The sequence below is a fragment of the Halomonas sp. CnH100-B genome, from assembly GCF_024124605.1.
Classification (GTDB): Bacteria; Pseudomonadota; Gammaproteobacteria; order Pseudomonadales; family Halomonadaceae; genus Vreelandella.
Map to the genome: position 1 here is coordinate 287,864 of NZ_JAMXRX010000004.1, position 57,671 is coordinate 345,534.

Genomic DNA, 57,671 nt, shown 5'->3' on the forward strand with positions numbered 1-57,671 from the left:
ACCACGCAGCGCACGTGCTCATCTTGGATAATGTCATCCAACGCAGCTTGCAGCGCTTCCAACATCGTTTCCGACAGCGCATTGAAGCGCTCGGGCTGATTAAGAGTAAGCGTCACGACGCCCCCCTGCGCGGTGCGCAGCAGGCAGTCGTGGGAAGGGGACGCATGAGGGGACGACATGGCAGGCTCCTGAGCAGACGTTGCTACCCAGTCTAGCGCTTGCTTGGGCCGCCGAGGGCGCGCTACGACCAAAGTGGCCTCCCACTCGGCGGAAGGCCACCTTTGGATTACGCCTTCTCGCGGGCGTCCTGGCGAGGGTTGTAACCCAGCGGGTGGGGTTCGCCGCGCGCCTTGGCCAGCTCGATCTGACGCTGACGCTCACGGGCGGCGGCGCGGGTTTTCTCGGGCAGCGAGTCGATGCAGTGGGGGCAGCTAATGCCCGGCTCATAGGCCGACGACTGCATATCTTCCTGGGAGATCGGCATCCGACAGGCGTGGCACTGCTCGTGCTCGCCTTCGGTAAGGTCGTGGCGCACGGTGACTCGGTTATCGAACACGAAGCATTCGCCGCGCCACAGCGACTTCTCTTCCGGTACCTTTTCCAGGTAGTTCAGCACGCCGCCTTTCAGGTGGTACACCTCTTCGAAGCCCTCTTTCAGCATGAAGCTGGAGGCTTTCTCGCAGCGGATACCGCCTGTGCAGAACATGGCGACCTTTTTATGTTGCTCCGGATTGTAGTGCTCGCGCACGTACTCTGGAAACTCGCGGAAGGTGGTGGTTTTCGGGTCTACCGCGCCTTCGAAGCTGCCAATCGCCACTTCGTAGTCGTTGCGAGTATCAATCACCAGCACTTCGGGATCGGAGATCACGTCGTTCCAGTCCTCTGGCTCCACGTAGGTGCCCACGGTGTCGTTGGGGTCGATGCCCGGCACGCCGAGGGTGACGATCTCTTTTTTCAGTTTGACCTTGGTGCGGTAGAACGGCGGCTCGTCGCAAAATGACTCTTTGTGGTCGATATCGGCCAAACGCGGGTCGGCGGTGAGCCAAGCCAGCAGCGCGTCGATACCTTCGCGGCTACCGGCCACGGTGCCGTTGATGCCCTCTTTGGCCAGCAGCAGCGTGCCTTTCACGCCGTTATCCAGCATGGTTTGGCGCAGCGGCTCGCGCAGCGCTTCGAAATCGTTCAGGGTGACAAATTTGTACAGCGCCGCCACCACGATGGGCGGTGTTGGGGTCGGGGTCATGGAGTGCTCCTGGTAGTCGCCCTCGCAAAGGGCGGACCGGGTCAATAAAGGCGCGCATGATAACAAAAAGCGCGCCGTGGGTGCATCTCGGCGTGTTTGACGCAGATCAAAGGGGCGCCAATCGTCGATTATTTCGACGACATCATTGAGAAAGCTTCACCCCACGTCACGCGCACTCGGTCGTATAGTAGGCGGCAACTTAACTCAGTGATGAGGTGCTTTTCATGAAGATTCGTCGTTCCAACGAGCGGGGCTACGCAGACCACGGCTGGCTGCGCTCTTACCACACGTTTTCGTTCGCCAATTACATGGACCCCAACCACATGGGCTTCCGCGCGCTGCGGGTGATCAACGAAGACCGTGTGGCCCCCGGCCACGGCTTTGGTGCCCACCCCCACCGGGATATGGAGATCATCTCCTACGTGCTCGATGGCGAGATGGAGCACAAGGACAACATGGGCAATGGCGAAGTGATGCGCCCCGGCGACGTGCAGCGCATGTCGGCAGGCACGGGCGTGCTGCACAGCGAGTTCAACCACTCCCAAGAGAACGGGCTGCACTTTCTGCAAATCTGGATCGAAACCGCCCAGCGTGGCATTCAGCCCAGCTACGAGCAGAAGCACTTCCCCACCGCCGAGCGGCAGGGTCAGTGGCGCTTGGTGCTCTCCCCAGATGGTCGCGATGGCTCGGTGAGCGTGAATCAGGATGTCAATCTGTATGCCAGCCTGCTGAGCGCCGGAGACCACGTCACGCCCCCGCCCTCACGCTACGCATGGCTGCACGTGGTGAGAGGGGCCGTCGACGTGAACGGCGAGCGACTCACCACCGGCGATGCCGCCGCTTTTACGCCGGACGAGCACGTTGAGCTGACTAGCCACGACGCCAGCGAAGTGCTGCTGTTTGATTTGGCCTAACAGCACCTAACTAGCAAGTGATATAACGCAAAACGGCCCCGTTGGGGCCGTTTTGGTAACAAGCGCTGGCTAGCTATTTGCTTAGCTATTCTGCGCCGAGTAGAGCACGCGAATCTTCAGCGTGTGCTCTACTTGCTTCAGCGCTTCCAGCGCCTGCGGGCCGTAGGCTTTGTCGACATCGATCACCACGTAGCCGACCTTATCGTTGGTCTGCAGATACTGGCCCGAAATGTTGATGCCGTTTTCCGACAGCACGCGGTTGATCTGAGAAAGCACGCCGGGCACGTTGTCGTGAATGTGCAGCAAACGGTGCTTGTCTGGATGCGCGGGCAGCGCCACTTCGGGGAAGTTGACCGAGGTGACCGTGGTGCCGTTGTCCGAGTACGTGATCAGTTTTTCGGAGACCTCGATACCAATGTTCTCCTGGGCTTCCAGGGTAGAACCCCCGATATGCGGCGTCAGAATCACGTTATCCAGGCCGCGCAGCGGGCTTTGGAACTCTTCGTCGTTGCCTTTCGGCTCGACCGGGAAGACGTCGATGGCCGCCCCATTGAGTTTACCCGCTTTGATCGCTTCCGCCAGCGGCTCGATTTCCACCACACTGCCCCGGGCAGCGTTGATCAAAATCGCTCCATCTTTCATGGCCGCAATCTCTTTCGCGCCGATCATCCAGCGGGTAGAGGCCAGATCCGGCACGTGCAGGCTGACCACGTCAGAGCGACCGAGCAGCTCTTCCAAACTGCCGACCTGGCTGGCGTTGCCCATGCCCAACTTGGTGATCACATCGTAGTAAATCACGTTGAAGCCGAGCGATTCCGCCAAGACGGAGAGCTGTGCGCCGATGCTGCCGTAACCCACGATACCGAGGGTTTTACCGCGCGCTTCGTGGGAGTTCTTCGCCGACTTCAGCCAGCCACCCTGGTGGGCGCGGGCGTTCTTTTCGGGAATACCACGCAGCAGCATGATCGCCTCTGCCAACACCAGCTCGGCCACCGAGCGGGTGTTGGAGTAGGGCGCGTTGAAGACTGCGATACCGCGCTTGAGCGCCGCATCCAGATCGACCTGGTTAGTACCGATACAGAAACAGCCAACACTCACCAGCTTCTCGGCCGCCTCAAACACGCGCTCGGTCAGCTGCGTGCGGGAGCGAATACCGATAAAGTGAACATCGCGAATCTTCTCGATCAGCGCCTCTTCATCCAGCGAGGTCGGCAGATGCTCGATGTTCTCGTAACCGGCGTTGTGAAAATTGTCCACCGCGCTTTGGTGGACGCCCTCGAGTAGCAGGATCTTGATCTTGCTCTTTTCCAGGGACGTTTTGGCCATGGCTGAATCAACCTCTATGGTCGGCGGCATGCGCCGTGTATCGGTTCACGGGAGGCCCGTATGGTAGCACAGCCGCTTGCGCTCCCGGTGGCTTGCCACGATGAAAAGTGTGCGCTTTCAAGATGAACGAAGCGCAAGTCGACGAATCAACCGATAGCGAGGGCAGACGCCACCCCCTCGCCTCGGTGTATACTGTGCGTTTATTTGACAGCATCCGCAGCCACACTCGTCGCCCTGGCGGACACTAGGGCGCCCGGAAAACGGTAGGCACTGCCCGATGAGCGACACCACACCCCCACAAGATTTTGCCGCAACGGTTGCCCAGCTCGAAACCATTGTGGAACGCCTGGAGTCCGGCGAACTCTCATTGGAAGACGCGCTGACCGCCTTCGAGCAGGGCGTGCGGCTCACCCGCGACGCCCAGCAGCGCCTCGACAGCGCCGAACTGACCGTGCGCGCGCTGAGCGAAGATGCCGACGGCAAACCAAACGTTGCCCCGTTCGCAGGCACCCAGGAGGCTGGCGACGACAGCGAGGAGACGCCGCCATGGTAACCGCTCACGCCTCTCGACTGACCACGCTGCGCCAAGCCAGCAGCACGCGTGTGGATGCCACGCTGGCCGCGCTGTTCGATGCTCGCCCAGCGGTCGATGAGCGTTTGGAAGCGGCCATGCGCCACGGGCTTTTGGTAGGCGGCAAACGCCTGCGCCCACTGCTGGTCTATTTAGCGGGCCAAGCCCTCGGGGCGAGTGACGAAGACCTAGATGCTCCCGCGGCGGCCATCGAGCTGATTCACGCCTACTCGCTGATTCACGACGACCTACCCGCCATGGACGACGACGACCTGCGGCGCGGCCAGCCCACGGTGCACAAAGCTTTCGACGAGGCCACCGCCATTTTGGCGGGCGACGCCCTGCAGGCGCTGGCGTTCGAAGTGCTGGCCAGTCGCCCTTATCCTCGCTTGGGCCAGCTAGTCACCACGCTGGCGGTCGCCTCTGGCCGCGACGGCATGGTGGCTGGCCAGGCGCTGGATTTAGCCGCCGTGGGCGGCCATCCGGATGCCGACGCCATGGCGCACATGCACGCCCATAAAACCGGCGCGCTGATCGTGGCGGCCGTGCGTTTGGGCGGCCTGGTCGCGGTGGAAGAGGACGACCCGCGTCTGGCCGCGCTGATTCGCTACGCCCGCGCCATTGGTCTAGCCTTCCAAATTCATGACGACATCCTGGATGTGACGGGTGACACCGCCACGCTGGGCAAAATTTCCGGCGCTGATGCCGCCCGTGCCAAGCCCACTTACCCAAGCTTGCTGGGGCTTTCGGGGGCGCAGCGCAAAGCGAACACGCTTATTGACGAGGCCATTGCCGCCCTCGCCCCGCTAGGCGAGCAGGCCGCACCTCTGGCCGATCTTGCCCACTATATGATCGAGCGCGACCACTAACACATGCCTATGAAGCTGTTCGACGAGATACCCCGCGAGCGCCCGGCGACGCCACTGCTCGACTCTTTTGATCATCCCGCCGCGCTGCGGGCCATGAACGCCAAACAGCTCGCCCAGCTAGCGGATGAGCTGCGCGCCTACTTGCTCTACAGCGTGGGCGTCACTGGCGGCCACTTTGGCGCAGGCTTGGGCGTTGTCGAGCTCAGCGTCGCACTGCACCACGCCTTCCACACGCCGAAAGACCGCTTGGTGTGGGACGTGGGCCATCAAGCCTACCCGCATAAAATCCTCACTGGGCGTCGCGATGCCATGCTGAGCATCCGCCAGCACGGCGGCCTGGCGGCATTTCCCCGCCGGGCTGAGTCCGAATACGACACCTTTGGCGTGGGCCACTCCAGCACCTCGATTTCTGCCGCCCTGGGCATGGCCCTCGCCGCTCAGGCGCAGAACGACCCGCGTAAGGTCTGCGCCATCATTGGCGACGGCGCGCTCACCGCTGGGATGGCGTTCGAAGCCTTGGCCCACGCCGGCCACGTCAACGCCAACATGCTGGTGATACTGAACGACAACGAAATGTCGATCTCAGAAAACGTCGGCGGAATTGCCACGTACCTCGCCCGGGTGCTCTCCAGCAAGCCTTACCTCAAAATGCGCGAAGAGGGTAAAAAAGTACTCTCCCACCTGCCCGGCGCGCTGGAGCTTGCCAAACGCACCGAGGAGCACATGAAGGGCATGGTCAGCCCCGCCACGCTGTTCGAGGAGATGGGCTTTCACTACGTTGGCCCCATCGACGGCCACGACCTCGAGGCGCTGACCCAAACGCTGCGTAACCTGCGCGACCAGAAAGGCCCGCAGTTCCTGCATATCAAAACGGTCAAAGGGAAAGGCTTCCTACCCGCCGAAGCCGACCAGATTGGCTACCACGCGATCACTAAGCTGGAAAAAACCACCACGACCATCAGCGCTCCGCTGGTGAAGCAAGCAGCGGCCCCCAAAAGCGCTGCGAAGAAAAAATACTGCAACGTGTTTGGCGACTGGCTATGCGACATGGCCGCCGCCGACTCACGCCTCATGGGCATTACCCCCGCCATGGGGGAAGGCTCGGACCTGATTCGCTTCTCGCAAACCTATCCCGAGCGCTACTTCGACGTCGCCATTGCTGAACAGCACGCGGTCACCCTGGCCGCTGGTATGGCCTGCGAAGGCATGAAGCCGGTGGTGGCGATCTACTCCACTTTCCTCCAGCGCGGCTACGACCAACTGATTCACGACGTGGCGGTGCAAGATCTCGACGTGACGTTTGCTATTGACCGGGCAGGCCTTGTGGGTGAAGACGGCCCCACCCATCACGGCAGTATGGATCTTTCATTCCTGCGCTGTGTACCAGGAATGGTGATTCTGGCGCCTGCCGATGAAGCCGAATGCCGCGCCATGCTCAGCGCCGCCTACCACCATTCTGGCCCGGCTGCCGTGCGCTACCCCCGCGGCACCGGCCCCGGCGTCCCCATTCCTGAGCACTTGGAGCCGCTGACCATTGGCGACGCCCAGGTGCGCCGCGAGAGCACCAGCGACGGTGTGCGCATTGCGCTGCTGGCGTTTGGCAGCGTCAATAGCGCCGCCGCCGAAGTGGCGGAAAAGCTCAACGCCACTCATATCAACATGCGCTCGGTGAAACCGCTGGATCGCGACGCCGTGCTCCACGCAGCAGACGAGCATGAGCTGCTGGTCACCCTGGAAGAGAACGTCATTGCGGGCGGCGCGGGTAGCGCGGTGAACGAGCTGCTCAACGCGGAAGGCGTTCAGGTGGAAGTGCTGAACTTAGGCTTGCCGGACGCCTTTGTGGAACACGGCACCCCCGCCGAGCTATTGCGCGACTGCGGCCTGGACGCTGAAGGCATCGAGCGCGCCATTCGTGCCCGGCTGCCGTAACCTTTGCGTGTGGCCCACGCGTTTTTAACCTATTGAGACGTTTATGTTATTTCTAATTATTGTGTTTGGTTTGATTGGCCTTGCCGTTGGTGGCCCCCTTGGCTTACTCGTAGGTGGCGGCCTTGGCTGGTGGCTGGGTCGGCGCATCAGCCGTCGCTTGAACGCTGCCCGCGTTCAAATTCAAGAAGGCTTTTTGGAGTCGATCTTCTCGGTCATGGGCTGCCTCTGCCAGGCCGACGGCAAGGTCACCGAGGGCGAGCTTGGCGTTGCCGAAAAGCTCTTCGATCAAATGCGCCTGCAGGGCGAGCACCGCGCCAAGGCGCGCGCTGCCTTCGAGCGTGGCCGCGCCGATGACTTCGACCTGGAAGCCGAACTGGCCAAGGTCAACCGCCTCACCCAGCGCCAGCCGGTACTGCGCCAAGTCTTTTTACAGGTTCAATTGAGTGCGATTGCCGCCGATGGCGTGCTGCACCCTGCCGAGCACGAGATGATTCTGCGCGTTGCTCGCGGCGTTGGCTGCAGCGATGCCGAAGTTCAGCAAATCGAAGCAATGCTCCACGGCGCTGCCGCGAACTCCCAAGGTGCCAGCGAAGAGGCGTTGAAAGACGCTTACCGCGTGCTAGGGGTATCGGAAGATGCCAGCGATGCTGAGATCAAAAAAGCCTACCGCCGCCTGATGAGCCAAAACCACCCGGACAAACTGGCCGGTAAAGGGCTACCTGAGAGCATGCGAGAGGTGGCCCAAGCCCGTACCAGCGAAATCGGCAACGCCTACGAGCGTATCAGGGCAGCACGCGGCCAGTAGCCCGTGACAGGCTTCCAGGGAGTGCTACAGTGAAAGATTCACGGTACTGCCTGGAGCCGCCGAATGATCACGCTATACAGCTTTCCCAATTCCCGCTCGCTACGCGCTGCTTGGACGCTTGAAGAGCTGGGCCTAGAGTACCAGTGCCACCACGTGGCGCTGGATAAAGGCGAGGGGCAAAGTACCGAGCATCTTGCTCGCCACCCGGATGGCAAGGTGCCGGTGCTGGAAGATGGCGAACTCATGCTGTTCGAGTCTGCGCCTATCTGCCGCTATCTCGCCGAGCAGTATGGCGATGGCAGCCTGCTGCCACAAAGCGTGGCCGAGCGCGCCCAGGTCGACCAGTGGCTCAGCTTCATCGTCACCGAAATCGAGCAGCCGCTGTGGCTGCAGGCCAAGCACAAATTCGCCCTGCCTCAAGACAAACGCGTGCCGTCGGTACTCCCCACCGCCGCTTGGGAATTCCAGCGGGCGCTGCTCGCACTGGAGCGCCGCTATCGCGGCCAGGAAACCCTGGTAGGCGACACCTTCACCCTGGCAGATCTTTTCCTCACCCATACGCTGACCTGGGCAGCTAGCATGAAGCACCGCCTGCCGGAGCCCCTGGTGGCTTACCGCGCCCGTCACGCGAACCGCCCAGCACTTGCCCGCGCTGCCGAAAAAGAGCAGGCGGCGGCGCAAGCCACCTGATTACACCGTGGTAGGCGAAGGGCGTTGGGGCGGCCCTGAGGCGTTGCTACCTTCGGTACGAGCGGCTCCCCAGGCGCTTTCTAGCCCGTTAGGGAAGCCGCTGCGCTGGCGGTAATCGGGCGCGGCGCCGCCCTGGTAGGCATGGCACTGACTCAACGCTTTGGCGCAGCTAACATCCACTACCGCCAGCACACCCACCGCGGTGAGCGCTAAATAGAGGTTCTCTTTGTGCGATGGGTAGCGCTTTAACGCAAAGGTAAGCGCGGCAAAATCCAGCACATCTCCGCCAACTCGACTCCAAATTGCATTGGTCGGGTTATCCGACAGCGCGCCGATACCGCTAACAATCTCTCGTGCCCCGCAAGCGCGAATGCTGTTGGCATGGTGGGGCATCCCCAGCGCTCGGCTCAGACGACGCGGGGCCACTAGCTGATACAACCCCATCCCCAAGCTTAGCCAACCCAAGCCTCTGGCTAATTTATCCGCTGGTGACATCGAGCGTTTTGACGCGTGAGAATGGTGCTTCATCGATGTTGTCATGCTCTCCTCCCTGTGCAGTATCACGGCTTCAGTATGACTTTGACGCAGCCATCCTGTTTATCCCGAAAGGTTTGATACATCTCGGGCCCATGAGCTAAATCCACCGAGTGGGTAATCACAAACGAAGGGTCGATCTGGCCTTCGTCGATGCGCCGCAGCAGATCATCCGTCCAGCGGTTGACGTGGGTTTGCCCGGTGCGCACGGTGAGCCCTTTGTTCATCAGCGCTCCCATCGGAATTTTATCGACCAGCCCGCCATACACCCCAGGAATCGACAAAATACCCGCCGGGCGGCAGACATAGATCATTTCTCGCAGCACGTGGGCACGATCGGTTTCCAGCCACATGGCCTGTTTTACCCGGTCGTACACCGAATCCAGCGAGCGCGTGGCGTGGGCTTCGAGCCCCACTGCATCGATACACTTCTCCGGCCCCTTACCGTGGGTTAGCTCCTGCAGCCTGCCCAACACGCTTTCGTGGGCAAAGTTAATGGTGATCGCGCCACCTGCTGCGGCCATCGAGAGCCGTTCGGGTACGTTATCGATCACCACGACCTGTTTGGCGCCCAGCAGCACCGCGCTACGCACGCAGAACTGACCAACCGGACCTGCGCCCCAAATCACGACGGTATCGGTAGGTTGAATGTCACACTGCACGGCGGCCTGCCAGCCAGTGGGGAAAATATCCCCCAGAAACAGCACCTGCTCATCGGTGAGCGTATCGGGCACTTTAATATGCGTGGTGTCGGCAAAAGGCACGCGCACAAACTCGGCCTGCCCCCCCGCATAGCCGCCCGTCAGTTGGGAGTAGCCAAACAGCCCGGCGCCGCCATGACCAAAGACTTTATCTGCCAGCGATTTATTACGGTTGGAGCGCTCGCAAACCGAGTAGTTGCCACGCTGACACTGCTCGCATTCGCCGCAAAAAATGGTGAAGGGCACCACTACCCGGTCGCCTACCTTGAGGTTGTGCGTCTCGCTGCCAACCTCCATCACTTCGCCCATAAATTCATGGCCAAGGACATCGCCACATGTCATACCGGGCATATAGTGGTCGTAAAGGTGCAGATCAGAGCCGCAAATAGCGCAGCTACTGACGTTGATAATGGCGTCGCGGGGGTGTTCGATCGTGGGGTCGGGCACGGTGTCGTAACGGACATCGTTCTTGCCGTGCCAGCAAAGTGCTTTCATGGCTGCTTCTCCTTACATCGGTGCGCATAGCGTCCTGCCATGTATCACCATAGCTCAGACATACGGCAACCAAAGTTAAGAAAAAGCTTTTTTATAGGCGTTCGGCGACGATAACGCCTTTATCGAGAAATTTAAGTTAAAAATGGTTCTTCGACGTAACCCACCTACCCCTTACGCTCGATATCCACATCGCTGGCCTGGGTGAAATCATCCAGCGCCATCATGTGGCCGAGCTTGCCCGCTTTGGTGGAGAGGTATTGCTCGTTGTGGGGGTTTAAACCGGTGGTGATCGGCAGCCGCTCGACGACGTTCACGCCGTCGCGGGTCAGCGCATCGACCTTGCGAGGGTTATTGGTCATCAGCTTGAGCGCCGTGATGCCCAGCTGGTTGAGCATCGGCACGCAGAGGTCGTAACGGCGCATGTCGGCACCAAAGCCGAGCTGCTCGTTGGCTTCGACGGTGTCGGCCCCCTGGTCTTGCAGATGATAGGCGCGGATTTTGTTGAGCAGGCCAATGCCACGCCCTTCCTGGCGTAAATAGAGCAGCACGCCGCGCCCCTCTTCGGCAATACGCTTCAGCGCTTCTTGCAGCTGGTAGCCGCAGTCGCAGCGCATCGAGAATAGCGCATCGCCGGTTAAGCATTCGGAGTGCACGCGCCCTAACACCGGCTCGCCGCCGCTCACATCCCCCAACGTCAAGGCGATATGGTCTTTACCCGTGGCGTCGTCTTCGAAGCCATGCATGGTGAATGTGGCCCAGGGAGTGGGCAGCCGAGAGGCAGCAATGAAGCGAATGGTCACAGGGTTCCTCGCTGATTAACCAAACCAGTTAACCACACCAGTGTTGGCGAAGTGGACGAACAGTTTACCAGGAAGCCACGCTGGCCTCACGGTCTTAGCGGGGTGCGACGATTTTTGCCACGGCTTACGCCGCCACCCCCGGCGATCTTCACGTACAATTCCTATCTTCAGGTACGATGACTCCCTTACAATGCGGGCAAATTTCTCAAGAGCAAGTGTTTATGACCACCACACCTTTGCAAAACGACCGTTTTCTTCGCGCGCTGGCTCGCCAGCCCGTTGACCGCACTCCGGTGTGGATGATGCGCCAAGCAGGCCGCTACCTGCCGGAGTACCGCGCCAGCCGCGCCGACGCAGGCAGCTTTATGGACCTGTGCCGCAATCATGACCTGGCTTGCGAAGTGACCCTGCAGCCGCTAGAGCGCTACCCGCTCGACGCCGCGATTCTGTTTTCGGATATTTTGACCATCCCCGATGCCATGGGGCTGGGCCTCTACTTCGAAACCGGCGAAGGCCCCAAATTCAGAAAAACCGTCCGCACGCCGGAAGAAGTCGCCGCGCTGACGGTGCCAAACGCCGAACGCGACCTGGACTACGTGATGCGGGCGGTCTCGACCATACGCCGCGAGCTGAACGGCCGCATGCCACTGATCGGCTTCTCCGGCAGCCCCTGGACGCTGGCGACATACATGGTCGAAGGCGGTTCCAGCAAAGACTTCCGCCACCTGAAAACCATGCTGTACGACACGCCGGACACCATGCACCAGCTGCTGGACACGCTGGCGCAGTCGGTCACTGACTACCTGAACGCGCAGATTCGGGCCGGTGCTCAGGCGGTACAGATTTTCGATACCTGGGGCGGCGCGCTCTCCACGCCTGCTTACCTAGAGTTCTCGCTGCGCTATATGGAGCAGATCGTTTCCGGGCTGATCCGCGAACACGACGGCCGCCGCGTGCCGGTGATTCTGTTCACCAAAAACGGCGGCCAATGGCTTGAGCATATCGCCTGCGCCGGTGCCGACGCGCTGGGCATCGATTGGTCGACCGAGCTTTCCGACGCCCGCGCCCGCGTAGGCCATAAAGTTGCCCTGCAGGGCAACCTGGACCCCAACGTGCTATTTGCTCGCCCCTCCGCCATTCGCGCCGAAGTGGCCCGCGTGCTGGAGAGTTACGGCCACGGCCCGGGCCACGTGTTCAACTTGGGCCACGGCATCAGCCAGTTCACCAATCCCGACCACGTCACCGCCTTTATGGAGGCGCTGCACGACTTAAGCCCGCAGTACCATCAGGGCATTCCGACCCAAACGAACGACCAGTGCCCAGGAGCCAAGCAATGAGCGACTTACGCGACGACCAGTGGTTTACCGAAGTCTTTGATAGCCACGGCAGCGCTTTCTCGCTGAAAATCACCGAAAAACTGCTTGATGTGCAGAGCCCTTACCAGCACCTGGAAGTGTACGCCACCGAAACCTACGGCAACCTGATGGTGCTGGATGGCTGCGTGATGCTGACCGATCGCGACAACTTCCTCTACCACGAGATGATTGCTCACCCGGCGCTGTTCACCCACCCAGACCCCAAGCGGGTGGTGATCATTGGCGGCGGCGACTGCGGCACGCTGAAAGAAGTGCTGCGCCATCCGGGCGTTGAAAAAGTCACTCAGATCGACATCGATGAAGAAGTGACCAAAGCCTCCGAGCGCTTTTTCCCGTCGCTGGTGGAAGCCAACGGCGACCCCCGCGCCGAGCTGCTGTTTGCTGACGGCGTGAAATGGGTAGATGACGCCGCCGACGAAAGCATCGATGTGCTGATCATCGACTCCACCGACCCGGTAGGCCCTGCCGAAGGCCTGTTCAAAACCGACTTTTTGAAGCGCTGCCACCGCATTCTGAAAAGCGGCGGCGTCATGGTTCAGCAGAGTGAGTCACCGCTGTACCACAGCGGCTCGATTATCCGCGAACTGCGTAACGACATGCGCGAAGCTGGCTTTGATAGCGTGGCCACCCTGCCCTTCCCCCAGCCGGTCTACCCTTCCGGCTGGTGGAGCGTGACGCTAGCAGGCAAAAGCACCAACGTTGAAAGCTTCCGTGAAGAGGCTGCCGCCAGCCACGAAATGCCGCTACAGTACTACACAGTAGATGCCCACCGTGGTGCCCTGGCGCTGCCGCCCTTTATGCGTAAAGCCTTCGCATAACTTCGCGGTAACGTCATGCATCAGGCCGGGCTCTGCCCGGCCTTTTTTATGCGCAAGTGTTGCTGCGCTCGACGTTAAGGAATAACAAATGAACACCACGCGTTGGTTAGGATTGGGAATCACTCTATTAGCCCCGGCCCTCTGGGTACCTGCCACGGCCATGGCCGATACCCTTGAGGCCATTCAAGAGCGCGACAGCGTGCGCTGCGGTGTTAATGCGGCCCAGCCCGGCTTTTCATCGTTAGACGATAATGACCAATACCGCGGCCTGGACACCGACGTGTGTCGCGCTATTGCCGCCGCTGCGCTGGGCGATGCTAGCAAGGTCAATTTCGTGCCGTTAGATTCAGTGGAACGCTTTGCCGCGCTGCAGTCTGGCGAGGTGGACGTACTCTCCCGCACCACCACCTGGACCTCCAGCCGCGACACCACGCTGGGGATGAACTTCACTGGCGTCAGCTATTACGACGGCCAGGCGTTTATGGTGGCTAGCGACCTCGGCGTACAGAGCGCCAAAGAGCTGGATGGGGCAGCGGTATGCACCCAGTCAGGCACTACCAGTGAACTCAATCTTTCCGACTACTTCCGTATCAACGACATGACCTACGATGCGGTGGTGTTCGATTCACCCGAGCAGTCGATTGCGGGCTTCGAAGCCGGCCGCTGCGACGTATTGAGCTCGGATGCCTCGCAGCTCTACGCCCAGCGCATCCAGCTGGCCGACCCCAACATGGCCGTGGTACTACCGGAGATCATCTCCAAAGAGCCGCTAGGCCCCGCCGTGCGCCAAGGGGATGACCAGTGGTTCAACATCGTGAAGTGGTCGCTGTTTGCCATGCTGAATGCCGAAGAGCTGGGCGTCAGCCAAGCCAACGTGGATGAGCAGCTCAGTTCAGACAATCCCGATGTGATGCGCCTGCTTGGGCAAGATGGCGACTTTGGCGAAGCCATGGGCCTACAATCAGATTGGGCTTACCAAATCGTCAAACAGGTCGGTAACTACGCGGACATCTATGACCGCAACGTGGGCGCGGACTCTGATTTCAACATTGCCCGTGGTCTGAATGCCCTGTGGAAGGATGGTGGGATTCAGTACGCGCCGCCCATTCGCTAGCGCGCTCGGTCACTCGCCAGCGGCTGCGCACCAAAAAGGCGCAATGCGTAGCCGCTGGCGCACTTTTTTGCACCAAGACCTTCGTTAAATTCGCTGATTTTACGTTGAAAAGCGCTGAATTTGCCGACATATCTTTTTTGGCACCTTCCTTGCTAGCTTTTAGTGATGCATCACCATGCATAACGACACTAAAATCGAGGAAGGGGAACACAACATGATCAATAAGAAACACCTGGTACTTCTGGCCTCTGCAGGCGCGATCACTCTTGCGGGCGTTGCCACCGCCCAAGCCGATACGCTGGAAGATACCCGCGAGCGTGGTGCCGTTCAGTGTGGCGTGAGCGACGGCTTACCAGGTTTTTCCGCCCCGGACGATAACGGCAACTGGCAGGGCCTGGACGTTGACGTCTGTCGCGCCGTCGCCGCTGCGGTACTGGGCGACGCGGATGCCGTCAACTACATCTCGTTGAACGCCGTCGAGCGTTTCACCGCGCTGCAGTCTGGCGAAGTGGATATTCTTTCTCGTAACACCACCTGGACCACTACCCGAGACACTACCCTGGGCCTGAATTTCACCGGCGTTAACTTCTACGACGGCCAGGGCTTCATGGTATCTCGCGACCTCGGAATTACCAGCGCGGCCGAGCTGGATGGCGCAGCGATCTGTATCCAATCCGGCACCACCACCGAGCTGAACCTAGCGGACTACTTCCGTGCCAACGGCATGGAGTTCGACCCCATCGTTTTCGATACCTCTGAGCAAACCGTCGGTGGCTTCCAGGCAGGCCGCTGTGACGTTCTGACGTCTGACACCTCTCAGCTGGCGGCCCTGCGCATTCAGCTCGACGACCCGGCGGGCGCCATGATTCTGCCGGATGTCATCTCGAAAGAGCCGCTGGGTCCGGTCGTGCGTCAGGGTGACGATCTGTGGTTCAACATCGTGAAGTGGTCGCTGTTCGCCATGATCAACGGTGAAGAGTACGGCGTCACCAGCGAAAACGCTGAAGAGATGCTCAGCTCCGAGAACCCGGACGTGGCGCGTCTGCTCGGCCAGGACGGTAACTACGGTGAAGGCATGGGTCTCGAAGCCGACTGGGCTTACAACATCCTGAGCCAAGTGGGTAACTACGGTGAAAGCTTCGAGCGCAACGTAGGTATGGGTTCACCGCTGGAAATCGAACGTGGTGTCAACGCCCTGTGGAACCAAGGCGGCTTCCAGTACGCACCGCCGATTCGCTAAGCGTCTCGCTTGACCCCGGCCCGCCACCCCTTTGGGTCCTGGCGGGCCATTTGATTGACCTTCCGTATCGCGGAGACGCCACCCATGTCCGTAAGACCTAACGCTCGCCCCGTTGGCCAAAAGCCACCGTTCTGGCGAGACCGCGCCAAACGTGCGCTCATCTTCCAATGTCTGCTCATCGCCGCTGTTATCGCCTTTTTGTTCTATATCGTCGGCAACGTGCAAGACAACCTCTCCTCTCGGGGTATCACCACAGGCTTTGGCTTCCTGAGTAATACCGCCGGCTTCGGGATCGTACAGAGTCTGATCGACTACTCCTCCCAAAGCACCTATGGCCGCACCTTTTTCGTTGGCCTACTGAATACGCTGTTGGTGGGCGGGCTAGGCGTGATTGCCGCCACCCTCATTGGTTTCATTGTCGGTATCGCCCGTTTATCGCCCAACTGGCTGATCGCCAAACTGGCGGCGGCGTATATCGAAACGTTTCGTAATATCCCGCTGCTGCTGCAGATCTTCTTTTGGTACTTTGCCGTGCTGCGGGCGCTCCCCAGCGCGAGGGAAAGCCTGGCGTTTGGCGAAGCCGTGTTCCTTAACGTGCGCGGGCTTTACCTGCCTGAGCCGCTGTTCGAATCAGGCTTTGGGCTGATTCCTGTCACCTTCGTGGTCGCCATCGCGGCCAGTATCACGCTGGTGATTTGGGCGAAGCGCCGTCAGGAGGCCACGGGGCAGCGCATTCCCGCGTACTGGATCTCCTTTGCGCTGATCTTTGGCCTGCCGCTGCTGGTCATGTTCGTCACTGGCGTGCCTATCACCTGGGAAATGCCCGAGCTGCGCGGCTTTAACTTCCGCGGCGGCATCACGGTGATTCCCGAGTTCCTGGCGCTATGGTTTGCGCTATCGATCTATACGGCGTCGTTCATTGCCGAGATCGTGCGCTCCGGCATTCAGGCCATTTCTCATGGCCAAACCGAAGCGGCTCAAGCCCTGAGCCTGCCGCGTAACCTAGTGCTGCGCCTGGTGGTCATTCCTCAGGCGCTACGAGTCATCATTCCCCCGCTCACCAGCCAATATTTGAACCTGATCAAAAACTCGTCGCTGGCTACGGCCATTGGCTATCCGGACCTCGTATCGGTGTTTGCAGGGACCACGCTGAACCAGACAGGCCAAGCCATCGAGGTCATTGCCATGACCATGGCGGTCTACCTGACGATCAGCCTGCTGGTGTCCATGTTCATGAACTGGTTCAACGCCCGTGTGGCGCTGGTTGAACGCTAGGCTGAGGCGAGGAGCCACACATGATTCATAATCAAACCATGATCGAGCAGCGACCGGCGCCCAGCAGCTCCGTGGGCGCCATTGCTTGGCTGCGCACCAACTTGTTCAACGGCCCGATCAATACGATCTTCACGTTGATTGGCCTCTACATTCTCTATCTGCTGGTAGTACCCACCGTGCAGTGGGCGTTCATCAACGCCGACTGGGTCGGCACCACCCGCGACGACTGCTCACGGGAAGGGGCCTGCTGGGTCTTTATCAACGCCCGTTTGACCCAGTTCATCTATGGCCTCTACCCCAGCGAAGAGATCTGGCGCGCCAATATCGTGTTCGCCATGTTCTTTACCCTGATCGGCTGGCTGGCGATTCCCAAACTGCCTTTCAAACGCTGGGTGGCCATTTTTGCGCTGATCGTTTTCCCGGTGTTGTCGTTCATACTGCTCTACGGCGGCTACTTCGACCTTCCCCAGGTGCCGACCCACCGCTGGGGTGGCCTGATGCTGACACTGCTGCTGGCCACGGTGGGCATGGTGGGCGCGCTACCTATCGGTATCGTGCTGGCTTTAGGGCGACGCTCCAACATGCCGATCGTCAAAAGTTTCTGCGTGGTGTTTATCGAGTTCTGGCGAGGAGTGCCGCTGATCACCGTGCTGTTCATGGCCTCGGTAATGCTGCCGCTGTTCCTGCCTTCCGAGATGAACGTAGACCGCCTGGTGCGGGCGCTGATCGGTTTGACGCTGTTCCAGAGTGCCTACATGGCCGAGGTCATCCGCGGTGGGTTGCAAGCCATTCCCAAGGGCCAAGAGGAGGCGGCGGCTGCCCTCGGCATGACCTACTGGAAGCGCATGGGGCTGATCATTCTTCCCCAGGCGCTGAAGATGATGATCCCAGGTATCGTGAACACCTTCATTTCGCTGTTCAAAGACACCACTCTGGTCATGATCATCGGGCTTTTCGACCTTTTGGGGATCGTGCAAGCGGCCCTGGCCGACTCACGCTGGCTCGGCTTCTCGTTGGAAGGTTACGTGTTCGCTGCCTTCATGTTCTGGATTTTCTGTTTCAGCATGTCGCGCTACAGCCAGTACCTAGAACGCAAGCTGCATACCGGCCACAAGCGCTAACGCCGCTTTCATCAACGATTTTTAGCAGGATAGTGACATGACTCAAGCAGCGACCAACACCCCTGGCACCAGCCCCTCCGATCTGATGGTAGAAATGCGCGGCGTGAACAAGTGGTACGGCGATTTCCACGTGCTGCGCGACATTTATCTGGAAGTGAAACGCGGCGAGCGGATCGTCATTTGCGGGCCTTCAGGCTCCGGTAAATCCACCATGATTCGCTGCATCAACCATCTGGAAGAGCACCAAAAAGGCGAGATTGTGGTAGGCGGCGTACCGCTCACTCAGGACGTCAAACGCATCGAGCAGATTCGCCGTAGCGTCGGCATGGTGTTCCAGCACTTCAACCTGTTCCCTCACCTCACGGTGCTGGAGAACTGCTGTATCGCACCGATGTGGGTGCAAAAAAAGCCCCGCAAAGAGGCCGAAGCCATGGCCATGCAGTACCTGGAACGGGTACGCATTGCCGAGCAGGCCAAGAAATATCCTGGCCAGCTCTCTGGTGGTCAGCAGCAGCGGGTCGCCATTGCCCGCTCGCTGTGCATGCACCCGGACGTCATGCTGTTTGACGAACCGACCTCGGCCCTCGACCCGGAAATGATCAAGGAAGTACTGGACGTCATGATCGAGCTGGCCGAAGAGGGCATGACCATGCTGTGCGTTACCCACGAGATGGGCTTCGCCAAGACTGTGGCCGACCGCGTCATCTTCATGGACCAAGGGCAAATCATCGAAGAGAACGCCCCCGAGCCGTTCTTCAATAACCCGCAATCCGAGCGCACCCAGCTCTTCTTGAGCCAGATTCTGGGGCACTAATCCTGTCTCCAGTGCCACGATGTACTGAACGTGGGCCTCCAGTGAGGCCCATTTTCATGGACCCTCTACGCCACAACATCACAACAAGTGAGTCATCATGGAAAAGCTCTTCATTGACCGCGCACCGCAGCCCATTGCCCCGTTCTCACACGCTTGCCGGGTGGGCGATTTGGTCTTCATCACCGGCCAAATGCCCACGGTGCCGGAAACCAACGAGATGCTGCTGGGCACGTTTACCGAGCAAACCCACCGGGTGATGCAGAATCTGGCCATCGTGCTGGAAGAGGTCGGCAGTAGCTTCGAATACGTGGTTCAGTCGCGGGTCTTCATCACCAATATGGGCCACTTCGATGAAGTGAATCAGGTCTACGCCAGCTACTTCCAACAACCACTGCCCACCCGCACCTGCATTGGCGTGACCGGGCTTGCGGGCGGCGCGGATGTCGAAGTCGATATGATCGCCTGGATTCCTCCCAAAGCGGGCGCTTAACCACCCACGAGTGTAATGCTGGCAGGCAGTAGCGCAGGCTGCTCCCGATGCTGCGTCAGCGGCTTGCCCGCCAGCGCCGTGAGCAGAATTTGCAGGGGGTCGCCGTGGCTAACCACCAGCACCGTTTCACCCTCAAAGCGTTGCTCCAACGCTTCCAGCGCAGCAACCATGCGTGCCGCGACACGCTTGACCGGCTCCACCTGCCACTGGGTGTGGTCGGCGTTCTGGGCATCGAAGGCCCACACCTCCGGGTAGTGGCTATCCGCCTTGCCCTCCAATTCACCAAAGTGGCGCTCCCTCAAGCGCTCCTCTTTTTGCATCTCCAACCCAAACGCGGCGGCCACTCGGGCGGCGGTGTGCGTAGTGCGTAAAAAGTCCGAATGCACGACCTGTGTGGGTACCGGCCAGTGCCACCGTGCGACGGTATCTGCCAGTTGCTGCTCGCCCTGCGGCGACAGCCCATACGCCAAAAGCCCTCGCTCAGGGGAGCTGATGATGGTGCCTTGTGCGTTAGCCTGGCTATGGCCATGGCGCATCAGCAGATAGCGGTTTCGCCAATGATGACGTGAGTCGTCTATATCCATGCTCTTTTCTCTATGAAAACCGTGTTTGACCAAACACGGAACGGTTGCCATGGTTAAAGGGTAATCAATGACATGGAGGACGTATGACAATGACCACCTATATCGTGGTAGCCGACGCCGCTCGGGCACGTATCTTCACCCGTGATGCACTTCACCTCGCCGAGCAGGAGAGCTTGGTACACGCCGCAGGCAGGCTGCATGAAGGCGACTTGATCACGGACCGCCGCGGTGCCGATGTTCATGAGTCTACGTCAACGTCATCGCGCTCATCCGGCGAGGAGGGCGCGGCCTCCCAACATGAAAACGAGCTGTTTGCCAAAGAAGTCGCCCAGCGACTCTACACTGCGCGGGTGGACAACAGCATGGACAAGCTGATCATGGTCGCGCCTCCCAAGTTCTTGGGGCTGCTCAAAGAGAAGCTCGACAACCCCACGCAGAAGCTGGTCACCCACACGCTCTCGAAAGACCTCAGCAAAGCGCCTATGGCTGATATTCAGAACGCGGTCAGCGATCTTCGTTAACACTACAGTTAGCGCTTACTAACTTTTTTCCTGCTTTTTACTAAAGGCGTAGCCGCTCTCGCCGATACCCATCATGAACCCTGATGATCCCGAGAGCGACTATGTTTTCTTCCCTACGTTTACGTATTCTTCTAGCGGCACTCACGGCTATTACGCTGGCCCTGATCATAAATGGCATCGCCAGTTACCTAACGGTAAAACAGCACAACGCTCAACAGATCACCCGTAACTTGGATGCCGTCGTGCGCGGCAATAGCAGCGCGTTAAGCGAGTGGATCGCTTCGCGCAGTACGATGCTGTCTGGTATGGATGAAGCCATTGCTAGCGATGACCCTCGCGCTGCTTTGCGGCAGTTGACGACCTCCGGCAACTTCATGGCGACCTATATTGGCGTTGCGGCCAGCGGCGAAACCATCTTTTTTAATGGCTGGGAGCCACCGGCTGATTTCGACCCTAGGGAGCGTCCTTGGTACCAAGCAGCGGTGGAGGCACGTGACACCATCGTGACGGCCCCTTACGTCGACGCTCAAAGCGGCGACTTGGTCGTAACGTTTGCACGCCCTTTTTACAGAAACGACCAACTACAGGCGGTCGTGGGAGCCGATGTCAATATTCGTGACATGGTCGCCATCGTGCAGGAAATTTCGCCGACTCCCTCTAGCTTTGGCTTTCTTGCCACCGGCGACGGCACCCTCATTGCCCACCCAGACAGTGAGCTGGCACTGGAACCAACGACCACACTCAACAGCAAATTGAATGCCGAGTATCTCAATACGTTATCCAACGCTCAGCAGCCGCACCCCTTGGCGCTACAAGGCAGCAGCAAGCTACTGATGGGACGCACCATCGACGGCAACAGCGGTTGGCAGTTGGTCGTCGCGTTAGACGAAGCAGAGGCCACCGCAGGCCTGCGCGCCATTGCCACCACGTCCATCGTGACCCTGCTGATCGTCGCGGCCATTACCGCCGTGGTCTTTGGCATATTGCTGTCGCTGCTGCTGCGTCGCCTGCTGGGCGTCCGCAATGCGATGGATAACATCGCCTCGGGCGAAGGCGACTTGACCCAGCGCCTTCCCGAAGAGGGCACCGACGAAGTGGCCCAAATTGCCAGCGCCTTCAATCGCTTCGTAGGCAAAATGGAAGACGTCTTGATCGACGTGCGCACCAGCAGCGAATCGGTGCACCACGCCGCTAACGAGATTGCCATGGGTGGCCAGGATCTCTCGCGCCGTACCGATAACGCCGCCTCGAGCCTGCAGCAAACCTCGGCCTCGGTCGAAGAGATCACCAGCACCGTACAGCACACGGCGGCCTCAGCCCAGGAAGCCAACAAGCTCTCCCACGCGGCCACCGAAGTCGCGAAAGAGGGCGGTCAGGTGGTATCGAACGTGGTCACCACCATGGAAGACATCTCCGACGCTTCCAACAAGATTGGCGATATCGTCACGTTGATGAACAGCATCGCTTTTCAAACCAATCTGCTGGCACTGAACGCCTCGGTCGAGGCTGCCCGCGCGGGTGAACACGGCCGTGGCTTTGCCGTCGTAGCAGAGGAAGTACGCAAACTGGCTGGCCGTAGCAGCGACGCGGCCAACGATATCCAGAAACTGATCGAGGACTCGCAAGCCAAGGTGAATAACGGCACCTCGTTGGTGCGTAACGCGGGCAGCACCATGCAGGATATCGTCGAGCACATCACCCGCGTGACCGATGTTCTAGAAGAGATCAACGCCGCGACGAGCGAACAGAGCGACGGTATCAAGCAGGTCAATATTGCGGTGGCAGAACTGGACCGGATGACCCAAGAAAACGCTGCGATGGTCGAGGAGTCCACCACCGCCGCCGAGCAGTTGAAAGAGCAGGCGGATCACCTGACCGGCACGATCAGTAGCTTCAAACTCTCTCACACGGCATCGCCCGCGCTACAGGCACCACAGGACCGTTTACCGCGCACGTCGGAGAGTTTCTAACCGGCACCGCCTCCCTGGCCGCCTCCGCCCTCTTGCCTGCGGTGGTGGCCATGTCACGCGTTAGCCATGAATCTTTGTTCTACTGGTTCAAGGATGGCACTCGATACGCTCTTTCGCCTCTTGCTGAAACAGGACCGCTCCTCTATGCACTTTCGTTCCCTTCGCTCTCTCGTTTTGGCGTTGGCAGGCCCTTGCCTGCTTGCCGTCGTTGCCGCGCTAGTGGTGTATAACCTGATCGCGGCCGCCCGCACCCAACAAACCGTTGAAGAGCATACCCAGACGCTCATGCAAAGCGCACTGGACGCGCGGCTCGATGCCATTGCCGAAGCAGAGGGTGAACGGATTCAGCGCGAGCTGGACAAGGCCATGACGCTGGCTAGCCAGCTCGCCACCACCAACGCCCTCATGGGCGTGGAAGATGCCGAAGGCCAGCGCGCGCTCTACCTGAGCCGCCGTCAGCTTTCCAACTTGATACGGCAGACGGTTGCCGACAACCCGGCGCTGCTGGATGCGTTCATCGGCTGGGAGCCCAATGCCTTTGGGGACGACGCCCGCTTTGCTGGCGACGAGCGCTACGGCCACGATGGCAGCGGCCGCTTCATGCCCTGGTGGTACCGCACTGGGGATGGCTCGCTCGAGGTCTTACCACTAGGCGACACCATGGAGAGCGAAACCCGCCTGGCCAGCGGCGTGCGTGAGGGGGAGTACTACCTCTGTCCCCGCGAAACGCTCGCTCCCTGTGTGATCGACCCCGCTGCCTACGATTACGACGGCGAAACGCAGCTGGTCACCTCGTTCAACGCACCGATTTTGGTGAACGGCGAATTTCGCGGCGTGGCCGGGGTCGACCTCTCGCTGAACTTCATCCAAACGCTGCTGCGCGACGCCAACGCCGCGCTGTATGACGGCGCAGGCCGGATGGCGCTGGTCGCCGGGCGCGGCGGTTTGGTGGCGGATACCAACGGCGAAGAGGCCCTGGGCCTGCCTGCCAGCAACGCGCTGAGCGACACGGCGCTTGACGGCATTGCCGAAGCCACAACACAAGGCAGCCTCTACAGCAGCATGGCCAACGGCATGTTTCAGCGCTATCAGCCGCTAACCATTGGCGATACGGAGCAGCCGTGGGTGCTGGTGCTACAGTTGCCCGAGTCCGTCGTGCTCGCCGAACTCAACGCGCTGCAAAACGTTTTGAGCGATCAGCGCCAGCAAAACACCCTGGGAATGACGCTGGTGGGGCTGCTGCTGGCAGCCATCGGCATCGCCGCTCTGTGGTGGATTGGTGGGCGTATTGCGCGTCCGCTCAAACGCTTGGCGAACAGAATGGAAGAGATCGCCTCTGGAAACGGCGATCTCACTCAGCGCCTGCCTGTGCATGGCCGCGATGAGAGCGCCGCCGTGGCCGAGCAGTTCAACGCCTTTGCCGAAAAAATTCAGGCCATTCTGCTGGACGTACGGCGCAGTAGCGAGGCCGTGAACCATGCAGCCAACGAGATCACCCAAGGCGGCCATGACCTGTCACGGCGTACCGAGCAAGCCGCTGCCAGCCTGCAAGAAACCTCGGCAGCGATGGAAGAGATCAGCAGCACCGTCAGCCACACCACCCACGCCTCCCAAGAGGCCAGCGGGCTGTCCAACACCGCCTCGCAGCTGGCTTCCCGTACCGACAAGGCGTTTGTCCAGGTGGTCTCGACCATGGATGACATCCGCGCGACCTCGGCAGAAATTCAGAGCATCGTCAGCGTGATCGACGGCATTGCCTTCCAAACCAACCTGCTGGCGCTCAACGCCTCAGTGGAAGCTGCACGAGCTGGCGAGCACGGGCGCGGCTTTGCCGTGGTGGCCGATGAAGTGCGCAAGCTGGCCTCGCGCAGCAGCGACGCCGCTAAGGATATCCGCCAGCGCATCGATGCGTCTGCCGACAAGGTCGAAAGCGGCACGCAAATGGTACGCGACGCTGAAGCCGCCATGCACGAGCTGGCCGATAGCGTGACGCGCGTCACCCAAATGCTGGGCGATATCAGTACGGCAGCCGGTGAGCAGAACGACGGCATCAACCAAGTCAGCGTCGCGGTGACCGACCTGGATCAGATGACCCAGCAAAACGCCGCCCTGGTGCAAGAGTCCACCACCGCTGCAGAGCAGCTCAAAGACCAAGCGGACAGGCTGGCCGCGCTGGTGGGTGGCTTTACGCTAGAGGCGTCGCAGGCTCAGGCGCTGCCAAGCCCTGAAAAGGACAAGGTGTAACCGCTAGGGAATCGGTGGCAGCGGGATATCGTCACTGCGCTTGGCCCCGGCGGTCATTTCCCGGCAGAGGCGTAAAAACTCCCGCACCCCGGTGGTGAGGTACTTGTGGCGATGCCAGATGAACGTGAACTGGCGCTTTAGATCCAACTCCGGCGTGGGCAGCGGCACCAAGCTGCCGCGCCGGAAGGCATCACGCAGTGCCAGCCGCGACACGCAGCCAATCCCTAATCCCGACTCCACCGCGCGTTTAATGCCCTCGGTATGCTCCAGCTCCAACAGCGTATTGAACCGGCTGCGACGGTGGCGGGCGGCATGCTCTAGCGTCATACGTGTACCGGAGCCCTCCTCGCGCATAATCCAATCCTCCCGCAGCAGTTGATCCAGCTCCAGATGCTCCCGTCCTGCCAGCGGGTGGCGCGGCGAGCAGAACACGCACAGCTCATCCTCGACCCAGGGCTGGCTGATGATCATGTCGTCATCGCACTGCCCCTCGATCAGCCCTAAATCGAGCGAGTGCTGGCGCACGCCCTCAATGATATGCCGCGTATTGCGCACCGCCAGCCGCACCCGGCTGCCGGGATAGCGCTGCATGAAATCGCTGATCAGCAGCGTGGCCAGATAGTTACCGATGGTGAGCGTTGCCCCCACGTCCAATGCGCCCACGCCCTGCTGACCCCGCAGCAGCTCTTCGACCTCCTCGGCGCGGTCGAGCAGGGCCACCGCCTTGGGCAGTAGCTGAAAGCCGAGCGCGTTGAGTTTCAGCCGTTTCCCGATGCGATCGAGCAGCTGGCAGTCGAACTGGCGCTCCAGCTCGGCCAGCGCCGTGCTGGTAGCCGATTGCGACATGGCCAGCGCGCGCGCCGCGTGGGAAACGCTCTCGTGCTGAGCAACGGCTACGAAGACTTCTAGCTGACGCAGGGTGTAGTGCATGACCAAAACCTATCTGTCGAGTGATCGGCGAAGGGCTATATCGATTTTAAAGATAAGCGTTATCAAGATAATTTGCTTAACAGATATACCACCCTTATTTAGAATTGAGAGCAACCTATAGAGCTATTTTTTATTCTTTTTTGGAATATGGCGAGCAAGGCTTAGACCGCGCCGCCTCTGGAGGAGTGAGCATGAGCAAGTTTGCCCTGGAAGAAGTGCTAAGCGTTCACCACTGGAACGATACCCTGTTCAGCTTCCGCACTACCCGCGAGCGCAGCCTGCGCTTCAAAAACGGCCAATTCGTCATGATCGGTCTCGAAGTGGACGGCAAGCCGCTGATGCGCGCGTACTCCATCGCCAGCCCCAACTACGAAGACCACCTGGAATTCTTCAGCATCAAAGTGCCCGATGGCCCGCTCACCTCGCGCCTGCAGCACCTGAAAGTAGGCGACCAAATCATGGTCAGCCGCAAGCCGACTGGCACGCTGGTGTGCGACGACCTGCTGCCGGGCCGCAACCTGTATATGCTCTCGACCGGTACCGGCTTGGCGCCGTTCATGAGCCTGATTCAAGACCCGGAAGTTTACGAGCGCTTCGAAAAAGTCGTGCTGGTACACGGCGTGCGTGAAGTCTCCGAGCTGGCCTACGCCGACTTCATCACCAAAGAGCTGCCCGCCCACGAGTACCTGGGCGAAGAGATCGCAGAAAAGCTCGTGTACTACCCCACGGTCACCCGTGAAGAGTTTCACACCATGGGCCGCCTGACCGACCACATCCGCGGCGGCAAGCTGTTCGAAGACACCGGCCTACCGCCGATTGACCCGCGCCAAGACCGCGCCATGATCTGCGGCAGCCCGGCGATGCTGGACGACACCAGCGCGCTGCTCGACGAACTGGGCCTGAACATCTCCCCGCGCATGGGCGAGCCGGGCGACTACGTCATCGAGCGTGCGTTCGTCGAGAAGTAAGTGCTGCTTGGATGGTGAAGGGTGAAGGGTGAATAGAAAATCGTAGCCCGTATCACCATCGCCTTATGCACAAAGCCCCTGTGGATGATATCCACAGGGGCTTTGTCTATTCAGCGCAACTCACTGTTCACGCCTTACCCTTCACTACTGACGCTTCACCGTTAAACCGCGTCTTTACCGGTTTCACCAGTACGGATACGGATGACCTGCTCAAGGGGCATCACAAAGATTTTACCGTCACCGATCTTACCGGTATTGGCGACCTGGGTAATCGCGTCGATCACCTGCTCGGCCATATCGTCGTCAACGGCGACTTCCAGCTTCACCTTGGGTAGGAAATCCACCACGTACTCCGCACCACGGTAGAGTTCCGTGTGGCCTTTCTGACGGCCAAAGCCTTTCACTTCCGTTACCGTAATGCCCTGCACGCCGATATCAGAGAGCGATTCGCGTACGTCATCAAGCTTGAACGGCTTGATAATGGCTGAGATCAATTTCATTGCGACATCCTCTAGCTTGGTGGCCCACTGTATCAAAACAGCGTTATTGAACGGTTGTCATAACCCATCAAGGTTGGCGGGGCGCTCGCATAGCCAAGCCCGTTACCCAGTCGGTTAAGCATACACCGCCCAGGGCGGAGAATAAAAAACCCGTACGTACCTAGCTCATAACCAGCGGCGTAACGCGTATTCCTCAACGACAAAAAGGCCTCCCGCTCGGGGAGGCCACAAGGAGCACGCCAGCTCACATGATTAGCGCAAGCTTATTTCTTGACGCTAAACTCGGGGTAGGCTTCCAAACCGCACTCAGCGATATCGACGCCTTCATACTCTTCCTCTTCGCTAACGCGGATACCCATGACCGCTTTCAGCACCAGCCACACCACCAGGCTTGCGATGAAGACCCAGCCAAAGATGCCCACGATACCGATTAGCTGTGCACCGAAAGAGGCGTCACCGTTGGTGAGCGGCACTGCCAGCACACCCCAGATACCAACCACACCGTGTACGGAGATCGCACCGACCGGGTCATCCAGCTTCAGCTTGTCGAGGGTCACGATAGCGCCCACCACAATCAGGCCACCCACCGCACCAATCATGGCAGCGCCCAGCGCTGACGGAGAGAGCGGGTCAGCGGTAATGGCGACTAGGCCAGCCAGCGCACCGTTCAGGGCCATGGTGAGATCCGCTTTACGGAACCACAGCTTGGCTAGCACCAGCGCAGCAATCACGCCACCGGCAGCCGCTGCATTAGTGTTCACGAACACTTGTGCAACGTTGTTGGCTGAACCGATATCGGACATTTTCAGCTCAGAGCCGCCGTTGAAGCCGAACCAGCCCATCCACAGGATGAAGGTACCCAGCGTTGCCAGCGGCATGTTGGCACCAGGAATCGCATGGATAGAACCATCTTTACCGTACTTGCCTTTACGCGGGCCCAGTACCAGCACACCTGCAAGCGCTGCAGCCGCACCGGCCATGTGCACAATGCCGGAACCCGCGTAGTCAGAGTAGCCCACTTCAGACAACCAGCCGCCACCCCAGGTCCAGTAGCCAGACACCGGGTAGATGAATGCCGTCATCACCACGGCAAAGGCCAGGAACGCCCACAGCTTCATACGCTCAGCAACCGCACCCGAGACAATCGACATGGCAGTTGCAACAAACACTACCTGGAAGAAGAAGTCAGAGCGCATGGAGTAGTAAGGCGCATCGTCGCCACCGGCCAGCACTGCATCGGCGCTGTTTTCAGTGCCGATCAAGAAGCCCAGGTTCGGCAGGAAGCCGCCTGCGCTGCTGGAGTACATAATGTAGTAGCCCACCAGCAGGTACATGGTGCAAGCAATCGCGAACAGCGCAATGTTTTTCGTCAGGATTTCTGCGGTGTTTTTGGAGCGAACCAAGCCCGCTTCCAGCATGGCGAAGCCAGCGGCCATCCACATGACCAGCACGCCGCAGATCAAGAAGTAGAACGTATCGAGCGCATAGCTCAAATCAGCTAACTCATTCATGAGGTGTTCCCCGTTATACTAAGCGAAGTTATACGTCATCAGCAGATCGATGGGCGGCGCTTAAACGGCGTCGGCACCGCGCTCACCGGTACGAATACGGATCACATCTTCCAACGGCGTCACAAACACTTTGCCGTCGCCGATTTTGCCGCTATTCGCTGCATTACAGATGGCGTCCAATACGCTCTCCAAGCGCGCATCGTCCACGGCGACTTCCACTTTCACCTTGGGCAGGAAGTCGACCACGTATTCCGCACCGCGGTAGAGTTCGGTATGCCCTTTTTGGCGGCCAAAGCCTTTCACTTCAGTGACCGTAATCCCCTGAACGCCGTTGTCGGCGAGTGCTTCACGAACGTCGTCAAGCTTGAATGGCTTGATGATAGCGGTGATGAGTTTCATCCCGGATCTCCCCTGCTGGATCAGTCCCACTCGGTGGAAAGCGGCATGGCCGCCCGAATTTAGTGCTTGCCCTGCTAATGCGCATACCGTGCCACCCACTTTTTTATTTTTATATTTCAGTCACTTAACCTATTTATATAAGCAACTTACGGTAACAAACCGGCGCTACCGATTAGCGCTCGCCCGGGCTTTGCACCATTAATGAACATTAAAAAAAGCTAGCCGCTCCATTTCGATGCATTTGTCCGCTCCCCATCTGCTCACTATCCATTGCGCTTAATTAACAAACGGCACATGCGAATCCACGGCGGGTTGCGTATCCTTACTCACAAGCAGTTCACATTTATGCGTGATCGTTTAAGGAGAGAGCCATGGCGCCCCAAGACCGCATTAGCCGCTTAGCCCAGCAGATCGGCGACCGTTTGCAGAATGCCTCGCAAGCCCCGGAAGATATTCAGAAAGGTGTCCAGCAGGTGGTACGCGGCGCGTTCGATCGCCTGGAGCTGGTATCGCGGGAAGATTTCGATATTTTGATGGATGTGCTGCAGCGCACCCGCTCCCGGGTAGAAGCCCTAGAGCGTCAAGTGGCCAGCCTGGAAGCGGCGGTAGAGGCCTCTAGCACCACCGCCGCCACGCCTGTAGAAGCTGAAGTACCGCCCGCCCCTGTGCAACCTTCCAGCACAACTAAGCCAACCGCTGACGGCGCTGAGTAAGTACGCCGTTTTGCACGGCATGGGGCAGGTTCGGCTGCCCCACTTCTTGCCCCTACCTCTCTCCCACACTCTCTCCCGTCCTCTCCCCTGCACTTAATTCAAAACCTTATACCAGTGAACAAGAATCACTATCATTGACAACCCTAGTGATAGTGCTATCGTGCGCTTATCTGCAGCCTCACGCGTGCCGTTAAGCACCAATACGGCGCAGGCACTACGCTCCACCCACGATAGCGACTGCCCCAATGCCTCAGCAGGAACGCTTAGCAACGCCTGAAATCACCCCCTTTTCGTTGGCCCAACTTGGCCAGCGCTTCGGCATTCACTACCGCATTGAAGGCCCTACTTCTCCGCGCCAGCCGGTCGCCACTGGTCATGTACATGACGTTAGCCTGCGCCACGGGGTGCACTTAACGCTCTCTGATTTGCAGGTAGAACGTGGCTATACCTCCACGTCTTACCAAAGCGTGCCATGGTTCTTGAGCGTTATCTTGGAAGGCACTATTCATCTCCAAATGGGCAAGCAGCAGATACAGCTCTCTGCAGGAGATGGCGTATGCAGCCACTTTGATGCCCGGCACCCACTCACGGTGCATCAACCTGTTCAGACACGCCTTCGTACTGTGAATATTGCGGTTCTGACCACTGCACCCTTAGGCCTACCCACCCCGCCTGATGCTTCATGTTTGCATTGCTGGAAGCTCCCCAAGGCCCTCTGCGAAACGCTTTGCACCATTAGTGAGCAACCGCCCTCGCTCTGGCGACAGGCGCTCGTTTGGCAGGGGTTAGCACTGCAACTGATTGGATTAGGTTTGCCCGAACGCCCGACAACGCTGCCCGAGCATAAACGCCTTTCTACCCGTGATCGTCATTGCCTCACGGCACTGCACTCGCGCATTGCTCAGCATCCCGCCGAGCCTTATAGCCTCACCGCATTAGCCAAAGAAGCCGCTATGAGCCCCAGCAGCCTGCGCCAGAAGTTTCGCGCCTGCTACGGCTGCACGCTGTTCGACTATATTCGCCAAGTGCGATTACAGCAGGGGTACGAGGCACTGCAACGAGGTGAGAGCGTGCAAAAAGCGGCCCATCACTGTGGGTATCGGCATGCCAGCAACTTCTCCAGCGCCTTCAAACGCCACTTCGGTTTTTCCCCTCACGAGTGGAATCGCTCCAGCGTATAGCCCGCGCTTGAGTTCCTTTCGCGTGTACAAACATGTCAGCGCGCATAGCAGGCTTGGCACGGCGCATACCTTTACGACGCCATAAAAAGCAATAATTATCATTGCTTAATAATACTGATTCCACTTCCTCCCAGGATCACTTATGGCCTCTACCCATCGCTCCTTCTTATGGGCGCCTTTGAGCAGCGCGCTGCTCGTTGCGTTGGCAACGCCTGCGGCGGCACAGCCAAACACTGACTTAGCCACCGTCACCGTGACTGCCCAGCAGGCAGCCACCAAAGTGGCCACGCCCTTTATCGAAACCCCACAGAGCGTTTCGACCATCACCGAAACGCAGATGTCGCAACGCGGCGTCAGTACCGTACAGCGCGCCACCGACTACACCCCCGGCGTGTACAGCAATCAAATTGGAGCTTCCAACCGTTTTGATTACTTGGTGTTAAGAGGCTTCTCCGATGGCAGCTTGAGCAACACTTTTTTAGATGGCTTGAAGGTGATGGGCGACGCCAACTCCCATAGCAGCATGCGCATCGACCCCTGGTTTTTAGACAGCATCGAAGTGGTGCGCGGCCCTGCATCCGTGCTGTATGGCCGCGCCTCACCGGGCGGCGTGGTGGCCCTCAACAGCAAACGTCCTGAATTCGAGCCGGGCGGCGAGCTGCGCGTTAGGGTCGGTAATAATGATCAGCGCAGCGCTGCGTTTGATCTCACTGGCCCGCTGGGGGAAGAGCAGCGCGTTGCGTTTCGCCTCACCGGCATCGCCAGCGCCGCTGATACCCAGTTTGGCCCAGCCGAAGAGGAGCGCTACGCTATTGCGCCACGGCTGACCTGGGACATGACCGACGCCACCAGCCTGACCGTCGAAGCGTATCTTCAGGATGAGCCAGAAGGCGGCTACCACTCCGGCGTGCCTTATGAAGGCGCGGTGATCGCTCGCAATGGCCGCCAAATAAGCAATAACTTCTTCGATGGCGAAGCCGACTACGACGCCTATAAGCGCACCCAGCGCATGCTTGGCTATACCCTTGAGCACCGCTTTAACGACCGCGTATCCGCCCGCCAACTGCTGCGCTATCTCAATTCAGACGTGACGCTAAATCAGGTGTATGGGTTTGGCTGGGCATCGCCGACCTCAAACGCACTGGCCCGCTACTACTCCGGCAGCGAGGAATCGCTTCATGCCTTAACGGTAGATAATCAGTTAGAAGCCCGCCTGACCAACGGCTTCATGGAGCACACCCTGCTGTTGGGAGCGGATTACCAGCAGCGCAAGAACGAGGTTGCCTGGCCTTCCGGCGCGTTCCCCTCGTTGGATGCCTTCAACCCGGTTTACGGCAGCGAGCCGCTGGCGTTCTACGCGCCCATCCGGGAGAACCACGAGTTGGAGCAAACCGGCGTCTACCTTCAGGATCAGATCACCGTCAATAACTGGCGCGTGACGCTAGGCGGGCGCTTTGACTGGGTAAATATCGACAGCACCAATCGCGACAGCGGCGCTACCAGCGCGTTGAGTGACACCCAATTTAGCGGCCGCGCTGGGGTGGTGTACCTGTTCGATAACGGCATCGCCCCCTACGTCAGCTACTCGACGGCCTTTACCCCCACCAGCTTCGTCGATGCCAACGGCGACCTGCTCGCTCCCATGGAGGGCGCACAGTGGGAAACTGGCGTGAAATACCAGTCCAACGAACAGCAGCAGTACAGCGCAGCGCTGTTCCACATTAGCCAGGAGAACGTGGCCACCAAAGAGCAGCCTACCGACCCCTACCGTGCCGTAGGCGAGATTGAGTCGCAAGGCATCGAACTGGAAGCCCAAACGCAGCTCACCGAGGCGCTCTCACTTCAGGCAGGCTACAGCTTTACCGACATTACTTACGCCAAGAGCGACGACGGCAACCAGGGCAATAACGCCATTTACTCCCCCCGCCATCAAGTACAGCTGTGGGGCCACTATGCCGTGCAGAAGGGTTGGCTAAGCGGTGTGGATATCGGCGTGGGCGTGCGCCACTACGCTGATATTGCCGCTGACCGAGCCAACACCGCCACCGTGCCGGACTACACCCTCGTTGACGCCACGCTGGGCTACGACTGGAGCCAAGCAGGCCTCAATGGCGTCGAAACCCGCCTGAATGTGCACAACGCGCTGGATAAAGAGTATGTGGCGTCGTGTAACTCACTGGAGTACTGCTATTTCGGTGCCGAACGCGGCGTCACCGCCAGCGTTCATTACCGTTTCTAAGCAGCGGCCACACCCAGGCGCACGCGCCCTGTGCATGCCTGGGTGTTTCTATTTGCAATTGATAAACAGACTCGTTTAAATAAGGCGCTTATTGCTAGGTACTAACCTCATGCGCTGTTTCCCCCGACTGCTTATCCTGGCTCGCCGCAGCCTGCTCGCGGCTGGCCTGCTGTTGTCTACCACCAGCCACGCCCAGTGGGCCACCATCGACTGGACCATTGCCGAGACGCTGCTCGCGATTGACGCGCCGATCAGCGGCATTGCGCAGCAGCCCGCCTACCACGACTGGGTGGGCGAGCCGCGCATTCCCGAGCATGTGATGGATATTGGCCTGCGCACCCAGCCCAACTTCGAGCTGCTGGCCCAATCGCCTCCCGAGCAAACGCTGCTCTCGCCTATGTTTACCGGGCTAATTCCCCGGTTGGAGAAAATCGCCCCGGTAGGCACCTTCGCCCTCTACTCACCGGGCGCGGAGACATGGCAAGAGATGCAGAGCCTCACCCGCCAGTTGGGCGAGCTGACCGACCGCAACGCCGAAGCCGAGGCGCTGATTGAGAGCACCGAACAGCTGATGGCCGAGCTGCGCCGCCAGCACAGCGACTCGCCCCCACTGCTGATGGTGCAGTTTATGGATGCCCGGCATGTACGGGTGTTTGGCGAGAACAGCCTCTATAACGCCGTGCTAGAGCAGCTTGAGCTGCCCAATGCCTGGGACCAACCCACCAACGCCTGGGGATTTTCACTGGCCGGTATCGAAGCGCTGGCACGCTACCCCGATGCCACGCTGGTCATCGTTGACCCACTCCCCGCAGGCGTGGAAGAGCAGTTGGAAGGGAGCGGCCTCTGGCAGCACTTACCCAACGTGCAAAACGGCCGCCTGCTTCGCCTACCACCAGTGTGGAGCTTTGGTGCACTGCCCTCCGCTCAGCGCTTTGCCCGCGAACTCACCAGCGCGTTGAATGCCCATCACGCTGACTAGCCCGCCATCAGCCTGCCCACCTGAGTAGCGCACAAGGCCTGACATAAAGTAGGCTTAGCCAACGAGATAGCTCATTAAACTGAGTGAGCCGATTGATAGACGTTGCGAGGGAGCGCCATGACACTAGCGATTGTCGCCACGCGGGCAGGCGTGGGGTTAGAAGCACCGGCGGTACATGTAGAGGTTCACTTAGCCAACGGTTTGCCGGGGTTAACCCTGGTGGGGTTGCCGGAAACCGCCGTGAAAGAGAGCCGCGAACGGGTGCGCAGCGCCTTGATCAACGCGGGTTTTGATTTCCCCAACACCAAGCGCATTACCCTCAACCTCGCCCCGGCGGATCTTCCCAAAGAGGGTGGCCGGTTTGATTTGCCGATTGCACTGGGCATCCTCGCGGCCTCCGGCCAAATCCCGGTAGATGCGCTGGAAGGCATGGAGTGCGCAGGGGAACTGGCGCTGGATGGCAAACTGCGCGCGGTGCCCGGTGTGCTGCCGTTTGCGCTGGCCACCCGACGCGCTAACAAAGCGCTGATTGTGCCCCGCGCCTGCGCCGATGAAGCGGCTCTGGCAGGCGATTTACCGGTGCTGCCCGCCGACTCTCTCTGGCAAGTGGTGGCCCACTTACTGGGCCAGGAGAAAATTCCGCCCCACCAGCTCTCAGCCTCCGTCAAATCCACCGCCCCCATGGCGGACTTAGCCGACGTGCGCGGCCAGCATCAGGCCCGCCGAGCGCTGGAAGTCGCTGCTGCAGGGGGCCATAACCTATTGCTCGCAGGACCACCCGGCACCGGCAAAACCATGCTCGCCAGCCGCTTACCCGGCATTTTGCCGCCGCTGTCAGAGGATGATGCGCTACAGGTGGCGGCGGTGCGCTCGGTATGTGGCTTGGCGCTGGAAGCCGACTGGGGCCAGCGGCCCTTCCGCCAACCCCACCACAGCGCGAGCGCCGCCGCGCTGGTCGGCGGCGGCTGTCATTTTCAACAATTGTTGCGACTAAACAATAATTGCTGCGACAATCTCTATGTTGAGTTTACATAGAGCACGCCCTTGTGACCGTTTCTCTCAAACAATCCAGAACCTTTAGCTTTCAAGATGGCACCCTTAAAGACGAAACTGAGCGCTTGGTCGTTTGGTGGTACGGGCCTATCTTCAAAAATATCCGCTCACAAAGCGTCCCTAAAATTTATGTATTTTTAAGACCTATTGATCAGGAGAACAAATTAGGAGACGTGATTAAGCGAACGACGGTCTTAACGCATGTCGGACTATTGAGAATCGGCTCCGTCTGGGAAAAGGGCGTGAGCAACTCCCGCATCGCATTTGAGGAGAAAACATTCCCTGTTTCGTTCTCTCCGGGCGGCTGGCGGATTGTCTCCTTAGACGACTTGCACAAAGCAGGGCGCAGCCTCTATACCTCCTTTCATGAGGCAAGCTATTTACCGCTGGACAGAAAACACAAATCGTACCTGATTGAATTTGACCTCCCAGATGGCAAACATCTGCTCATCCCTTGCACCGAATTTTTTGCACGCGTTTACGGTCGATCATCTGAAATCAAGCGTGTGCTCGCCACTTACTGTTGGGAGGAGGTCAAAGAACGGCTTTATCGACCGCTTAATGCGCCCCCATCGCCAGGTACCTGGCCTGTCAGATTTACATATCGTGTTCATAGGCACGATGCGATTTTGCTCGCGCACATGCTGTACGACCCCTATGCCGAACAAGCTGCCAGAGATATTTATGCGCAGACTGAAGCCAGCTTCCCCCAAGATAAGATGCTTTTAAAAGTCACTCCATGGTTTCAAGGCAGCGGGGAAATCTCTGTTTCTGGCGTTCCAATTGATGGTGGCAACACATTCCTAGGCTTGCAGATATTAGGCTGTACGCAGCCCGATGGTGCCACGATCCACCGCGAAAGAGAGAAATCAACGACAGTACCAGCCACCGATGGCGACGATGCCCCCTCTCAGTTCCCCTATCATCAGCTTCAAGACATCCCCGATGTCATTGACCTGACGGATGATGACGAGCCCGACCATGGTTCTTCCTGGCTAGACCTTACTGAGGACGAATTCGTTATTTTAGGTAAGCCTCGCGCCGTCTTGGATAAACGATATACCCGAAAAAGCGTGCCCGATACACGAGGCGTCCCCGTTCCGGGTGACGAAACCATTTTCTCCACTGGGGAGCCACATGGGTCAGGGAAGGGAGTGGGACAAGCGTCTATTCATGCTCCTATTACACTGGAATCACAGGGCTTTCTACGTGATATGTGGAATGCGCTTCTCTATTTACAATCGGCCTATCCCGCAACGATTCGTGGCGTTAGCTGGTTTACCTTTGAAGACGGATTCAGCACTTCTCCTGACCCTCGGTTAATCAGCCTCGAACCTTTCGAAATAGACGAGGAGGTGGAAACGTCAGTCGCTAATTGGGTTTACATTGATACTCAGACCAAGGTACCTCGCGGGGTGCTCGTCGTTCGGGTGCATGTGTTAGATCAAACGCTCTATCTCATGGAGATCCAACGACGCCCTCCAAAACCCAGAGCTGGCGGTAGCGAGGAGGCATCCAAGCCTCCTTCCTATAAAGGTTTAGTCTTCACGCTGAGCCACCAAGGCAGCTTCGAGCAGTGGTTACGCCAAGTGCTGTCTAACGTGCGGCACGTAGAAGGTGTTGTCCAAAAACTAGTTGGTCACTGCCCAGGATTCGCCGATACGTTCAAGCACCCTAAATCCAAAAAGGAACAGATACCCTGCGAAGCCTCTGTGTTAAATGCTTTTAGCAAGGTCAGTATTGGTCGCAGTGACTTAGCATAGGTACTATTTGCCACCTTTATGAGTAGCGGTGTCTGTTTTGTCGGTAAGAGCAACCTGTACACCCCGTGTGCAGGTTGCTCTTCTGACGAAGAGCCGATACGGCCATCCCTTCAGTGGCGGGCGAGGATCTTCGCTGCGATGGGCGAAGTGATCATTTGAATCACGGCAAAAAAAGCGGCTGGAATTGCGATCTCTGATGGCAAGCCAGAAGCAGCGACAAACGCTGCAGCGATGCTGAATTCCTTTTTACTGACCGTGAAAAGATAGGTAATCACCTCTTTGCGATCAGAGGTGAGTAACCGTGAGGACATACCTACCAGGTACCCAATCAAATTGAGGCACAGGGCCGCGCCCGCAATCACAAACGCATACCAGCCATAGCCATTGATCGTGGTGGCATTCGGCCCGACCACGGCGAGTAAGATCAGCAGATACAGAATCGACCCTATCCCTGCATACGCTGAATCATGCCGTGCAAAGAAAGCCGAGAACTTTGTACGCAAGCTGACCCCAATCACGGTAGGAAGAAGCACGATTAGTGTTAATTCAAGAATAATTGATCCAAGCGGTACGTCTAACTGAAGGCCGGTGAGCCATAAAAACAGGAAGGGAACAATAAACGGACATAACGCGGTGTTGACTGCGTTGAAAACAGCGGCAAGCGCCACATTGCCTTTCGCCATCAGTACCAAAAGAGGAGAGGACACATCTGTCGGCAGCGTGCCGAGCAAGGTTTGGCCAGCAGCCAGCGGGCCGCTTCCAAAAAATAGACGGCCCGTTAGCCACCCGGCAATCGACATAGGCCCATAGACCAGCCCCAATGCCAACAACTGCCGTGACGGCTTTCGGAACACGATGCGCACTGCATGCGCATCGAATGTGAGGCTGATAATCAACATCAGTAATGCCAGTAATGGCCCAATCGCGAACTTAAGCATTATTCCGGTGGCCGGAAAGAGTAAGCCTCCCCCCGCGACGACGATTACAAACCAGACAAGGTGCGCCTCGACAAAATAAATGAATCTACCCATGGTGGATTGGACGTTACCGGTTGAAGTGGATTGAGCCCCGCACCTAAAACATGATCACCTTCGGCCCAGCACACAAAGGCTCCTTGGTAGCTAGGGACGTGCTTCCCAATCCAGCGATGCAAATAGATAATGCTCAAGGGTTGAAGCTTTAGTTGCTAGAGGTTTTATAGTACCAAGAACAGATAATTCGAGAGAAGGTAACAGATGGGACATCATCATGATCATCCCCACATTGATCCTGCCTCTGGCGACCGGCGCGTCAGCATCTCCATTTGGGCCAATGGGCTCTTAACCATCGCTCAAATCGTCGGTGGCATTATGGCGGGGAGCCTATCGCTGATCGCTGATGCGTTACATAACTTTTCTGACATGGCAGCATTAGTCATTGCCTTTGCTGCTCGTAAAATCGCCAGACGGCCTGCCGATGCGCATATGACCTTTGGCTATGGCCGCATCGAGATAGTGGCAGCACTCATCAATTACACCACCCTCATTATTGTCGGTGTCTACCTGATTTACGAAGGCGCTATGCGGATGGTCGATCCCCCTGAGATAGAGGGATGGACGATCGTGATTATTGGTGGCGTCGCGCTCGTCGTCGATGCCCTTACCGCCATGCTCACGTGGTCAATGCAAAAAGAGAGTGTCAATATCCGCGCCCTTTTTCTGCATAACTTATCGGATGCGTTTGCCTCCATCGCCGTGATTATCGGTGGTTCGCTTATTTTACTGTACGACATGCGCTGGGTGGACCCCGCGATCACGATAGGGATTGCGCTATATATTCTTTACCTAGCCTTCTCTGAAATTGGCGGCCCTATCCGTACGCTAATGCTGGGATCTCCCCCGGACATTGACGGGCAGGCAGTCGTTGAGACCGTACGAGATATCGAGGGAGTCCAGGATATTCACCATGTGCATCTATGGCAGATGCAGGAAAACATGGCAGCCCTTGACTGCCACGTGGTTCTGACAGAAACCGGCTGGCAGCAGCTTGAATCCGTCAAAGCAGAGATCAAGGAGCAGCTTAAAATGCGCTTCAATATTGCTCATTCCAGCCTAGAGTTTGAGCATAGTGACCACGCGCATCAAAATGCCAATCTATATGGGCATGAGTGACAGACCGAGGCCGGCTCCCAGCTCAGGTAGATAGCGAGTAGCTTACTCCCATAGCGATTGGCTTATTTTTCAACCCTACTTTTCCACCCCATCGTTGAGACAGAGAGAGAAACATGTTCAAAAAAGCGTCTTTTATATTGGCCGGTACGTTAATGCTGACCGCTGCGATCGTCGCCGTATCGAAGCCTGCCCTCTTAGACATGCAAGCTCAGGCAGCAAAAGAGAGCGGTGTCCAGGCCGAGGACTCCTTGGTGCGTTCACACTCCCCCATCTTGGGACGAGAAGACGCGCCGGTGACGATTGTGGAATTCTTCGATCCGGCTTGCGAAGCCTGCCGTGCTTTCTATCCCCTGACAAAAAGTATTCTGGAAACCTACCCAGAAAAAGTGCGGCTCATCGTGCGCTACACTCCTTTCCACGGCGACGTATCGGACAAGGCCATTCGGGTATTAGAAGTTGCTCGTCGTCAGGGCGTCTTTGAACCGGTACTGGAGAGGCTGCTGGCTCGCCAGGATCAATGGGCTTCACATGGCAGTTTTGATGAATCCGCTATCCTCGATATCGCGAGCCAAGGAGGCCTTGATTTAGCGGCTGCCGAAGAGCAACTGACTTCTGCTGAGGTGCAGGCGGTGATTGACCAAGACATGGCGGATGTCAGAGCCAATCAGATTCGCCAAACACCTACCTTTTTTGTCAATGGCGAGCCTTTAGACCCCTTTGGTATGCAAGAGCTGATTGATGCCGTCGAGAGTGAAGTAGCGGAGATCTCTGGGGAAGAGGATGGCCAGTGATGCAGCGCTGGTGGTTACTAGGCTTGGTGGGCTTTTACCCCTTGCTAGCCGAAGCCAATTGGCAAACGCATCTGTCATTGCCTCCGTCTGAACTTAGCCCTGTCAAGTTACAGGCGGCTAGCGAGCAAGAAGGCACATTACCGCTCGATAGCGTTGATACCCTAACCTTTGGGCGTGATGTCGTCATTGATACCACCCTCTACGAGGCCTTGGCAGCAGAAGGTGTCCCAACGCGTTTCGCCACTAAACTGGAAACACTGCTCAGCGAGTTTATCGCAGCGCCGCTGGAGTTTTCTGGCAGTGAACGTATTCAATTAGTGTGGGAGGAAGATCGACGCCAGGACGGCGCCCGTGTTGGGCCACCACGCCTCAGTTATGCCGCTCTGCCTGATCAGGCAGAGCCCTTGGAGGTCATATGGCCGGTCACCCAAAAGGGGGACGTAGCTCTTTTCAAAAGCGACACCCTGCTAGGCACGTTGCGGTTGCCCGTGCTTAGTGCCCGCTTAACGTCTCGCTTTGGGAATCGGCGACATCCTGTGTATGGAGGGATGCGTCCTCATAATGGAATTGACTTGGCTGCGCCGACAGGAACGCCGGTCATTGCCACCGCACCTGGGCGCGTATTCTTTATGGGTCGCCAAGGGGGATATGGGCAGGTGATCGAGGTGGAGCACGACACAGGGGCCATTAGTCGCTACACACACCTTAGCCGATTCTCCCCACAGCTAGTGGTTGGGGATTTAGTCAATGCGGGAGAGTCGCTCGGAGAGGTAGGTTCCTCCGGGGTCGCCACGGGCCCCAACCTGCATTACGAAGTGAGAGTCAATAACCAGCCTGTTGATCCCCTTGGTCAAGGTCAACGCATCATGTTGGGTGAGCAGCCGACTCAAGGTGAATATCAAGCGTCACTTTACGAGGCAAGAGATCGCTTGGAACAAGCTATCGGCACGGCGTCCATTTATGACTTGATCTCGTTTAACGAGCCGTAACCACCCGTGCTTAGCAACGTTGCATGGATTGTTAGTAACGTGAACGTGTGCTTGCCTCGTTATGGAACCCTAGCGCTGTGATCACTCATCTAACACAAGACAGGTAATCGGTATGGAAGAGGTTTCTCTCGTCACAATGGGGGTATTGGGAAGCCTTGCCGCGGGCTTGATGACGGCTGTCGGGGCGCTTCCTATCTTGTTTACCAAAAGACCGAATCGTGGTGTTCGCGATTTAGCGTTGGGGTTCGCCGCTGGCGTCATGCTAGCGGCCTCTTTCTTCTCACTGATCATACCCTCCTTAGAAGCCTCGGAGCTGCGTTACGGAGGTAGCGTGGTACCTGCTGCCATTGCCTGTGCGGCCATCTTGCTAGGGATTGGAATGGTCGCACTACTGAACGAACTCTTACCTCATGAGCACTTCGAACAGGGGCGAGAAGGGCCAGAGGCTGCCTCACTACGTCGTATCTGGTTGTTTATTATTGCCATTACGATACACAACCTGCCAGAGGGGCTGGCCGTTGGCGTGGCCTTCGGCGCAGGGGGAAGCGAAGGAGGCATTCCACTAGCGATTGGCATTGGACTTCAGAATGCCCCAGAAGGACTGGCCGTAGCAGTATCACTGCTAGGCGTGGGCTATTCACGTTGGCGGTCATGGACGATTGCCGCCCTTACGGGGCTTGTTGAGCCGTTAGGTGGCTTATTAGGCGCTGGAGTCATCAGCATGTCACAAGCGCTACTGCCCTGGGGGTTGGCCTTTGCAGCGGGGGCGATGTTGTATGTGATCAGTCATGAGATTATTCCCGAAACTCATCGAAGCGGGCACCAAAAAAAGGCCACGCTGGGCCTCTCCATCGGATTGGTACTCATGCTGTTTTTGGATGTTTCGCTGGGCTAACCATTGGGCGTGGGGCGTAGCGTTAGTGCTAACCCAAGTCGTGAGCCCCTCCGTGCGATTTTTCAGTGATACAGAGCTGATGATCACTGATGACCTCAATGATTCGGCAGCTTTCCACTTTACTACCGGCACACTGTGTGACCATCCGTTGAAGCTCCTCACGCAGTATGGACAGTCGTTGAAGGCGGGACTCCACTTTCTTTAGGTGATGCGTGGCGATGGCATCGACTTCTTGGCAAGGCATATCAGGTTGATCTGACATGGCCAAAAGCTCTCGCACTGACTCCACCGAAAAGCCAAAGTCACGGGCATGACGAATAAAGGTCAAGCGCCGCACAGCGTCGTCTCCATAGCGGCGCTGCCCCCCACCGGTTCGTGTCGCATCGCGCAACAGCCCAATACGCTCGTAATAGCGAACCGTTTCAGGTTTGCAATCGGCTCGTCGTGCTAACTCACCAATGCTGATACTTTGGCCGATCATCGACATGGTAAAACTCCTTACGCAGGGCTTGAAGCTGTAGTTGCTACAAGGTTTACACTTAAAAACCATAGCCCATTGGCAGGAGAGGCACCATGAAAACATCAACGCCGACAACAGCGCCTACCACCTTGACGCTGCGTGTTGAAGGCATGGACTGCGGCGGTTGTGAGCGCAAGGTTGTGTCGGCGCTAGAGCGACTGGAAGGCATTGAGGAAGTCACGGCAAGCTCGGTCACGGGATCAGTGAAGATTCACCACCACGATCACGGGGCCCCCTCGCGAAAGACCATTGAGGGCATCCTGAACGAACTAGGCTATCAAGTGGCTTCCCATGATGGCCAAACACGCGCATCTGGTGCTTCATCCTCTTGGTGGCAAACCGCTAAAGGGCGCTTGGTCATTATCACAGGAAATCTGCTGATAGTGGCCTTCGCGCTTCGTTTAGCATGGCCTGCGCTGGGTAATATGCCTTTCATTTTGGCCACGCTAGTCGGCTTAATACCCATTGCGCAGAGTGCCTGGGGCGCCCTCAAAATGCGCAATCCCTTTACCATAGAGATGCTGATGTGCATCGCTGCGCTTGGCGCATTGGCCATCAATGCTGCCGCTGAAGCTGCGATGGTCGTGTTCTTGTTCGCCGTAGGTGAGCTACTCGAAGGGGTAGCTGCTTCACGAGCGCGCCGCAGTATCTCAGCCTTGGCAAATTTAACACCCTCAACGGCGAGGCTGATGGACAATGGCCATCTGCGTGACGTCTCGGCGGAGTCACTTAAACCCGGGCAGCGTGTGCTGGTGCGGCCCGGTGATCGCGTACCCTGCGATGGACGCATCCTGGTGGGCACCTCCGACATTGACGAGTCGCCGGTAAACGGCGAGTCCATACCCCGTTCGCGAGCGCCTGGTGATGACATTTTTGCTGGCACAGTGAATCTTGATGCCGCCCTGGAGGTGGAGGTAACACGAGGCGCTGATGACAATACGATCGCACGCGTTATTCGTCTGGTTGAAGAAGCACAGGCCGCCAAGGCACCGATAGCACGCTTTATTGATCGTTTTGCGTATTACTATATGCCCGCCGTCGTCTTACTCGCCCTACTGATGGCGATAGTGCCACCGCTGGTATCGACCATGGCATGGTCGGAGTCGATTTACCGTGCGTTAGCATTGCTGTTAATCGCATGCCCCTGCGCGTTAGTCATTTCCACCCCAGCCGCCATCGCCGCCGGTCTCTCGGCGGGAGCTCGGCGCGGACTACTGATCAAAGGGGGAGCCGTTCTTGAACAGTTAGGTAAGCTTCGCTTGGTGGCATTAGATAAAACGGGCACCCTCACTGCGGGTACCCCAAGAGTCACAGATGTGGAGTCTTGGATTGCTGAGGAAGACGATAACAGCGTATTGCGGCTCGCCGCCGCAATAGAGCGGGATTCCAGTCACCCTATCGCCACGGCTATCGTTGAGCATGCCCGACAGTCGGGCATCAACCTCCCCACCGTCACCGGCGGCCGCGCTCTGGCGGGGCGCGGTGTTTCCGGCCAGGTGGAGGGTCGCGAGCTGAGCTTAATGACGCCTCGTCACCTTCACGAGAAAGTCATCCTTGAGGAAAGTCTCAGTGCTCGGATTGTCGCGTTAGAAGAAGCCGGTAAGAGCCTCGCTCTCCTCGTCGAAGGCGAGCGTTTACTGGGCTTGATCGCGGTTCGCGATGAGCCACGCGAAGATGCCATTGAAGGCCTAGCGGCGCTATCCCGTTTAGGCGTACAGGCGGTCATGCTCAGCGGTGATAATGCCCGCACCGTCGCTGCCACGGGGGGTCGCTTAGGCATTGAAGCGTACGGCGAACTAATGCCTGAAGACAAGGCAGCGTATGTTCGAGACTGGCAAGCGGCTGGCCGTGGCCCCATCGGTAAAGTAGGCGATGGCATCAACGATGCACCGGCACTCGCGGCAGCCGATGTGGGTATCGCGATGGGGGGTGGCACGGATGTGGCGTTGGAAACCGCCGATGCAGCCTTGCTCAAGAACCGCGTTACCGGCATCGCTGAGCTGATAGACCTCTCTCGTGCCACGCTGCGCAATGTGAAAACCAACGTTGTTCTCGCCCTTGGCTTAAAAGCCATTTTCCTAGTTACAACGGCGCTGGGTATTACCGGCATGTGGATTGCGGTGATGGCCGATACCGGTGCTACCGTCCTGGTGACGTTGAACGCCATGCGACTGCTGGGTTACCGCTTTTCGCCCAGTACCGCAATGACAGGCCTGTCACAAGGAAAAACAACGTCATGAGAACAGCGCCAAACGATAGCCCTTCACGTCGCTGGCCATGGTTCACATTAGCTTGCGTGATGGCTCTAGCCGATCAACTGGTCAAGGAAATTGTGCATGCCCAGATGTCGTTTGGCCAAGTCATTCCGCTAACGCCGTTTTTTAACTGGGTTTATACCGGGAACACAGGAGCCGCTTTCAGCTTTCTCGCAGAAGCAGGGGGTTGGCAGCGCTACCTCTTTCTTGGTTTAGCGTTGGTGGTGGTCGTCGTATTGGTTGTGCAGCTATGCAAACCCCTGTCGCGCTTGGAGGCCTGTGCGTACAGCCTGATTCTTGGCGGCGCGCTCGGTAATACTGTTGATCGCTTAGCGCGAGGGTACGTCGTCGACTATCTGGACATTTACTGGGGCGAATGGCATTGGCCCGCCTTTAACATGGCCGATATCGCGCTATTTGCCGGTGTATTGATGTTCGCGATGGCGTTATGGCGTGAAAGTCCTGCTTTTAAGCGCTCTGAGTAACGCTATGGATGTGGTCGATAAAGATAAAGAATATACGCTTTTTGCTGGGCGCTCCTCACCAATAGTCGATTGCGTTGTAGCGCTCGCCGCTGGGGTGCTGACCACCTTGAGTGCCGCCCCCTTTTCCCTATGGTGGCTTGGCCCAGTGAGCGTGGCACTGGTCTATTGGAGAATAGCGTCGCTAACGCCCGCCATGGCCACCCTGCGTGGGTGGTGCTATGGGGTAGGCCTGTTCGGTTCAGGCACGTCGTGGGTCTTCGTTGCTATTCACGATTTCAGTGGCACCGGGGCCTTGGTGGCGATGCTCCTCACCACTCTTTTTGTCAGCGTCCTGGCGCTCTTCTTTGCAGTCCCCTTTGGGCTCTATCGACGCATCACGGGGCCACGGTTCGCCTTTCTTAGCTTTGCCGGTATGTGGGTGGTGAGCGAATGGCTACGCACTTGGATGCTCACCGGCTTTCCCTGGTTATTGCTGGGCACCTCTCAGATTGATTCTCCACTAGCCCCATGGGCGCCCGTTGGTGGTGTGTACTTGCTGTCACTCATGACCGCGCTGACAGGTACGTTAGGGGTAGAGGTACTGCGTCGCCGCTGGAGTTTCCTTGTCCCAATGGCCGCCTTGTGGATCGTTCCATTCCTATTGCCCGCCCAATGGACAACCCCGGCTGGCAAGCCCATCCGGGTGGCATTGCTGCAAGGGAATCTTGACCAGCGCATTAAGTGGACTGCCCAAGGGCAGCGCGAAGCGATCAGTATCTACACGACGATGACACGGGAGCAAGCAAGGGATATCGATCTCATCGTTTGGCCTGAGGCAGCCCTTCCCATGCTTGAGCAGGAAGCACAGCAAATACTTGAGCAAGTAGCGTCCGACCTGGGGCCTGACACCGCCTTGTTGACCGGCATTTTGCAACGCGACAGTGAAGGGCGCTCTTATAACAGCGTCATAGGGCTAAATGATGTGCAGGGCGAATACCAGAAGGCGCACTTGGTGCCCTTTGGCGAGTATTTGCCATTCCAAAGTCTCCTCGCTGGCACCCTTGCTTTTTTCGACTTGCCAGTACCTCGCCTGACCCCAGGGTCAGGCGAACAGGCTCCGTTACACGTGGCTGGAGCCACCATTGGCAATGCCATTTGTTACGAAATCATTTTTGCCGACCATGTCGCCCAACAGGCGCGTAATGCCGAGCTGCTATTAACGGTTTCCAACGATACGTGGTTTGGGCGCTCCATTGGCCCACACCAACATCTTCAAATGGCGCGTCTACGTGCCTTAGAAAATGGTCGTCACCTACTTCGAGCTACCAGTAATGGCGTGACGGCCATCATCGATTCACAAGGTCACGTCACAGCCCGTGCCCCACAGTTTGAACAGGCCAGTTTAACGGGCGAGGTGACCCCGATGCAGGGCCTAACTCCTTTCACACGCACCGGTAGTGGCCCCGCTTGGATACTCGCTGCGGTGCTGACACTGCTCGGGTTACAACTGAACTTATCTCGATCAAAAAACGACGCATTAGATGAAAAAGGAACCTAGCGATGCTCTTGGCAAAGAACGCAGCAATACTTAAGAGATTCCTCCCATGGCCAATGCAGATCGGCTTCATCGTGAGTGTGATGGTTTCGTTTCTGGCATGGCTCCCTGTCGCCATGGCGGCACAACCTTCCACTGCCCAGGAGACGGAATGGCCCAAGGGGCATTACCCGCTACCTGAGGAAGGCAATATTATCGGAGAGGCTGACACCTTCATCGTGAAGAATTACGAGGATACTCTGATTGATATTGCCAGACGTCACAACCTTGGCTACCAGGAGATTGTACGTGCTAACCCAGAGGTCAGTATTTGGGTGCCCGGAGTGGGTACTGAAGTAACCATTCCAGGACGCTTCATCCTGCCGAATGTCGAGCGTACTGGGGTCGTCATCAATATCGCCGAGCTGCGGCTTTACTACTACCCAGATGTCAAAACCGGTGAGACACCGCGCGTTGAGACCTATCCTATCGGCATCGGTCGCGAAGGGTTTGATACACCCCTTGGTGTGACCGAGACCACCATGAACATTAAAAACCCCGCATGGTACCCGCCTGAGTCGGTAAAACGTGAAGCGGAAGCACGCGGCGAAACCGCACCAAGCGTTGTACCGCCCGGCCCCGATAACCCGCTAGGAGACCATGCCATCATCCTAGGCTTCGATGGCTATTTGATTCACGGCACCAACCAGCCCGATGGCATTGGCATGCGCGCAAGCCGAGGTTGTATCCGCATGTTACCCAAAGACATCGAATCTATATTTGACCGCATTCCACCCGGCACCCAAGTCAACATCATCAATCAGCCGATCAAGATAGGTTGGGAAGGCGGTCAGCCGCTGATTCAAGCCTTTCCGCCGCTTGGAGAAGAAGAGCACAGTATGACCGCACTCACAGAGACCATGACACGCCTTAACCAATACAATGTCGATAACGTAAACCTCGATTACGAGCAGCTCAGCGATGTCCTGTCACTCTCTAACGGGCTTATAACCCCACTACATCCAAAGCAGGAACAGGAGCCACAGCGCCACAGCCCAGAAGAGAAGGCTATCAAGGGCATTTATGAAGACCTGGTTTTGACGTCATCTCAACGGTCATGACACGCCTTTTGGCACCCCGTTGAGCCCTGGCATATAGGTAGAGAGCCATAGCCCCGTCCAAACGGCGGGGCGACATTCGCCTACAGAGTCGCGGGGCCCTCCAAGTGACTGCGCGCTATCAGTGTCTTAGCACTCAATATCCAGAGGCAGCCAGTAGGTAACGCCACCCACTACCACCTGTATCCCGTCTGTCGTCCGCTCTACGGTCTGTTGTCGAAGCATTTTCTGCGTTAATTTTGTGTCATGGAAATACTCCATGGCAGCAACGATCCATGCCTCCCTCCAGGCCTCTCCTTGATCAGCACACCGGGCCATCGTCATCAGGGTGCGGGCTAGTGTTTCTTTTCGCCGCTTTCTTGCCCGTTTTACATCCACCCGAGGAGCCAACGTGGTGGCATGTTGGCGATTTAAGAAATTAGTAAACCCCGTGACCGAGGCTGCTTGTCCGGGCACCGCATGCAAATAGTTGTCCACATCGCCCTGTTGAGGCAGTCGCTGCCCCTCCCGGTCAGTAGCGAGTAGCAATGCGGCTGCCGCTCTTAGTGCAAGTCGTGCGGAGGTGTGGGACGTTTTGCCCGCCTCTATACGGGTTTCCAATTGCAGCCAATAGGCTTGCAGCACTTGGTCTGATAGCGAAGCGAACGGCATAGAACTGAGACACGCTTGAATACGTCTTTTCTCTGAGTCGATCCGCTTTGCTTGGTGATCCGGCTCTACCCCTTGCTCTTCATGCAACCATCGCATGGGAAGCCTCACACGCCGCAAGCCCTCCGCCCCGAAGTGATGAAGTAGCTCCGAATAGCTCGGTATCCGTGACCATGCCTGGTCGAGCTCAAGGAAGAACGAGAAGAAATGATTGATCTTGAGGGCAGCCTTATGCGGCCCAGTGATACGAATCAGCCATTCACCAAATTCCCCAAAGGCCTCACTTAACGCTTTGGTAGTGATACCGGCTTGGCCAATGGTGATGCGTTTACGGCATGTTCGCGTCCAATAGCAGGGCTCACAGGCATCACCTCGACCCGCTGGCATGGGATTACCACACGATGGGCAGGCAATTTCCCCTTGCTCATTACAGGCTTTGCACAACGCATCCCCGTTGGGTGCCACCACCAATAAACGATGTCGACGACATGCAGAACAGGTACCGTGGTCTGCTGTCGAACAGCGTGGACATAAGCGATGATCATGCCCCATACGCGCCACTCGGGTAAGACGTTGAGATGCTTTCCCACACGCCTCGCAGGGCTCTGGTTCTTTGAAATAGGGAGCGCAGGCGATACAGACAGGGCCGTAGGGAGTGACCTTGCCGATGTTGTAGTCTGAACTGGCTTTTCCACATCGTGCACACGGTTTGTCAACGTTGCACTGACGACAGACGGCGTCTGGGTCATTCTTAGGCAGACGGGCTAACTCACCACATCGTGGGCACATCCGCCGCTTAAACACACGAGCATAGCAAGTTGAACAGTAGCCGTGCCCTTTATGGCGTCGCCACAATTTGGAGACTTCTCGGCCACACTCATGGCAGTCGACCGTTTGGTGTTGATTCAAGAGGTTGGCTCCGCTTTCATTCTGCGTTTTAAACGCGCCCATGAGGCTCTAACAGCGCGTTCCGACATGGGGCGACAAGCCGGGGGAACACGGCGGCGATGCGGCCCATGAGGGTGGTGAGATAACCGTGATAGCAGCGGCAACAACACAACGGGGGGCGACCTTCGGGGATCATGAAGCGCGCTCGTTTTGACATTGCACGCGACCAGAACGCTGAACGTTTCTTCAAGGCCCATACTGAGCAAGCGTTCCAACGCTACCAATAAGGCACTACGCTCGCTGACAGCCAGCAGCTCAAACGCCAGGCCAGACACAGGCATTCGGCAATCCGTAACCGAAATGCCCAATGAAAGAAGCGCATCGGCCAGGGGTGACACAGGCCGCCGACTTGCACGCCGTATAACGCCAATAAAAAAGGCCACCATAGAAAACCAATCGGCGGGTGCGATAGAGGCCTGCCTAAACGTCACCTTATCCTGTTCTAACACACGATCAGCCATCACTTGAACACTGAACGCTTCAGGTAAAGGCGACGTGCATACCGCCTTTCTAAAATCGTTATGACACCGGCTGCATTGAGCTAAATGTTGATCTTCCGCTGTCAGGCGATGGGGCTCTATAGGGGCCTTGCATGCTGGGCACTCATCTACCAGCTGCACCCCATGAAAGCGGCACCCAGTGTGCCAAGCGAATCGCCAGTGCCGGCGCAAGTAGGGGGTTGAGTCCTCTGCCAAGCACAACGTGCATACCTGTTGTCCTCCATGGCGGGTTCGATTTCGGCTGCCGAGTGCCAACAACCAGGGCCAAGTCCGGGTTTCCGGTAACGAGTAACCGACCACTTTCTCACAATCGTCCCGCATCCCCGCTTTCTGAAACTTAGCGGAAGATATCCCCGAGGCATTCACTAATGGGCGCATTCTTGCGAGGGGTATTTCCCTATCAATGTCCCTCGTCCATATACGCCATGTTGGCCAAATAGCCCCGGTGAGCGACAAAGGATCACACCCCTGTCGCAACGCCGCCCGAACGAGCCATGATGAAAGGGACTCCTCAGGCAGCAGGGGCACACTCAGCGCCCAGGTCATTACAGCATCACTTCCCTAATGCCACGGGTGGGCCGCACCCATGATTTACTCTGAATAATTTTCTCATCGATGCACTCAGCTCCAGACAAAATAGCGGCATTTGCACACTCAATCAGCAGCCGGTGCAGGTCACCCAAATTACCGCCAGAAATCGCGTGGAGCTGGGTCGCCAATTGGGGCTCATGCAGTTGGGAAGGATGTTTGAGAGGTAATATCTTCTCAAAGCCAGCGAGCAGCTTCTGAAACTCCTGATTGAGCTCCCACTTTGGTAACGCGACCACATCAAAGCGACTCGCATGCTGTGGGTCTGAATGCAGCACACGCACAGCATCTTGCGTCCCCACACCAACGATGGGAATCATTAGCTCATTGCATAAAAGCTTAATGGCATTCATCGTTTCGCGCTGCTTAACAGCACCACCGGTTAACAGAGAGTGAAACTCATCGATGATCAGTAAGCGCGTATGGCAAGCACGCAGTTGATGAATCACCTGGTAGCGCAGCTTGGGAACAGGATCTGTAGGCCGGTAGGGAGCCCAGAAACTCTCTAGCACTGCGATATACAGACTTTTCTCATCGGCACTCGGGGGAGCCTGAGTGACAACAACAGGCTTCACGGGCTCTACGTCTTCATTCACGTAGCCTTCACCGTACTGCTTACGAAACCGTTGAACGATGGTTGTCTTTCCGTTGTTGGAGTCACCCACGAGCAAGAGGTTAGGCATACGAGGACGACTGGGCTTCTCCATCAACCCACGCATGACCTCAATGACACGATTGGCCAATGGATAGCCCAACCAGCGCGGTTGATCCATAAACTCCATTCGCTCTTTAGCGGACAGCCCCAAGACGTGACGAAGATCAGGATGAAGGTGTGTGCTCATGCTATGTCCCAGTTCACATCGATATCACCCGTTAAAAGACCGTCCCCTTGAGCGGGTGTCTCTTTAGGGGCCGCAGTTGAGGGCGCATGTAAAAGGGGATCTGCAGGCGTCACCTTCTTCTCATGCTCTTTACGTCGTTGTGCCTGACGGCGACTTCGCTTAGTACGTGCTTGCGACTCCTCCACATGGGTTCGCAGCTCACTAATAGCGCGTAGAATTTCAGTCTCATTGACCGAGCTTCTTCCTTCCTGCCGAAGGCGCGCTTTAGCTTGGGCATACTCCCAAACACTCATCGAGGGGAGGGCAAGATTGGCAAAGGGCACGCGAAAATAGTGCCCGAGCTCCGGGTCTTTGAACCAAATGACACTAATGTCGCGAGGGTCGCGCCGGAAAACAAAGGTGCGTTTCTTGTCTGGCATGTCTGGATCTTTGGCATTGATCCAAGGTCTTAGCGCTTCATCGTAATAGTTTATGCCATCGATGGTCACACCAAAGGTCTGGATCGTACGCTGAAAGCTGGGCAAAAAATCGAGCAATACAGAGAGCCTGTCAGCAGGCCTCGGCGCTAATCCCACTCCCTGCACATCCGCATTGCCAAACACACCAATTTCCCACTTTTTCATCGGCGACATACCAATCCCAGAATGAAGGCGCTGGTGGTAAACCTTGCAAATCAACGTCACCAGCCACTCTTCAAACTCGCTTTTCGTCATGGCCGCGTGCTTCTCTGGATCGTATCCCTCTTTCTCTTTAATGGAGGAAAAGGTCGTCCCAGGCAGGTTATGGACCTCCTTGAGAAGAGAGCCCAGCAACCGCTCGATGTGGCCACCGTAACGAGGCTGCTTAACAGGCCGAAATTCAAGGTTGATTCCATAGGCTAGGCATGAGCGCCGAAACGTTTCTGAGCGAAAATCGGGGCCGTTATCGACATGAATCGTGGCGGGCGTGCCCCATACCGGCCACTCAGCCTCCACGTTATGCAGCAGCAACCATTCATCTTTAGGCAGCATTGATTGAGCCACACACATGCCGACGGATGTTTCAGAGGGTGGATCGAACGATAAGTAATAGCCTGTGACTACCCGAGTGCACACGTCCATGGCCAACGTGATCCATGGTCGGCCAATCGGTTTGCGATGCACGTCATCGACCAAAATAATATCGGCAGGCGTGTGGTCAATCTGCATGACCGCTAGCGGATAGTCCGCATTGGGAAACTTCCCGGCCGCTGGCTGGAACTTATTAATGGCTTTGTCTCTAAAGCCATGGCCACGCAACCGGTCACGCTCTGGGATATCACGTAGACGAGCACGAACGGTACCAGGGCTCGGCGGGGCGATGCGCCGTTCATGGCAACGCCGCATCACTTCCTGTACCGCTTTTTGCGCGGAGGGACGCTGCAGCGTCAGGTACACGTCTTTGATGACTTCCTGAATGACCGCCTCGGCATGCGCAGGGATACGCGACTTACCCTTCTTCCACCCTGGCTTTTGAGGAATCAAAGCAAGCACCGAGCCTGTCGCCTTGTACCGCTTCAACCAACGGTAGATCGTGGCCGTATCCACGCCTGTTTGTTTAGCACGCTCTTCCGCTGCATCTCGCCCTACGGTATGACGATCCACCAAGGGCTTAATGATGGAAAGGCGATGCTCAGCCTCTCGCCAATCGGCATCCCCAATCTCAGACAAATCCTGCTCAAGGGGAGCAGGCCCGCTATGAAAAGGGGTTAATTCACTGATGCGAAGCGGACAACTACGCCCGGACTCAACGGCAATACCAATGACCGTCTCAAAATCGAGCACCTGAGAAATTCGGTAAACGGTGTCACCTTTCTGAACCTGCTCACCCACCGTGATTTGCAAGTGTTGGCGTGTTTGGGCAACACCGTTACTGGGTTCAGTTATGTTGTCACGAGGATTATTCATAATCGGGTACCCACACCTCTGATAGAGGGCTAAAGGATTGAGCCATATCGCAATCTAGCTGCCGAGTCGCTAGCAGGTGCCATAAGTGCGCAATGCCCTCTGCCCGGTAAATGTCACCCATGAAGTGCCGAGACAGCAGGTAATCCAAGGTCGCCACCCCCATCTCCCTCACCGTATTGAGCACTGCCTGGCTTTCAACCGAGGGAAACACCATTCGTTTGTAGCGCGCCAAGAAGGTGATGTTGTCCAGGGTCTTATCACGAATGCGGCTCTCGTCATGAATGCTAAACGACCACCCCTCGTTGCTGGCATGCCGCATCGCCGCCTTCCATTTAGGCGACCATTCACGCCAATGTGCTTGCCACTTTTCCCGTGGTTTGACCTCCACCAGGAGAGGTTTTGGGTAATCCCTGTAATCACGGTTACCGAGACGGTAATAAACCAAATAATCCGGCGTGTAGGTGTAGCGCCTACCGGTCACGGGATGATGAAACGGAATCTCGCACGGCTGGGAAATCACGCCAAGGACGCTTACATCAAAGTCAGCCTTGATGAGGAAATCACGTTCGAGCGTCGACTCGAACGCAATAGACTCCTCCCCGCGAAAGGCATAGTAGCCAGACACACTTCGTCGGGTAGGGCCGATATTACGAACAGATGTAGGCAGTGGCATGAGCAGTCGCACCAAATGTTGAATAAAACGTGACCTGTCGCATCAATTGCTATTAATTCTGTCGCATTCAATCCTGCACAGACTATCATAATAGCCCGATATTACGCGCTGAGCGTCGCATTAATTGCTAAAAATGACAGCGGCTCAAAACCCAAACCGGGTGAAATTTCATTAGCGCACCACGGCGTGCTGTTTTTGGATGAGCTGCCGGAGTTCTCCCGCAACGTACTGGAGGTCCTTCGGCAACCCCTAGAAACAGGGGAAATTCATCTCACCCGCGCCAGCCATGAGCGCCGATATCCCGCTCAATTTCAGCTCGTTGCCGCGATGAACCCTTGCCCCTGCGGGCATCTGGGCGACCCACGCCAGCGCTGCCAGTGCAGCGCCAGCCAAATTCAGCGCTATCAGGCACGGCTCTCTGGCCCGCTGTTGGATCGTATTGACCTGCAAGTGGAAGTGCCCGCGCTGCCACCAGAGCAGCTCACCGCACAAACTCAGGGCGAACCCTCCAGCGCGGTGCGCGAGCGGGTGATGGCGGCTCGGGAGCGGCAAATGACCCGGGGCGCGCTCAACAGCCAGCTCAGCGGTAAAGCGCTGGAAGCCGCCTGCGCCCTCAATGATGAAGAGCGCGCCTGGCTGGCAGGCGTGCTGGAAAAGCTCAAGCTCTCCGCCCGCGCCTACCACCGCGTGCTACGCGTTGCCCTCACCCTGGCCGACCTGCAAGGTGAGCCCAAACCCTCCCAGCCGCACTTTATCGAAGCCATCGGCTACCGGCAGTTGGACCGACTGTTGAAGGGGGCATAAGCCCCCTTCGTCATTTGGCATGTGTCGCCGCGAGAGAGTCGACTAAGCGTTGGCACAGCGCATCCAGCTTTTGGCCTGTGGCCTCGTCGTTCAGCGCGCCGCTGTCGTTAAAAGCGCTGCCTGCTTTGGGGAGCGACAGCGGCTGGGGCAGCACGGTGAGGCTCAAGTTAGCCAGTAACTGCTGGCCTAGCGGTAGCGCGCGAATGCCGCCCAAGCCACCGGGGGAAGCGGCGACGAGCGCCGCCCACTTACCGGCAAAGAGCCCCAAGCCCGGCGTGTCCCCGTAGGGGCGTGAAAGCCAGTCCAGGGTATTTTTCAGCAGCGGCGTGATAAAGCCGTTGTACTCCGGCGAAGCGATCATTAGCGCCTGGTGGTCCGCCAAGATCTCACGCAGTTTCAGCACGTTCTCCGGCATCCCCTGCGCTTCGATATCTTCATCGAACAGCGGACAGGGATACTCTTTTAAATCGATAAACGTGGCCTTGCCGCCTAACGCCTCGATGCGCTGGGCGGCGTATTTTGCGAGGCGTTTATTGAGCGAACCTTCCCGGGCGCTACCCGCAAACACCAGGACTTTTGGGGATGTGGGGGTGGTCATGGCTTCTCCTTTGATGGGGTTTCATGCACGTTGTCGATAAAGTGGTCGAGCGCTTCGAACAGCACTTGGCGAATCGGCTCGGCTTCGTTCACCAAGTGGTGGCGCGCTTCCGGGTGGCGGTGAATCTCCGCGTTGGGGAATTTTTCCGCCAGAATGGCAAGGTTCCACTCCCAGTCCACGGTCAGGTCCTGCTCGCCTTGCAGAATGAGCGTGGGCAGCGGGTTGGGCGCAAGCGCCAATAGGCGCGGCATCCAGCGGCGCATGGCGGTGATCCAGGCCACGCTTAAGCGTTCTGGCTGTAGCGGGTCCTGGTCGCGTAGAAAGGCGGTGAACTGCTCGTCGGTGGAGTTGGGGCGATACTTGCGCGGCAGCTCTTTTACAAAGGGGCTGGCAATTAAATGCAGCCAGCTGGCCTGGCTCCAGCGCCAGGGGCGCACCAGCGGTGCCAACAGCACAATGCCTGCCCAGCCGGCCGTGTCGCGGCGGGTGAGCGCATCGGTGGCGAGAATCGCCGCGCCAGTGCTTTGGCCCACGCCCAGCCACGGTGTTGGTGCCATGTCTAAGGTTTGCAGCGTCTCCTGGAGGTGTGACAGGCAGTGCTGGTAATCGTCGAAATCTTCGATTTCCGCCCGAGGGCCGCTGGAGAGCCCGTGACCCGGCAAATCCCAGAGCACCACGCGCCAGCCTTTCGCCAGCAGGCATCGAAGCAAGTGGCGGTACAAGCCTAGATGATCAAAGTAGCCGTGGATGACGAAGGCCGTGCCGGTGGGTGCGGGCGGGCTCCAAACTTGGCACCACAGCGCGAACCGTCCGGTATCGATAAACCCGGCGTGCACGTCGCGGGTGTCGTTGAGCAGCGCCTCTAAGCCGTAGTGGCGAAAGTAGTCATGCACAGCTTCCGTGAGCGCATCGCCCGGGGTCAAACGGGAGAGCGATGTCTCACCTTGCGCCTGCCGAAACAGACCTTCCAAGTGTTGGAAATTATGCATCAACGTCTCTCCGTGAACACCACACTTCCATGGGCTGAGTAACAGCACTAAATAACAGCGGCGGTGGCGCCCGCTCTTATCATTTGGTCGAGCATTTTACCGCTTTAGGGTCTACGCTGTTTACATGCCCGCGCAGGTGTGGAAGTATTTTCCATAAATCACCATTTACCCTGACCGTGGCACTCTAATCAACCACGGGCACCTTCACAGGAGAACCCCATGAGCGAGCGTATCACGCGTCACCGTTTACAGGTGGCAGCCGACCTAGATCGTTTCATCAACGAGCAGGCTCTGCCGGGCACCGGCGTCGACGAAAGCGCCTTCTGGGCCGGTGTCGATGCTCTGTTCCACGATTTGACCCCGAAAAACCGCCAGCTGCTCGAAGAGCGCGACACGCTGCAAGAGAAGCTGGACGCTTGGCACCGTGAAAACCCCGGCCCGGTCAGCGACATGCCCGCTTACCGCAGCTTCCTGAAAGAAGCGGGTTACTTGGTAGACGCGCCGAATAGCGTGAAAGCCACCACGGCCAATGTTGACCGCGAAGTCGCCACGCAAGCAGGCCCGCAGCTGGTGGTACCGGTGAGCAACGCCCGCTACGCTCTGAACGCGGCCAATGCCCGCTGGGGCAGCCTGTACGACGCGCTTTATGGCACCGACGCCATCTCCGAAGAGGACGGCGCGGAAAAAGGCACCAGCTTCAACCCGAAACGTGGCGAGAAAGTTATCGCTTACGCCCGTGGCGTGCTGGACCGTGCCGCCCCGCTGGCCACTGGCTCACACCGAGATGCGGTGAAGTACGCCATCCGCGACGGCCACTTGGTCGTCAGCCTGGAAGGCGGTCGTGAAACCGGCCTGAAAGACGCTGGCAAACTGATTGGCTTTAACGGCGACGCCTCTGCGCCCGATTCGATTCTGCTGGCCAACAACGGTCTGCACCTGGAGATCCAGGTCGATGCCAACCACCCCATCGGCAAGACCGATCCGGCGCACGTCAAAGACGTCGTGGTTGAAGCCGCGCTGACCGCCATCATGGACTGCGAAGACTCCGTCGCGGCGGTGGATTCTGAAGACAAAGTCGGTGTGTACAGCAACTGGCTCGGCCTGATGAAGGGCGACCTGGAAGAGACCATCGAAAAAGGCGGCAAAACCTTCACCCGTAAGCTGCACGCCGACCGCACTTGGCAAACCACTGACGGTAACACCGTCACACTGCCGGGCCGTTCGCTGATGTTCGTGCGCAACGTGGGCCACCTGATGACCACGCCTGCGGTGCTGGACGAAAACGGCAACGAGCTGCCGGAAGGCATTCTGGACGCGGTGGTCACCTCGCTGCTGGCCCTGCACGACCTGAAGAAAGACGCCGACCAGCCGCGCAACTCCCGCGCAGGCTCGGTGTATATCGTCAAGCCGAAGATGCACGGCCCGAAAGAAGTCGCCTTCGCCAACGAACTGTTTGGCCGCGTCGAAGACATCCTGGGCATGAGCCGTGACACCCTGAAAATGGGCATCATGGACGAAGAGCGTCGCACCACGGTGAACCTCAAAGCGTGTATTGCCGAAGCGACCTCGCGCGTGGTCTTCATCAACACCGGCTTCCTGGATCGCACCGGTGATGAGATGCACACCGCCATGGAAGCAGGCCCGATGGTTCGCAAAGGCGATATGAAGAGCGCCGCGTGGATCACCGCCTACGAGAAGAACAACGTGCAGGTTGGTTTGGCCTGTGGCCTGCGTGGCCGCGCCCAGATTGGTAAAGGCAT

At 58.0% G+C, this 57,671-nt stretch carries 52 protein-coding genes and 2 pseudogenes (2 of these 54 running past the window's edge); 34 read left to right on the forward strand and 20 right to left on the reverse strand.

Annotation, left to right across the window (positions count from 1 at the left end):
• Positions 1–179, reverse strand: the 5' end (the start) of a protein-coding gene (locus NH398_RS10940; protein ID WP_253018541.1) for an enoyl-CoA hydratase. Its footprint begins 622 nt before the window's first position; 179 of the gene's 801 nt are visible here — the first part of the coding sequence; its start codon is at positions 177–179; its stop codon lies off the left edge, out of view.
• A gap of 107 nt (positions 180–286) precedes the next feature.
• Entirely contained in the window at positions 287–1,243 is a 957-nt protein-coding gene (locus NH398_RS10945; RefSeq protein WP_159343486.1) for a rhodanese-related sulfurtransferase, read from the reverse strand.
• Positions 1,244–1,467: 224 nt separating this feature from the next.
• Here NH398_RS10945 and NH398_RS10950 point away from each other — a divergent pair, with 224 nt between their 5' ends.
• Complete coding sequence (locus tag NH398_RS10950) at positions 1,468–2,157, forward strand: pirin family protein (protein ID WP_159343487.1); 690 nt, start codon at positions 1,468–1,470, stop codon at positions 2,155–2,157.
• 81 nt (positions 2,158–2,238) lie between these two features.
• Here NH398_RS10950 and serA read toward each other — a convergent pair whose 3' ends face one another.
• On the reverse strand, positions 2,239–3,483 hold the full coding sequence (gene serA, locus NH398_RS10955; protein ID WP_159343488.1) for a phosphoglycerate dehydrogenase: 1,245 nt from the start codon (positions 3,481–3,483) through the stop codon (positions 2,239–2,241).
• Between the two features lie 277 nt (positions 3,484–3,760).
• Here serA and xseB point away from each other — a divergent pair, with 277 nt between their 5' ends.
• From xseB to NH398_RS10980, 5 genes are all read left to right on the forward strand, one after another.
• Positions 3,761–4,036 carry an exodeoxyribonuclease VII small subunit gene (xseB, locus tag NH398_RS10960; RefSeq protein WP_159343489.1) on the forward strand — a complete coding sequence of 92 codons (276 nt, stop codon included), beginning with the start codon at positions 3,761–3,763 and terminating at the stop codon, positions 4,034–4,036.
• Positions 4,030–4,923 carry a (2E,6E)-farnesyl diphosphate synthase gene (ispA, locus tag NH398_RS10965; protein ID WP_253018542.1) on the forward strand — a complete coding sequence of 298 codons (894 nt, stop codon included), beginning with the start codon at positions 4,030–4,032 and terminating at the stop codon, positions 4,921–4,923. Before xseB ends, ispA begins: the two co-directional genes overlap by 7 nt.
• A gap of 3 nt (positions 4,924–4,926) precedes the next feature.
• The gene (dxs, locus tag NH398_RS10970; protein WP_253018544.1) at positions 4,927–6,852 is read left to right on the forward strand and encodes a 1-deoxy-D-xylulose-5-phosphate synthase; all 1,926 of its coding nucleotides are present in this window, start codon (positions 4,927–4,929) and stop codon (positions 6,850–6,852) included.
• 43 nt (positions 6,853–6,895) lie between these two features.
• A complete protein-coding gene (gene djlA / locus NH398_RS10975) occupies positions 6,896–7,657 on the forward strand; it encodes a co-chaperone DjlA (protein ID WP_253018545.1) in 762 nt (253 codons plus the stop codon).
• A 63-nt stretch (positions 7,658–7,720) separates the two neighbouring features.
• The gene (locus tag NH398_RS10980; RefSeq protein WP_159343493.1) at positions 7,721–8,347 is read left to right on the forward strand and encodes a glutathione S-transferase family protein; all 627 of its coding nucleotides are present in this window, start codon (positions 7,721–7,723) and stop codon (positions 8,345–8,347) included.
• Here NH398_RS10980 and NH398_RS10985 read toward each other — a convergent pair whose 3' ends face one another.
• The 3 genes from NH398_RS10985 to ribA form a co-directional block, all read right to left on the reverse strand.
• Complete coding sequence (locus NH398_RS10985; protein WP_253018548.1) at positions 8,348–8,887, reverse strand: hypothetical protein; 540 nt, start codon at positions 8,885–8,887, stop codon at positions 8,348–8,350.
• A gap of 20 nt (positions 8,888–8,907) precedes the next feature.
• On the reverse strand, positions 8,908–10,077 hold the full coding sequence (locus tag NH398_RS10990) for a zinc-dependent alcohol dehydrogenase (RefSeq protein WP_253018550.1): 1,170 nt from the start codon (positions 10,075–10,077) through the stop codon (positions 8,908–8,910).
• A 164-nt stretch (positions 10,078–10,241) separates the two neighbouring features.
• Positions 10,242–10,877 carry a GTP cyclohydrolase II gene (gene ribA / locus NH398_RS10995; protein WP_253018552.1) on the reverse strand — a complete coding sequence of 212 codons (636 nt, stop codon included), beginning with the start codon at positions 10,875–10,877 and terminating at the stop codon, positions 10,242–10,244.
• A gap of 221 nt (positions 10,878–11,098) precedes the next feature.
• On the opposite strand from ribA, the gene hemE reads away from it, so the two are divergent.
• The 8 genes from hemE (at position 11,099) to NH398_RS11035 (ending at position 19,125) form a co-directional block, all read left to right on the forward strand.
• Positions 11,099–12,214 carry a uroporphyrinogen decarboxylase gene (hemE, locus tag NH398_RS11000; RefSeq protein WP_159343496.1) on the forward strand — a complete coding sequence of 372 codons (1,116 nt, stop codon included), beginning with the start codon at positions 11,099–11,101 and terminating at the stop codon, positions 12,212–12,214.
• Positions 12,211–13,071, forward strand: coding sequence for a polyamine aminopropyltransferase (speE, locus tag NH398_RS11005; protein WP_159343497.1), 861 nt, complete (start codon positions 12,211–12,213; stop codon positions 13,069–13,071). Before hemE ends, speE begins: the two co-directional genes overlap by 4 nt.
• Positions 13,072–13,159: 88 nt before the next feature.
• Positions 13,160–14,185, forward strand: coding sequence for an amino acid ABC transporter substrate-binding protein (locus NH398_RS11010; protein ID WP_253018554.1), 1,026 nt, complete (start codon positions 13,160–13,162; stop codon positions 14,183–14,185).
• Between the two features lie 214 nt (positions 14,186–14,399).
• On the forward strand, positions 14,400–15,425 hold the full coding sequence (locus NH398_RS11015; protein WP_159343499.1) for an amino acid ABC transporter substrate-binding protein: 1,026 nt from the start codon (positions 14,400–14,402) through the stop codon (positions 15,423–15,425).
• An 84-nt stretch (positions 15,426–15,509) separates the two neighbouring features.
• Positions 15,510–16,700 (forward strand): amino acid ABC transporter permease, encoded by a 1,191-nt coding sequence (locus NH398_RS11020; protein WP_253018556.1) that lies wholly within the window; start codon positions 15,510–15,512, stop codon positions 16,698–16,700.
• Positions 16,701–16,720: 20 nt separating this feature from the next.
• Complete coding sequence (locus tag NH398_RS11025; RefSeq protein ID WP_253018558.1) at positions 16,721–17,821, forward strand: amino acid ABC transporter permease; 1,101 nt, start codon at positions 16,721–16,723, stop codon at positions 17,819–17,821.
• Between the two features lie 37 nt (positions 17,822–17,858).
• Positions 17,859–18,635: an amino acid ABC transporter ATP-binding protein gene (locus tag NH398_RS11030; RefSeq protein WP_269202181.1), complete on the forward strand. Its 777-nt coding sequence runs from the start codon at positions 17,859–17,861 to the stop codon at positions 18,633–18,635.
• Between the two features lie 97 nt (positions 18,636–18,732).
• Positions 18,733–19,125 (forward strand): Rid family detoxifying hydrolase, encoded by a 393-nt coding sequence (locus NH398_RS11035; protein ID WP_083023016.1) that lies wholly within the window; start codon positions 18,733–18,735, stop codon positions 19,123–19,125.
• Here the strand turns inward: NH398_RS11035 and NH398_RS11040 are convergent.
• Positions 19,122–19,709, reverse strand: coding sequence for a histidine phosphatase family protein (locus NH398_RS11040; RefSeq protein WP_228168779.1), 588 nt, complete (start codon positions 19,707–19,709; stop codon positions 19,122–19,124). The two genes, NH398_RS11035 and NH398_RS11040, sit on opposite strands and share 4 nt — an antisense overlap.
• Positions 19,710–19,798: 89 nt before the next feature.
• On the opposite strand from NH398_RS11040, the gene NH398_RS11045 reads away from it, so the two are divergent.
• The 3 genes from NH398_RS11045 to NH398_RS11055 all read left to right on the forward strand — a co-directional run bounded on the left by NH398_RS11045 (position 19,799) and on the right by NH398_RS11055 (position 24,444).
• Entirely contained in the window at positions 19,799–20,230 is a 432-nt protein-coding gene (locus tag NH398_RS11045; RefSeq protein ID WP_253018790.1) for a host attachment protein, read from the forward strand.
• 101 nt (positions 20,231–20,331) lie between these two features.
• Positions 20,332–22,200, forward strand: a complete 1,869-nt coding sequence (locus NH398_RS11050; RefSeq protein ID WP_253018560.1) for a methyl-accepting chemotaxis protein — start codon at positions 20,332–20,334, stop codon at positions 22,198–22,200.
• Between the two features lie 144 nt (positions 22,201–22,344).
• Positions 22,345–24,444, forward strand: coding sequence for a methyl-accepting chemotaxis protein (locus NH398_RS11055; RefSeq protein ID WP_253018562.1), 2,100 nt, complete (start codon positions 22,345–22,347; stop codon positions 24,442–24,444).
• A gap of 3 nt (positions 24,445–24,447) precedes the next feature.
• Here NH398_RS11055 and NH398_RS11060 read toward each other — a convergent pair whose 3' ends face one another.
• Positions 24,448–25,374, reverse strand: coding sequence for a LysR family transcriptional regulator (locus tag NH398_RS11060; RefSeq protein WP_044629892.1), 927 nt, complete (start codon positions 25,372–25,374; stop codon positions 24,448–24,450).
• 191 nt (positions 25,375–25,565) lie between these two features.
• On the opposite strand from NH398_RS11060, the gene NH398_RS11065 reads away from it, so the two are divergent.
• A complete protein-coding gene (locus tag NH398_RS11065) occupies positions 25,566–26,342 on the forward strand; it encodes a ferredoxin--NADP reductase (RefSeq protein WP_253018564.1) in 777 nt (258 codons plus the stop codon).
• 161 nt (positions 26,343–26,503) lie between these two features.
• On the opposite strand, the gene glnK is transcribed toward NH398_RS11065, so the two are convergent.
• From glnK to NH398_RS11080, 3 genes are all read right to left on the reverse strand, one after another.
• Entirely contained in the window at positions 26,504–26,842 is a 339-nt protein-coding gene (gene glnK, locus NH398_RS11070) for a P-II family nitrogen regulator (protein ID WP_009098335.1), read from the reverse strand.
• A gap of 263 nt (positions 26,843–27,105) precedes the next feature.
• Positions 27,106–28,353 carry an ammonium transporter gene (locus tag NH398_RS11075; RefSeq protein ID WP_253018566.1) on the reverse strand — a complete coding sequence of 416 codons (1,248 nt, stop codon included), beginning with the start codon at positions 28,351–28,353 and terminating at the stop codon, positions 27,106–27,108.
• A gap of 60 nt (positions 28,354–28,413) precedes the next feature.
• Positions 28,414–28,752, reverse strand: coding sequence for a P-II family nitrogen regulator (locus tag NH398_RS11080; RefSeq protein ID WP_058579766.1), 339 nt, complete (start codon positions 28,750–28,752; stop codon positions 28,414–28,416).
• Between the two features lie 371 nt (positions 28,753–29,123).
• Here NH398_RS11080 and NH398_RS11085 point away from each other — a divergent pair, with 371 nt between their 5' ends.
• The 6 genes and pseudogenes from NH398_RS11085 (at position 29,124) to NH398_RS11110 (ending at position 36,680) form a co-directional block, all read left to right on the forward strand.
• Positions 29,124–29,465: an accessory factor UbiK family protein gene (locus NH398_RS11085; RefSeq protein WP_159343507.1), complete on the forward strand. Its 342-nt coding sequence runs from the start codon at positions 29,124–29,126 to the stop codon at positions 29,463–29,465.
• A 245-nt stretch (positions 29,466–29,710) separates the two neighbouring features.
• A complete protein-coding gene (locus NH398_RS11090) occupies positions 29,711–30,646 on the forward strand; it encodes an AraC family transcriptional regulator (RefSeq protein ID WP_253018568.1) in 936 nt (311 codons plus the stop codon).
• A gap of 142 nt (positions 30,647–30,788) precedes the next feature.
• Entirely contained in the window at positions 30,789–32,885 is a 2,097-nt protein-coding gene (locus NH398_RS11095; protein ID WP_253018570.1) for a TonB-dependent siderophore receptor, read from the forward strand.
• Between the two features lie 109 nt (positions 32,886–32,994).
• Positions 32,995–33,864, forward strand: a complete 870-nt coding sequence (locus NH398_RS11100) for an ABC transporter substrate-binding protein (RefSeq protein WP_253018572.1) — start codon at positions 32,995–32,997, stop codon at positions 33,862–33,864.
• 117 nt (positions 33,865–33,981) lie between these two features.
• Positions 33,982–34,830, forward strand: a pseudogene (locus tag NH398_RS11105) (magnesium chelatase domain-containing protein); the annotation flags it as partial.
• Between the two features lie 80 nt (positions 34,831–34,910).
• Positions 34,911–36,680, forward strand: coding sequence for a hypothetical protein (locus tag NH398_RS11110; RefSeq protein WP_022521296.1), 1,770 nt, complete (start codon positions 34,911–34,913; stop codon positions 36,678–36,680).
• A 110-nt stretch (positions 36,681–36,790) separates the two neighbouring features.
• On the opposite strand, the gene NH398_RS11115 is transcribed toward NH398_RS11110, so the two are convergent.
• The gene (locus tag NH398_RS11115; RefSeq protein ID WP_022521295.1) at positions 36,791–37,711 is read right to left on the reverse strand and encodes a bile acid:sodium symporter family protein; all 921 of its coding nucleotides are present in this window, start codon (positions 37,709–37,711) and stop codon (positions 36,791–36,793) included.
• 204 nt (positions 37,712–37,915) lie between these two features.
• On the opposite strand from NH398_RS11115, the gene NH398_RS11120 reads away from it, so the two are divergent.
• The 4 genes from NH398_RS11120 (at position 37,916) to NH398_RS11135 (ending at position 41,505) form a co-directional block, all read left to right on the forward strand.
• Positions 37,916–38,830: a cation diffusion facilitator family transporter gene (locus tag NH398_RS11120; RefSeq protein WP_022521294.1), complete on the forward strand. Its 915-nt coding sequence runs from the start codon at positions 37,916–37,918 to the stop codon at positions 38,828–38,830.
• 113 nt (positions 38,831–38,943) lie between these two features.
• A complete protein-coding gene (locus NH398_RS11125; RefSeq protein WP_022521292.1) occupies positions 38,944–39,621 on the forward strand; it encodes a thioredoxin domain-containing protein in 678 nt (225 codons plus the stop codon).
• Complete coding sequence (locus tag NH398_RS11130; protein WP_022521291.1) at positions 39,621–40,610, forward strand: M23 family metallopeptidase; 990 nt, start codon at positions 39,621–39,623, stop codon at positions 40,608–40,610. The genes NH398_RS11125 and NH398_RS11130 overlap by 1 nt, the downstream gene beginning before the upstream one ends.
• 112 nt (positions 40,611–40,722) lie before the next feature.
• Positions 40,723–41,505 (forward strand): ZIP family metal transporter, encoded by a 783-nt coding sequence (locus tag NH398_RS11135; RefSeq protein WP_016916429.1) that lies wholly within the window; start codon positions 40,723–40,725, stop codon positions 41,503–41,505.
• A 28-nt stretch (positions 41,506–41,533) separates the two neighbouring features.
• Here the strand turns inward: NH398_RS11135 and NH398_RS11140 are convergent, their stop codons facing one another.
• Complete coding sequence (locus NH398_RS11140; protein ID WP_253018574.1) at positions 41,534–41,992, reverse strand: helix-turn-helix domain-containing protein; 459 nt, start codon at positions 41,990–41,992, stop codon at positions 41,534–41,536.
• An 86-nt stretch (positions 41,993–42,078) separates the two neighbouring features.
• On the opposite strand from NH398_RS11140, the gene NH398_RS11145 reads away from it, so the two are divergent.
• From NH398_RS11145 to NH398_RS11160, 4 genes are all read left to right on the forward strand, one after another.
• Positions 42,079–44,265: a heavy metal translocating P-type ATPase gene (locus NH398_RS11145; protein ID WP_172422356.1), complete on the forward strand. Its 2,187-nt coding sequence runs from the start codon at positions 42,079–42,081 to the stop codon at positions 44,263–44,265.
• On the forward strand, positions 44,262–44,765 hold the full coding sequence (gene lspA, locus NH398_RS11150) for a signal peptidase II (protein WP_290441468.1): 504 nt from the start codon (positions 44,262–44,264) through the stop codon (positions 44,763–44,765). The genes NH398_RS11145 and lspA overlap by 4 nt, the downstream gene beginning before the upstream one ends.
• Positions 44,766–44,769: 4 nt before the next feature.
• Positions 44,770–46,302 carry an apolipoprotein N-acyltransferase gene (lnt, locus tag NH398_RS11155; RefSeq protein WP_016916425.1) on the forward strand — a complete coding sequence of 511 codons (1,533 nt, stop codon included), beginning with the start codon at positions 44,770–44,772 and terminating at the stop codon, positions 46,300–46,302.
• A 113-nt stretch (positions 46,303–46,415) separates the two neighbouring features.
• Positions 46,416–47,399 (forward strand): L,D-transpeptidase family protein, encoded by a 984-nt coding sequence (locus tag NH398_RS11160; protein WP_227408090.1) that lies wholly within the window; start codon positions 46,416–46,418, stop codon positions 47,397–47,399.
• 126 nt (positions 47,400–47,525) lie between these two features.
• Here the strand turns inward: NH398_RS11160 and NH398_RS11165 are convergent, their stop codons facing one another.
• The 5 genes from NH398_RS11165 to NH398_RS11180 all read right to left on the reverse strand — a co-directional run bounded on the left by NH398_RS11165 (position 47,526) and on the right by NH398_RS11180 (position 53,520).
• The gene (locus tag NH398_RS11165; protein ID WP_016916423.1) at positions 47,526–48,431 is read right to left on the reverse strand and encodes a hypothetical protein; all 906 of its coding nucleotides are present in this window, start codon (positions 48,429–48,431) and stop codon (positions 47,526–47,528) included.
• A gap of 518 nt (positions 48,432–48,949) precedes the next feature.
• Complete coding sequence (locus NH398_RS16815) at positions 48,950–50,038, reverse strand: TniQ family protein (RefSeq protein ID WP_081139052.1); 1,089 nt, start codon at positions 50,036–50,038, stop codon at positions 48,950–48,952.
• On the reverse strand, positions 50,038–50,922 hold the full coding sequence (locus NH398_RS11170) for a TniB family NTP-binding protein (protein ID WP_022521282.1): 885 nt from the start codon (positions 50,920–50,922) through the stop codon (positions 50,038–50,040). Before NH398_RS11170 ends, NH398_RS16815 begins: the two co-directional genes overlap by 1 nt.
• Positions 50,919–52,847, reverse strand: coding sequence for a Mu transposase C-terminal domain-containing protein (locus tag NH398_RS11175; RefSeq protein WP_253018587.1), 1,929 nt, complete (start codon positions 52,845–52,847; stop codon positions 50,919–50,921). The genes NH398_RS11170 and NH398_RS11175 overlap by 4 nt, the downstream gene beginning before the upstream one ends.
• Positions 52,840–53,520: a TnsA endonuclease N-terminal domain-containing protein gene (locus NH398_RS11180; RefSeq protein WP_253018589.1), complete on the reverse strand. Its 681-nt coding sequence runs from the start codon at positions 53,518–53,520 to the stop codon at positions 52,840–52,842. The genes NH398_RS11175 and NH398_RS11180 overlap by 8 nt, the downstream gene beginning before the upstream one ends.
• A 141-nt stretch (positions 53,521–53,661) precedes the next feature.
• Between NH398_RS11180 and NH398_RS11185 the strand changes: the two are divergent.
• Positions 53,662–54,324: pseudogene (locus NH398_RS11185) on the forward strand (ATP-binding protein); the annotation flags it as partial.
• 10 nt (positions 54,325–54,334) lie between these two features.
• Here NH398_RS11185 and NH398_RS11190 read toward each other — a convergent pair.
• Both NH398_RS11190 and NH398_RS11195 read right to left on the reverse strand, forming a co-directional pair.
• Entirely contained in the window at positions 54,335–54,922 is a 588-nt protein-coding gene (locus tag NH398_RS11190; protein WP_253018591.1) for an NAD(P)H-dependent oxidoreductase, read from the reverse strand.
• On the reverse strand, positions 54,919–55,911 hold the full coding sequence (locus NH398_RS11195; protein WP_253018593.1) for an alpha/beta hydrolase: 993 nt from the start codon (positions 55,909–55,911) through the stop codon (positions 54,919–54,921). The genes NH398_RS11190 and NH398_RS11195 overlap by 4 nt, the downstream gene beginning before the upstream one ends.
• Before the next feature lie 219 nt (positions 55,912–56,130).
• Between NH398_RS11195 and NH398_RS11200 the strand changes: the two genes are divergently transcribed.
• A protein-coding gene (locus tag NH398_RS11200) for a malate synthase G (RefSeq protein ID WP_253018595.1) crosses the window boundary here: on the forward strand, positions 56,131–57,671 show its 5' portion. It continues 634 nt past the right edge of the window; only the first 1,541 of its 2,175 coding nucleotides appear in the window; the start codon lies at positions 56,131–56,133; its stop codon lies beyond the right edge, outside the window.

Coding starts and splice junctions, on each gene's coding strand:
- NH398_RS10990 (WP_253018550.1), bottom strand. CDS start 10,077: ATGAAAGCACTTTGCTGGCACGGCAAGAACGATGTCCGTTACGACACC.
- lnt (WP_016916425.1), top strand. CDS start 44,770: ATGGATGTGGTCGATAAAGATAAAGAATATACGCTTTTTGCTGGGCGC.
- NH398_RS11050 (WP_253018560.1), top strand. CDS start 20,332: ATGTTTTCTTCCCTACGTTTACGTATTCTTCTAGCGGCACTCACGGCT.
- glnK (WP_009098335.1), bottom strand. CDS start 26,842: ATGAAATTGATCTCAGCCATTATCAAGCCGTTCAAGCTTGATGACGTA.
- NH398_RS11010 (WP_253018554.1), top strand. CDS start 13,160: ATGAACACCACGCGTTGGTTAGGATTGGGAATCACTCTATTAGCCCCG.
- NH398_RS11030 (WP_269202181.1), top strand. CDS start 17,859: ATGACTCAAGCAGCGACCAACACCCCTGGCACCAGCCCCTCCGATCTG.
- NH398_RS11145 (WP_172422356.1), top strand. CDS start 42,079: ATGAAAACATCAACGCCGACAACAGCGCCTACCACCTTGACGCTGCGT.
- NH398_RS11045 (WP_253018790.1), top strand. CDS start 19,799: ATGACCACCTATATCGTGGTAGCCGACGCCGCTCGGGCACGTATCTTC.
- NH398_RS11120 (WP_022521294.1), top strand. CDS start 37,916: ATGGGACATCATCATGATCATCCCCACATTGATCCTGCCTCTGGCGAC.
- NH398_RS10945 (WP_159343486.1), bottom strand. CDS start 1,243: ATGACCCCGACCCCAACACCGCCCATCGTGGTGGCGGCGCTGTACAAA.
- NH398_RS11060 (WP_044629892.1), bottom strand. CDS start 25,374: ATGCACTACACCCTGCGTCAGCTAGAAGTCTTCGTAGCCGTTGCTCAG.
- dxs (WP_253018544.1), top strand. CDS start 4,927: ATGCCTATGAAGCTGTTCGACGAGATACCCCGCGAGCGCCCGGCGACG.
- NH398_RS11195 (WP_253018593.1), bottom strand. CDS start 55,911: ATGCATAATTTCCAACACTTGGAAGGTCTGTTTCGGCAGGCGCAAGGT.
- NH398_RS16815 (WP_081139052.1), bottom strand. CDS start 50,038: ATGACCTGGGCGCTGAGTGTGCCCCTGCTGCCTGAGGAGTCCCTTTCA.
- NH398_RS11035 (WP_083023016.1), top strand. CDS start 18,733: ATGGAAAAGCTCTTCATTGACCGCGCACCGCAGCCCATTGCCCCGTTC.
- NH398_RS11180 (WP_253018589.1), bottom strand. CDS start 53,520: ATGCCACTGCCTACATCTGTTCGTAATATCGGCCCTACCCGACGAAGT.
- NH398_RS11025 (WP_253018558.1), top strand. CDS start 16,721: ATGATTCATAATCAAACCATGATCGAGCAGCGACCGGCGCCCAGCAGC.
- xseB (WP_159343489.1), top strand. CDS start 3,761: ATGAGCGACACCACACCCCCACAAGATTTTGCCGCAACGGTTGCCCAG.
- NH398_RS11170 (WP_022521282.1), bottom strand. CDS start 50,922: ATGAGCACACACCTTCATCCTGATCTTCGTCACGTCTTGGGGCTGTCC.
- NH398_RS11100 (WP_253018572.1), top strand. CDS start 32,995: ATGCGCTGTTTCCCCCGACTGCTTATCCTGGCTCGCCGCAGCCTGCTC.
- NH398_RS11175 (WP_253018587.1), bottom strand. CDS start 52,847: ATGAATAATCCTCGTGACAACATAACTGAACCCAGTAACGGTGTTGCC.
- hemE (WP_159343496.1), top strand. CDS start 11,099: ATGACCACCACACCTTTGCAAAACGACCGTTTTCTTCGCGCGCTGGCT.
- NH398_RS11085 (WP_159343507.1), top strand. CDS start 29,124: ATGGCGCCCCAAGACCGCATTAGCCGCTTAGCCCAGCAGATCGGCGAC.
- NH398_RS11135 (WP_016916429.1), top strand. CDS start 40,723: ATGGAAGAGGTTTCTCTCGTCACAATGGGGGTATTGGGAAGCCTTGCC.
- NH398_RS11090 (WP_253018568.1), top strand. CDS start 29,711: ATGCCTCAGCAGGAACGCTTAGCAACGCCTGAAATCACCCCCTTTTCG.
- NH398_RS11065 (WP_253018564.1), top strand. CDS start 25,566: ATGAGCAAGTTTGCCCTGGAAGAAGTGCTAAGCGTTCACCACTGGAAC.
- NH398_RS11115 (WP_022521295.1), bottom strand. CDS start 37,711: ATGGGTAGATTCATTTATTTTGTCGAGGCGCACCTTGTCTGGTTTGTA.
- NH398_RS11015 (WP_159343499.1), top strand. CDS start 14,400: ATGATCAATAAGAAACACCTGGTACTTCTGGCCTCTGCAGGCGCGATC.
- NH398_RS10985 (WP_253018548.1), bottom strand. CDS start 8,887: ATGACAACATCGATGAAGCACCATTCTCACGCGTCAAAACGCTCGATG.
- NH398_RS11020 (WP_253018556.1), top strand. CDS start 15,510: ATGTCCGTAAGACCTAACGCTCGCCCCGTTGGCCAAAAGCCACCGTTC.
- NH398_RS11190 (WP_253018591.1), bottom strand. CDS start 54,922: ATGACCACCCCCACATCCCCAAAAGTCCTGGTGTTTGCGGGTAGCGCC.
- NH398_RS11160 (WP_227408090.1), top strand. CDS start 46,416: ATGGCGGCACAACCTTCCACTGCCCAGGAGACGGAATGGCCCAAGGGG.
- NH398_RS11125 (WP_022521292.1), top strand. CDS start 38,944: ATGTTCAAAAAAGCGTCTTTTATATTGGCCGGTACGTTAATGCTGACC.
- ispA (WP_253018542.1), top strand. CDS start 4,030: ATGGTAACCGCTCACGCCTCTCGACTGACCACGCTGCGCCAAGCCAGC.
- NH398_RS11095 (WP_253018570.1), top strand. CDS start 30,789: ATGGCCTCTACCCATCGCTCCTTCTTATGGGCGCCTTTGAGCAGCGCG.
- NH398_RS11130 (WP_022521291.1), top strand. CDS start 39,621: ATGCAGCGCTGGTGGTTACTAGGCTTGGTGGGCTTTTACCCCTTGCTA.
- serA (WP_159343488.1), bottom strand. CDS start 3,483: ATGGCCAAAACGTCCCTGGAAAAGAGCAAGATCAAGATCCTGCTACTC.
- NH398_RS11140 (WP_253018574.1), bottom strand. CDS start 41,992: ATGTCGATGATCGGCCAAAGTATCAGCATTGGTGAGTTAGCACGACGA.
- speE (WP_159343497.1), top strand. CDS start 12,211: ATGAGCGACTTACGCGACGACCAGTGGTTTACCGAAGTCTTTGATAGC.
- NH398_RS10980 (WP_159343493.1), top strand. CDS start 7,721: ATGATCACGCTATACAGCTTTCCCAATTCCCGCTCGCTACGCGCTGCT.
- NH398_RS11040 (WP_228168779.1), bottom strand. CDS start 19,709: ATGGATATAGACGACTCACGTCATCATTGGCGAAACCGCTATCTGCTG.
- djlA (WP_253018545.1), top strand. CDS start 6,896: ATGTTATTTCTAATTATTGTGTTTGGTTTGATTGGCCTTGCCGTTGGT.
- NH398_RS11165 (WP_016916423.1), bottom strand. CDS start 48,431: ATGCCAGCGGGTCGAGGTGATGCCTGTGAGCCCTGCTATTGGACGCGA.
- NH398_RS11080 (WP_058579766.1), bottom strand. CDS start 28,752: ATGAAACTCATCACCGCTATCATCAAGCCATTCAAGCTTGACGACGTT.
- NH398_RS11055 (WP_253018562.1), top strand. CDS start 22,345: ATGCACTTTCGTTCCCTTCGCTCTCTCGTTTTGGCGTTGGCAGGCCCT.
- NH398_RS11075 (WP_253018566.1), bottom strand. CDS start 28,353: ATGAATGAGTTAGCTGATTTGAGCTATGCGCTCGATACGTTCTACTTC.
- NH398_RS10950 (WP_159343487.1), top strand. CDS start 1,468: ATGAAGATTCGTCGTTCCAACGAGCGGGGCTACGCAGACCACGGCTGG.
- lspA (WP_290441468.1), top strand. CDS start 44,262: ATGAGAACAGCGCCAAACGATAGCCCTTCACGTCGCTGGCCATGGTTC.